51 protein-coding genes and 1 tRNA gene (1 of these 52 running past the window's edge) are annotated in these 56,737 nt (G+C 73.3%); 23 read left to right on the top strand and 29 right to left on the bottom strand.

Annotated features, from left to right (window positions below; translation table 11 throughout):
• The 11 genes from ACZ7EC_RS01505 to ACZ7EC_RS01455 form a co-directional block, all read right to left on the bottom strand.
• Positions 1–1,642 carry the 5' portion of a PP2C family protein-serine/threonine phosphatase gene (locus ACZ7EC_RS01505; RefSeq protein WP_471056183.1) on the bottom strand. It extends 26 nt beyond the left edge of the window, so only the first 1,642 of its 1,668 coding nucleotides appear in the window; it begins with the start codon at positions 1,640–1,642; its stop codon lies off the left edge, out of view.
• The gene (locus ACZ7EC_RS01500; RefSeq protein WP_471056180.1) at positions 1,639–2,676 is read right to left on the bottom strand and encodes a SpoIIE family protein phosphatase; all 1,038 of its coding nucleotides are present in this window, start codon (positions 2,674–2,676) and stop codon (positions 1,639–1,641) included. The genes ACZ7EC_RS01505 and ACZ7EC_RS01500 overlap by 4 nt, the downstream gene beginning before the upstream one ends.
• Entirely contained in the window at positions 2,673–3,119 is a 447-nt protein-coding gene (locus ACZ7EC_RS01495; protein WP_471057789.1) for an ATP-binding protein, read from the bottom strand. Before ACZ7EC_RS01495 ends, ACZ7EC_RS01500 begins: the two co-directional genes overlap by 4 nt.
• Positions 3,119–3,499 carry an STAS domain-containing protein gene (locus ACZ7EC_RS01490; protein ID WP_471056177.1) on the bottom strand — a complete coding sequence of 127 codons (381 nt, stop codon included), beginning with the start codon at positions 3,497–3,499 and terminating at the stop codon, positions 3,119–3,121. The genes ACZ7EC_RS01495 and ACZ7EC_RS01490 overlap by 1 nt, the downstream gene beginning before the upstream one ends.
• Positions 3,496–4,392 (bottom strand): STAS domain-containing protein, encoded by an 897-nt coding sequence (locus tag ACZ7EC_RS01485; protein ID WP_471056175.1) that lies wholly within the window; start codon positions 4,390–4,392, stop codon positions 3,496–3,498. The genes ACZ7EC_RS01490 and ACZ7EC_RS01485 overlap by 4 nt, the downstream gene beginning before the upstream one ends.
• Positions 4,393–4,764: 372 nt before the next feature.
• Positions 4,765–5,952, bottom strand: coding sequence for an acyltransferase family protein (locus ACZ7EC_RS01480; RefSeq protein ID WP_471056172.1), 1,188 nt, complete (start codon positions 5,950–5,952; stop codon positions 4,765–4,767).
• Positions 5,953–6,218: 266 nt separating this feature from the next.
• The gene (locus ACZ7EC_RS01475; RefSeq protein ID WP_471056169.1) at positions 6,219–8,591 is read right to left on the bottom strand and encodes an MFS transporter; all 2,373 of its coding nucleotides are present in this window, start codon (positions 8,589–8,591) and stop codon (positions 6,219–6,221) included.
• On the bottom strand, positions 8,588–9,031 hold the full coding sequence (locus ACZ7EC_RS01470; protein WP_471056166.1) for a MarR family winged helix-turn-helix transcriptional regulator: 444 nt from the start codon (positions 9,029–9,031) through the stop codon (positions 8,588–8,590). Before ACZ7EC_RS01470 ends, ACZ7EC_RS01475 begins: the two co-directional genes overlap by 4 nt.
• 202 nt (positions 9,032–9,233) lie before the next feature.
• Positions 9,234–9,650, bottom strand: a complete 417-nt coding sequence (locus ACZ7EC_RS01465) for a hypothetical protein (protein ID WP_471056162.1) — start codon at positions 9,648–9,650, stop codon at positions 9,234–9,236.
• A 146-nt stretch (positions 9,651–9,796) separates the two neighbouring features.
• Positions 9,797–10,018, bottom strand: coding sequence for a ferredoxin (locus ACZ7EC_RS01460; protein WP_471056160.1), 222 nt, complete (start codon positions 10,016–10,018; stop codon positions 9,797–9,799).
• Positions 10,019–10,025: 7 nt separating this feature from the next.
• Positions 10,026–11,216, bottom strand: a complete 1,191-nt coding sequence (locus ACZ7EC_RS01455; RefSeq protein WP_471056157.1) for a cytochrome P450 — start codon at positions 11,214–11,216, stop codon at positions 10,026–10,028.
• Positions 11,217–11,351: 135 nt separating this feature from the next.
• Between ACZ7EC_RS01455 and ACZ7EC_RS01450 the strand changes: the two genes are divergently transcribed.
• Positions 11,352–12,074, top strand: a complete 723-nt coding sequence (locus tag ACZ7EC_RS01450) for a TetR/AcrR family transcriptional regulator (protein WP_471056154.1) — start codon at positions 11,352–11,354, stop codon at positions 12,072–12,074.
• Positions 12,075–12,170: 96 nt separating this feature from the next.
• On the opposite strand, the gene ACZ7EC_RS01445 is transcribed toward ACZ7EC_RS01450, so the two are convergent.
• On the bottom strand, positions 12,171–12,863 hold the full coding sequence (locus tag ACZ7EC_RS01445; protein ID WP_471056152.1) for a TetR/AcrR family transcriptional regulator: 693 nt from the start codon (positions 12,861–12,863) through the stop codon (positions 12,171–12,173).
• A 68-nt stretch (positions 12,864–12,931) separates the two neighbouring features.
• On the opposite strand from ACZ7EC_RS01445, the gene ACZ7EC_RS01440 reads away from it, so the two are divergent.
• The gene (locus ACZ7EC_RS01440; protein ID WP_471056149.1) at positions 12,932–13,798 is read left to right on the top strand and encodes an SDR family NAD(P)-dependent oxidoreductase; all 867 of its coding nucleotides are present in this window, start codon (positions 12,932–12,934) and stop codon (positions 13,796–13,798) included.
• A gap of 42 nt (positions 13,799–13,840) precedes the next feature.
• Here the strand turns inward: ACZ7EC_RS01440 and ACZ7EC_RS01435 are convergent, their stop codons facing one another.
• On the bottom strand, positions 13,841–15,109 hold the full coding sequence (locus ACZ7EC_RS01435) for an LmeA family phospholipid-binding protein (RefSeq protein ID WP_471056146.1): 1,269 nt from the start codon (positions 15,107–15,109) through the stop codon (positions 13,841–13,843).
• A 168-nt stretch (positions 15,110–15,277) separates the two neighbouring features.
• Between ACZ7EC_RS01435 and ACZ7EC_RS01430 the strand changes: the two genes are divergently transcribed.
• Positions 15,278–16,063, top strand: coding sequence for an SDR family NAD(P)-dependent oxidoreductase (locus ACZ7EC_RS01430; RefSeq protein WP_471056144.1), 786 nt, complete (start codon positions 15,278–15,280; stop codon positions 16,061–16,063).
• Positions 16,064–16,077: 14 nt separating this feature from the next.
• Here the strand turns inward: ACZ7EC_RS01430 and ACZ7EC_RS01425 are convergent, their stop codons facing one another.
• Positions 16,078–17,595 (bottom strand): MFS transporter, encoded by a 1,518-nt coding sequence (locus ACZ7EC_RS01425; protein WP_471056141.1) that lies wholly within the window; start codon positions 17,593–17,595, stop codon positions 16,078–16,080.
• A 172-nt stretch (positions 17,596–17,767) separates the two neighbouring features.
• Here ACZ7EC_RS01425 and ACZ7EC_RS01420 point away from each other — a divergent pair, with 172 nt between their 5' ends.
• The 6 genes from ACZ7EC_RS01420 (at position 17,768) to ACZ7EC_RS01395 (ending at position 27,778) form a co-directional block, all read left to right on the top strand.
• Positions 17,768–18,040 carry a hypothetical protein gene (locus ACZ7EC_RS01420; protein ID WP_471056138.1) on the top strand — a complete coding sequence of 91 codons (273 nt, stop codon included), beginning with the start codon at positions 17,768–17,770 and terminating at the stop codon, positions 18,038–18,040.
• 128 nt (positions 18,041–18,168) lie between these two features.
• Positions 18,169–19,674: an MFS transporter gene (locus tag ACZ7EC_RS01415; RefSeq protein ID WP_471056136.1), complete on the top strand. Its 1,506-nt coding sequence runs from the start codon at positions 18,169–18,171 to the stop codon at positions 19,672–19,674.
• A 283-nt stretch (positions 19,675–19,957) separates the two neighbouring features.
• On the top strand, positions 19,958–20,986 hold the full coding sequence (locus ACZ7EC_RS01410) for a LacI family DNA-binding transcriptional regulator (RefSeq protein ID WP_471057786.1): 1,029 nt from the start codon (positions 19,958–19,960) through the stop codon (positions 20,984–20,986).
• Between the two features lie 1,052 nt (positions 20,987–22,038).
• On the top strand, positions 22,039–24,003 hold the full coding sequence (locus ACZ7EC_RS01405) for a cellulase family glycosylhydrolase (protein ID WP_471056134.1): 1,965 nt from the start codon (positions 22,039–22,041) through the stop codon (positions 24,001–24,003).
• A 78-nt stretch (positions 24,004–24,081) separates the two neighbouring features.
• Positions 24,082–26,220: a glycoside hydrolase family 6 protein gene (locus ACZ7EC_RS01400; protein WP_471056131.1), complete on the top strand. Its 2,139-nt coding sequence runs from the start codon at positions 24,082–24,084 to the stop codon at positions 26,218–26,220.
• A 13-nt stretch (positions 26,221–26,233) separates the two neighbouring features.
• Positions 26,234–27,778 (top strand): glycoside hydrolase family 10 protein, encoded by a 1,545-nt coding sequence (locus ACZ7EC_RS01395; protein ID WP_471056128.1) that lies wholly within the window; start codon positions 26,234–26,236, stop codon positions 27,776–27,778.
• A gap of 95 nt (positions 27,779–27,873) precedes the next feature.
• Here ACZ7EC_RS01395 and ACZ7EC_RS01390 read toward each other — a convergent pair whose 3' ends face one another.
• The 4 genes from ACZ7EC_RS01390 to ACZ7EC_RS01375 form a co-directional block, all read right to left on the bottom strand.
• Positions 27,874–28,452: a rhodanese-like domain-containing protein gene (locus ACZ7EC_RS01390; RefSeq protein ID WP_471056125.1), complete on the bottom strand. Its 579-nt coding sequence runs from the start codon at positions 28,450–28,452 to the stop codon at positions 27,874–27,876.
• 119 nt (positions 28,453–28,571) lie between these two features.
• Positions 28,572–29,321: a sulfite exporter TauE/SafE family protein gene (locus ACZ7EC_RS01385; RefSeq protein WP_471056122.1), complete on the bottom strand. Its 750-nt coding sequence runs from the start codon at positions 29,319–29,321 to the stop codon at positions 28,572–28,574.
• Between the two features lie 206 nt (positions 29,322–29,527).
• Positions 29,528–30,886 carry a rhodanese-like domain-containing protein gene (locus ACZ7EC_RS01380; protein ID WP_471056119.1) on the bottom strand — a complete coding sequence of 453 codons (1,359 nt, stop codon included), beginning with the start codon at positions 30,884–30,886 and terminating at the stop codon, positions 29,528–29,530.
• Between the two features lie 136 nt (positions 30,887–31,022).
• Positions 31,023–32,252, bottom strand: coding sequence for an NAD(P)/FAD-dependent oxidoreductase (locus ACZ7EC_RS01375; RefSeq protein ID WP_471056116.1), 1,230 nt, complete (start codon positions 32,250–32,252; stop codon positions 31,023–31,025).
• 285 nt (positions 32,253–32,537) lie between these two features.
• Between ACZ7EC_RS01375 and ACZ7EC_RS01370 the strand changes: the two genes are divergently transcribed.
• Complete coding sequence (locus ACZ7EC_RS01370) at positions 32,538–33,032, top strand: hypothetical protein (RefSeq protein WP_397982398.1); 495 nt, start codon at positions 32,538–32,540, stop codon at positions 33,030–33,032.
• Between the two features lie 53 nt (positions 33,033–33,085).
• Here the strand turns inward: ACZ7EC_RS01370 and ACZ7EC_RS01365 are convergent, their stop codons facing one another.
• The 4 genes from ACZ7EC_RS01365 to ACZ7EC_RS01350 all read right to left on the bottom strand — a co-directional run bounded on the left by ACZ7EC_RS01365 (position 33,086) and on the right by ACZ7EC_RS01350 (position 35,295).
• Positions 33,086–33,391 carry a hypothetical protein gene (locus ACZ7EC_RS01365; protein ID WP_471056112.1) on the bottom strand — a complete coding sequence of 102 codons (306 nt, stop codon included), beginning with the start codon at positions 33,389–33,391 and terminating at the stop codon, positions 33,086–33,088.
• Positions 33,392–33,482: 91 nt separating this feature from the next.
• A complete protein-coding gene (locus tag ACZ7EC_RS01360) occupies positions 33,483–33,875 on the bottom strand; it encodes a glycoside hydrolase family 15 protein (protein ID WP_471057783.1) in 393 nt (130 codons plus the stop codon).
• A gap of 56 nt (positions 33,876–33,931) precedes the next feature.
• On the bottom strand, positions 33,932–35,032 hold the full coding sequence (locus ACZ7EC_RS01355; RefSeq protein WP_471056109.1) for a DUF5954 family protein: 1,101 nt from the start codon (positions 35,030–35,032) through the stop codon (positions 33,932–33,934).
• On the bottom strand, positions 35,014–35,295 hold the full coding sequence (locus tag ACZ7EC_RS01350) for a hypothetical protein (protein ID WP_471056106.1): 282 nt from the start codon (positions 35,293–35,295) through the stop codon (positions 35,014–35,016). Before ACZ7EC_RS01350 ends, ACZ7EC_RS01355 begins: the two co-directional genes overlap by 19 nt.
• A gap of 310 nt (positions 35,296–35,605) precedes the next feature.
• Here ACZ7EC_RS01350 and ACZ7EC_RS01345 point away from each other — a divergent pair, with 310 nt between their 5' ends.
• A complete protein-coding gene (locus ACZ7EC_RS01345) occupies positions 35,606–36,265 on the top strand; it encodes an MSMEG_1061 family FMN-dependent PPOX-type flavoprotein (protein WP_471056104.1) in 660 nt (219 codons plus the stop codon).
• Between the two features lie 81 nt (positions 36,266–36,346).
• Here ACZ7EC_RS01345 and ACZ7EC_RS01340 read toward each other — a convergent pair.
• Positions 36,347–36,445 (bottom strand) — tRNA-OTHER (locus ACZ7EC_RS01340).
• 256 nt (positions 36,446–36,701) lie between these two features.
• On the opposite strand from ACZ7EC_RS01340, the gene ACZ7EC_RS01335 reads away from it, so the two are divergent.
• The 4 genes from ACZ7EC_RS01335 (at position 36,702) to ACZ7EC_RS01320 (ending at position 39,621) form a co-directional block, all read left to right on the top strand.
• Positions 36,702–37,154, top strand: coding sequence for a hypothetical protein (locus ACZ7EC_RS01335; protein ID WP_471056101.1), 453 nt, complete (start codon positions 36,702–36,704; stop codon positions 37,152–37,154).
• A gap of 302 nt (positions 37,155–37,456) precedes the next feature.
• Complete coding sequence (locus tag ACZ7EC_RS01330) at positions 37,457–37,591, top strand: hypothetical protein (RefSeq protein WP_471056098.1); 135 nt, start codon at positions 37,457–37,459, stop codon at positions 37,589–37,591.
• Positions 37,592–37,649: 58 nt separating this feature from the next.
• The gene (locus tag ACZ7EC_RS01325; RefSeq protein ID WP_471056095.1) at positions 37,650–38,909 is read left to right on the top strand and encodes a nucleotide sugar dehydrogenase; all 1,260 of its coding nucleotides are present in this window, start codon (positions 37,650–37,652) and stop codon (positions 38,907–38,909) included.
• A 178-nt stretch (positions 38,910–39,087) separates the two neighbouring features.
• Positions 39,088–39,621, top strand: a complete 534-nt coding sequence (locus ACZ7EC_RS01320) for an EF-hand domain-containing protein (RefSeq protein ID WP_471056092.1) — start codon at positions 39,088–39,090, stop codon at positions 39,619–39,621.
• A gap of 162 nt (positions 39,622–39,783) precedes the next feature.
• Here the strand turns inward: ACZ7EC_RS01320 and ACZ7EC_RS01315 are convergent, their stop codons facing one another.
• From ACZ7EC_RS01315 to ACZ7EC_RS01290, 6 genes are read right to left on the bottom strand one after another with little or no spacing between them, the layout of a single operon-like run.
• On the bottom strand, positions 39,784–40,191 hold the full coding sequence (locus ACZ7EC_RS01315) for a DUF6917 domain-containing protein (protein ID WP_471056090.1): 408 nt from the start codon (positions 40,189–40,191) through the stop codon (positions 39,784–39,786).
• Positions 40,188–41,132, bottom strand: a complete 945-nt coding sequence (locus ACZ7EC_RS01310) for a Gfo/Idh/MocA family protein (RefSeq protein ID WP_471056087.1) — start codon at positions 41,130–41,132, stop codon at positions 40,188–40,190. Before ACZ7EC_RS01310 ends, ACZ7EC_RS01315 begins: the two co-directional genes overlap by 4 nt.
• The gene (locus tag ACZ7EC_RS01305) at positions 41,129–42,247 is read right to left on the bottom strand and encodes an Ldh family oxidoreductase (protein ID WP_471056084.1); all 1,119 of its coding nucleotides are present in this window, start codon (positions 42,245–42,247) and stop codon (positions 41,129–41,131) included. The genes ACZ7EC_RS01310 and ACZ7EC_RS01305 overlap by 4 nt, the downstream gene beginning before the upstream one ends.
• A gap of 44 nt (positions 42,248–42,291) precedes the next feature.
• Complete coding sequence (locus tag ACZ7EC_RS01300) at positions 42,292–43,596, bottom strand: M20/M25/M40 family metallo-hydrolase (protein ID WP_471056081.1); 1,305 nt, start codon at positions 43,594–43,596, stop codon at positions 42,292–42,294.
• Positions 43,593–44,471, bottom strand: coding sequence for a sugar phosphate isomerase/epimerase family protein (locus ACZ7EC_RS01295; RefSeq protein ID WP_471056079.1), 879 nt, complete (start codon positions 44,469–44,471; stop codon positions 43,593–43,595). The genes ACZ7EC_RS01300 and ACZ7EC_RS01295 overlap by 4 nt, the downstream gene beginning before the upstream one ends.
• Before the next feature lies 1 nt (position 44,472).
• Complete coding sequence (locus ACZ7EC_RS01290) at positions 44,473–45,516, bottom strand: Gfo/Idh/MocA family oxidoreductase (protein WP_471056075.1); 1,044 nt, start codon at positions 45,514–45,516, stop codon at positions 44,473–44,475.
• 384 nt (positions 45,517–45,900) lie between these two features.
• Between ACZ7EC_RS01290 and ACZ7EC_RS01285 the strand changes: the two genes are divergently transcribed.
• The 8 genes from ACZ7EC_RS01285 (at position 45,901) to ACZ7EC_RS01250 (ending at position 56,623) form a co-directional block, all read left to right on the top strand.
• Complete coding sequence (locus tag ACZ7EC_RS01285) at positions 45,901–46,995, top strand: DegT/DnrJ/EryC1/StrS family aminotransferase (RefSeq protein ID WP_471056072.1); 1,095 nt, start codon at positions 45,901–45,903, stop codon at positions 46,993–46,995.
• Entirely contained in the window at positions 46,992–48,134 is a 1,143-nt protein-coding gene (locus ACZ7EC_RS01280; RefSeq protein WP_471056069.1) for a DegT/DnrJ/EryC1/StrS family aminotransferase, read from the top strand. Before ACZ7EC_RS01285 ends, ACZ7EC_RS01280 begins: the two co-directional genes overlap by 4 nt.
• 279 nt (positions 48,135–48,413) lie before the next feature.
• A complete protein-coding gene (locus ACZ7EC_RS01275; protein WP_471056067.1) occupies positions 48,414–49,388 on the top strand; it encodes a UbiA family prenyltransferase in 975 nt (324 codons plus the stop codon).
• Positions 49,385–50,755, top strand: a complete 1,371-nt coding sequence (locus ACZ7EC_RS01270) for an FAD-dependent oxidoreductase (RefSeq protein WP_471056065.1) — start codon at positions 49,385–49,387, stop codon at positions 50,753–50,755. Before ACZ7EC_RS01275 ends, ACZ7EC_RS01270 begins: the two co-directional genes overlap by 4 nt.
• A gap of 1 nt (position 50,756) precedes the next feature.
• On the top strand, positions 50,757–52,313 hold the full coding sequence (locus ACZ7EC_RS01265) for a class I adenylate-forming enzyme family protein (RefSeq protein ID WP_471057780.1): 1,557 nt from the start codon (positions 50,757–50,759) through the stop codon (positions 52,311–52,313).
• 79 nt (positions 52,314–52,392) lie between these two features.
• Positions 52,393–53,202, top strand: coding sequence for a methyltransferase (locus tag ACZ7EC_RS01260; RefSeq protein WP_471056062.1), 810 nt, complete (start codon positions 52,393–52,395; stop codon positions 53,200–53,202).
• Complete coding sequence (locus ACZ7EC_RS01255; protein ID WP_471056059.1) at positions 53,199–54,944, top strand: CoA transferase; 1,746 nt, start codon at positions 53,199–53,201, stop codon at positions 54,942–54,944. The genes ACZ7EC_RS01260 and ACZ7EC_RS01255 overlap by 4 nt, the downstream gene beginning before the upstream one ends.
• Positions 54,941–56,623 (top strand): class I adenylate-forming enzyme family protein, encoded by a 1,683-nt coding sequence (locus ACZ7EC_RS01250; protein WP_471056057.1) that lies wholly within the window; start codon positions 54,941–54,943, stop codon positions 56,621–56,623. The genes ACZ7EC_RS01255 and ACZ7EC_RS01250 overlap by 4 nt, the downstream gene beginning before the upstream one ends.
• Positions 56,624–56,737: the final 114 nt, after the last annotated feature.

The following is a 56,737-nucleotide window of genomic DNA, read 5'->3' as shown; positions in this document are numbered from 1 at the left end:
GGCAGATGTCGTCGTCGTGTTCGGAATCCCGCAGCATCGGCTTGAGCAGCAGGTCGGCCGCCGCGTCCAGTTGATCGAGCTCCGCCGTGCCGAGCGCGCCCAGGGCCCGCCCCAGCCGCTCGATGCCCGCGTCGATCCCGGCGGACCGGCGCTCCACCAGGCCGTCCGTGTAGAGCGCGAGCGTGGCACCGGCCGGCAACTCCTCGCGGTGCTCCTCGTACTCGTAGGACACCGGTACCCCGAGCATGATCCCCGGCTTGGCGTCCAGCACCCGCACCTCGCCGCCGGGGCCGCGCACCAGCGCCGGCGGATGACCGGCCGCCGCCCAGACCACACCGGGCTCGCCGGGCGTGAACCGGGCGATGGCACAGGTCGCGTACAGCTCCGGCTGCTGATGGCGCAGCATCCGGTGCAACAGGGTGAGGATGCGGGCGGGCCCGTTGCCCTCGACCGCGTAGGCGCGCAGCGCGGTACGCAGCTGGCCCATGATCACCGCGGCCCGCAGCCCGTGCCCGGTGACGTCCCCGATCACCGCCAGCACACTGCCGTCGGGTCCGGGGAACGCGTCGTACCAGTCGCCGCCGATGTTCAGCCCGTGCGTGGCCGGGAGGTAGCGCGCCGCGAGCGCGAGCCCCGCGGTGTCCGGCAACTCGGTGAGCTGGGCGCGCTGCAGGGCCTCGGCGACGTCCCGGTGCTGCTCGTACTGGCGGGCGTTGTCCAGCGCGATGCCCGCCCGCCGGGCCAGCTCCAGCAGCATCACCGCGGTGTCCGGCGCGAACCGTTCGCCGGGCGCCCACAGGGTCAGTACGCCCTGCACGGTGCGCGCGCCGAGCGGCAGGCACAGCAGCGGCCGGTCCGGGGAGAGCGCGGAGGCCGGCAGATCGTTCACCCCCGGCAGGCCACCGGGGTGCGGCGCCGCGTGCTGGGGGCGCCCGGTGCGGGCGGCCGTCACCGCGGCCGCGGCGCGTTCGGCGGGCGGGGTCCGCTCGTCGTCCATCAGCCATACGTCCACATGCCGGGCGTACTCCGGCACGAGCAGCTTGGGCAGCCGGCGCAGGATGTCCTCGTGGTCGAGGGAGGCGTTGAGCGAGGCGCTGGCGTCGGCGAGGAAGGTCAGCAGCCGGCGGGCGTTCTCCGCCTCGGCGCGGGCCGTCCGCTCGGCGTCGAGCAGCTCCCGCTGTGCCCGCGCGGCCGCCTCCAGCTCGGCGTGCAGCGCGAGCACGCCCTGGTTGGTCTGGTGCAACTCCTCGCGGTGGAACCGGACCAGCTCCTCCGCCTCGTCCAGCCCCGCGAGGAGGCCGGTGGTGTCCTCGCCCGCGCACAGCAGCGCCTCGGCGAGGTCCGCCTCGGTCAGGTCGCCGGGCCGGGACAGCGGCCGGGGCGGGGGAGAGGGGCAGGCCAGCCTGTGCTGCCAGGGGTCGGGCCCGTCCACGGCGACGCGGAGGTCCTCACCGGCGGTCACGATCAGCCGCAGCCGCCGCCCCTCCCGGCACGGCCGCAGCCGGTCGGTCAGCGCGGCCAGGAAGCGGGCGCGGTCGCGGGCCGGCACCCCCGCGTCCGCAGTGAGCCGGGCCAGCAGCGCACGGGCGCGGGCCGCGTCGACGGGGCCGCTCAGGGTCCAGGTATCGGTGGTCGTGGTCATGGGTGCCGGTCCGGGGCCAGTACGGCGACGCTGGTGTCGTCGCGCGGGGGGCGGGCGGGGCTGCCGGCGTCCCGCAGGACGGTCGCGGCCAGCACCGACGGATCGTGGGCGAGCAGCCGCGGGTCGTCGGGCGGGGTCCAGCGGCTGGGCAGCCCGTCACTGTGCAGCACGAGCAGACTGTCCCGGTCCCACGGCGCCCGGCGCAAGGGGACGTGCGCCGGGAAGTACGCCCCGACGATACCCGGATGCGACACCAGCGACGTCCACCCGTCCGGGGTACGCAGCCGGCCTCCTATGTTGCCGACCCCGACGAAGCCGATCTCCCCCTTCGCCGTGTCCACCTGGGCCACGGCGACCGCGGCCCCGCGGGTGGGGCGCAGCGCCGCGTGCAGCCGCCGCAGGATCTCCTGGGGCGGCAGGGACGCGGACCGGCGCAGCTCCGTGACCGCCGCGACGGAGGCGTGCGCCGCCTTGGGCCCGTGCCCCAGCCCGTCCGCCAGCAGCAGGGTCACCCGCTCCTCGTGGCGCACGCACTCCCAGGCGTCACCGCAGGTCCCGGCTCGGTCGAGCGCGATGACGACGCCGCCGGCCGAGGGCCCCCGTTCGGCCCCGCCGTCCCGTGTGCGCTCCGCGTCGATCCGGGCCGTCGCCACGGTGCCCCGGCCCGGAGCTCCGTACAGCTGGAAGGCGTCGGCGTTGCGCAGACAGCTGCCGAGGCCCGCGCCGAGGGAGGGCCCGGCGGTGGTGCAGCCGTCGCGCAGGGCCGCCGTGACATCGGCGATGCCCGGCCCGTGATCCAGCGTGAACAGCCGTACCGAGGTGCCCGTGCCCGACGGCGGTGTCACCAGGTTGACCAGCAGGGTGCCGCCCCCCGCGTGCCGGAGCAGATTGGTGGCCAGCTCGGTCGCCACCAGCTCCCCGGCCGCCGTACGCTCCGGGTCGAGCCCGGCCTCCGCGCACGCCTCACGGACCGCCGAACGGGCGTCCCGGACGCGCGTGGGGTCGTGCACCGGAACCTCCCACACCCGGCTCATCCCAGCCCCGCTCGCGAGGCGGGCACCTGGGTCACCCAGGCGACGGCCGTGACGGTGGTGCCCCGGCCCGGCTCGGTGTCCACGCTGAACTCCTGCACCAGCCGCTTGGCACCGCTGAGGCCGAGCCCCAGACCGCCGCCGGAAGTGTAGCCGTCGGTCATGGCCAGCTCCAGATCGCGGATGCCGGGGCCGCTGTCGATGAAGCGCATGCTCAGGCCGCGGGCGCGGCCGTTCTCCAGCGGGGTGATCTCCGCGTGCCCGCCGCCGCCGTGCACCAGGGTGTTGCGGGCCAGCTCGCTCGCCGCCGTGACCAGCTTCGTCTGCTGCACCAGACCGAATCCGAGGGCCGCCGCGCACTGCCGCACCTGCTGCCGCACCCAGGCCAGATCCGCGTCCGAACCGATGGGCACGATGGTCGCGGACGCCTGGCCGGACGGCTGCATCATCTCCCCCTCTGGGAGAGCACTTCCATGGCCCGGTCGACGTCCAGCGCGGTGGTCAGACCGGGCAGCGCGAGGCCCAGCTCGACCATGGTGATCGCGACGGCCGGCCGCATTCCGGCGAGGACGGTGCGGGCGGCGAGCAGCCGGGCGGTGGACGCGATCTCCGCGAGCACCCGGCCGAGGAAGGAGTCGACGATGTCCACTCCGGAGATGTCGATGATCACTCCGCAGACCCCGGTGGTGGCGACGCGGTGGCTGAGGTCCTGCTGCAACTGCTCGGCGAGACCGTCGTGCAGTTCGCCCTGGAGCGAGACGAGCAGTATGTCGCCGAGGGTGAGCACCGGCACGGGGGCCGGATGGATCGGGGCGGGCTCGTTCACCGGGAGTTCGTACCTGTCTGCGCACGGGAGACCTCGATGCCCTGCCGGCTCAGCGCGTAGGCCAGCGCGTCGGCGAGCGAGGCGCGGGTGAGCACCGAACCCAGGTCGATGCCGAGCTGCACGATCGTCTGCGCGATCGCCGGGCGGATACCGGAGACGATGCACTCGGCCCCCATCAGTCGCGCGGCGGCCACCGTCTTCATCAGGTGCTGCGCGACCAGCGAGTCCACCGTGGGCACGCCGGTGATGTCCAGGATGGCGTACCGGGCGCGCTGGTCGACGATGGCTTCCAGCAGCGACTCCATCACGATCTGGCTGCGCGCGCTGTCCAGGGTCCCGATCAGCGGGACGGCGACGGTGTGCTCCCACAGTTTGATGACGGGGGTGGCCACTTCGAGCAGCTGCTGGCGCTGCCGCTCGATCAGCTCGGCGCCCGAGTCCAGGGCGGTCTCCAGTACGACCAGACGCAGGGTGCCCAGCAGCAGGGTCAGCGTCAGCACGCATTCCTGGGCCTGCGGGGCGGTCGGGTCGGCGAACTCCTCGCGCAGCAGGTCGACGGCGGGGGCGCGCAGCGCGGCCACCTCGCCGGCGATGCCGGACGGTGTCGCACCGGCGCGGGCCCGGTGCTGGGTCATCCGGCCCAGCTGCTCGCGCACCGGCTCGTATCCGGGCGCCCCGGTGTCCTCCAGGCGTCCGCTCACGGCCACGTCGGACAGGGCGTCCACGACGGCCTTGCTGGCCTCGACCGCCTCGTCACGGGAGACGGTGAACACCGACCTGAACAGGGGCGCGTCCGCCCATCGCTGGGCGATCTGCTCCTGGCGTCGCTCCAGGAAGGAACCGACCAATCGCGGCGCCGATGCGGCCGCGTCCTGTTCCTCCGGCACTGTCACACTCTCCTCTCACCCAACCGGGAGCCGCCGGCCGGCAGCTGATCTTCACCAGTGGGGCACCCTAGCCCCAGCCTCCCGGCCGGACCAACCCGAGAAGGGCGCTGACGTGCCAACTTCCCCTTTCGCAAGGCGAGTTCGCGGCATCAGCCGACCCGGTGACCACCTTCCCGGCACCGGCACCCGCTCCCATCCGGCGCGGCTGCCGGGTGGCCGTCTACCCCGCATCGCGCGAGACGTGCCCGACTGTTGCGGATATCACTCTTCCGGGTGCGCGTGCCCCGCAGGCGGCGGCTCCACGGGGCGAAGCAGGGCCCCCGGACGGCATCTGGCGCCGACCGAGGGCCACTCTTCCGGGGGCTCGGCGGCTCCCGCTCAGTCCGGCGTGCCCGCGGGGGCCTCCCGGCGTGCCGGAACCGGGTCCGGCCGCGGCGCCTGCTGCGCGGCGGACCGCCGGCGGCGCAGCAGTAGCCGTCGGGCCGGGCACTCGACCGCCTCGTACAGCACCCAGGACAGCCCCAGCGAGACGGCGAACGCGGACGCGGTGACGGCGAGCCCCGCGAGGATCCCGAAGTGGGGCTTGGTGCCCAGGAGATTGGTGGTGGACCGCAGCACCAGCAGATGGATCATGTAGAAGGCGAACGACAGTTCCCCGAGCCGCACCAGCCGCCGGTGCCGCCACAGCGACGGCAGCCCGTCCAGGTCGGCGACCGCCGCCGCCGGGATGAGCAGGGCGAACCCGGTGAGGGTGCACGCCGTGGCGGAGTAGCCGGGGGTGACCTGGGGCACCAGGAAGTAGCCGATGATCGCCAGCGCGAGCGACGCCTCCAGCCCCGGACCGCGCCACCGGCCGAGCAGCACCAGCCGCGCGGTGACCGCGCCGAGCACGAACTCGGGCATCCGGGCGGCGGGGAACGAATAGAGCGTGTACGTCCACCAGTGGTGCGCGTCCGACCAGGCCAGCACCAGCACCGAGACCGCCGCCAGGCCGCCCAGCGCGGCCAGCGCGCGCGCCCCGAGGCGGCGCAGCAGCGGGATCAGCAGCGGGAAGGCGGCGTAGAAGAACGCCTCGCAGGCCAGCGACCAGCTGACCGGGTTGAGCGTCTGCCACCAGGGGTGCCACCAGGAGTGCAGGAGCAGGACGTTGGCGAGCGCCGGCTCGGGCGCGGGATCGCCCTGGTGCGCCAGGGTGAGGGCCATCAGCAGGGCCACGGCGAGGGTGACCAGGTGCACCGGGTAGATCCGGGCGATGCGCCGGCGCCAGAAGGCGAGTGGTCTGTCGCCCGGCCGGGCCGACCACGTCAGGACGAATCCCGACAGGATGAAGAAGAACGACACCCCGGTGGCACCGGCGCCGAACCCCCAGCCGACCAACTGGCCGCCGGTGCCGCCGAAGTAGCCGAAGTTGTTGACGTGCAGCCCGAACACCAGCAGCGCCGCCATCCACCGCAGCCCCGTCAGGGACGGCAGGGAGGGATTGGCGGCGGGTGGTACACGGGCATTCGCCGTGCCGGTCGGAGCGAGCGGCGTCGTCCGGAGCGTCCGGGTCGTCGCCGTGGTCATCGAATCACCTGCCGCAGAGGGTTGGCGTGAGGAACGAAGGGGACTGCTGCCCGCTTCTCCCCCTTCCATCACATCGCATGCCGAACATCACACAGATGCCGAACGAGGCAACCCCGCACGCGCCACGGACATCACACCCGCTACACCCGGACGAGGGACACGGTCTCCACCGCTTGGCGGTCCCCCCTTCGGCGCCACGCCATGGTGCGCGCGCACGCGAAAGGGGCGCGGCTCCTTGGAACCGCGCCCCTCGGCCGTCCCCGGCGTCAGTCGGTGTCCGGGTGCCCCACGTGCAGGTCCACCTCGCACGACGTGCCCTCGCCCAGCGTCACGTCCGCGAGGACGGGACCGTAGCCCGAGGTGACGACGGTGTACGCCCCCGGAGCCAGGTTCCGCAGGGTGTACGCGCCGTCGGCGTCCGTCGCGGCGGAGGCGACCACCTCGCCCGAGGCGCTCAGCAGGGTGATGCGCGCGTCCGGGACCGGCTGCCCGGTGTGCTCGTGGCGCACCGTGCCGTGGACCCTGCCCAGGCCCGCCAGGGTGACGTCCGGTACGACGGGCCCGGCGTCGGCGTCGAGTTGCACGGCCCGTGGATGGTGCCCGGCGGCCGAGACCACCAGGGTGTACGACGACGGCTCGCCCGGCGCCAGTTCGTATCGGCCGTCGGTACCGGTGCTGCCGAGCGCCCGCTGCCGGCCGGAACGGTCGACCAGGGTGAGGGTCGCCCGCGCGATGGGCTGCCCGGCGCTGTCGTACACCCGGCCGCGCACCACCCCGGCGGCGGGCGGCGCGGTGGTCGTCGCCGCGCGCTTGTCCTCGACGTCCTCGACGTCCTCGACGTTCTCGACGGCGCTCCGGGTCTGCCCGGCTGCCGCGGGCGAGGCCGGCGCGGGGGAGGGCGCGCCCGCCGGCACCGGCTCCGTCCGGCGGCCGCGGATCAGCGACGCGCCCGCCGCCGCCAGCGACATCGCGATGGCGAGGGAGAAGACCACGACCAGGCCGTCGTGGAACGGCTGGGAGATCAGGTGGGGGAAGAACTCGCGGCCGGTGAGATGCGCCGCGGCGGACGGGGACAGGTGGCTCAGGATGTCCGGGCCGAGCAGGTGCTGGATCGGGTTGTAGCCGAGGAACGCGGCGAACAGGACCCCGACCGGCGGGAGTTGGGCCACCGTGTGCGCGGCCCCCGCGGGCACGCCCTGGGCGGTCAGACCGGTGGTGAGGGTGTCGGGGAGGGTTCCGGCGAGCCCCGCGACCATGAGCGAGAAGAACACGCCCATGGACAGCACCATGCCCGCGTTCTGGAAGGTGGCGCGCATCCCGGAGGCCGCGCCGCGGGCGTCGGCCGGCACGCTGGACATGATGATCGCCGTGTTGGGGGCGGCGAACAGACCGCCGCCGAGCCCGTTGAGGAAGATCAGCGCCGCGAACACCCAGTAGGAGAAGTCGCTCGGCAGGACGAGCAGTCCGGCGAACGACACCGCCATCACCAGGAAGCCGCAGGCCGCGAACAGCCGCGCCCCGAACTTGTCCGACAGCGCTCCCGACAGCGGCCCGGCGAGCAGGAAGCCGATGGTCAGCGGAAGCATGTAGATGCCCGCCCACAGGGGGGTGTCGGCGTAGTCGTACCCGTGCAGCGGCAGCCAGATGCCCTGGAGCCAGATGATCAGCATGAACTGCAGGCCGCCGCGGGCGATCGCACCGAGCAGGGTGGCCGCGTTGCCGCCGGCGAAGGCCGCGTCGCGGAACAGCCGCAGCGGGAACATCGGTTCGGGGACCTTGGCCTCCACCAGGCAGAACACCGCGAGCATCACGGCGCCGCCGATCAGGCCCGCCAGCACCCAGGGGTTGGACCAGCCCATGGTGTGGCCGCCGTACGGCTGGATGCCGTAGGTGATCCCGGCGAGCAGCGCGGTCAGGCCGAGGGCGAAGGTGATGTTGCCCCACCAGTCCATCCGGCCCGGCCTGCGGATGCCGGTCTCGTGCAGCGACTTGTACGCCCACACCGTGCCGATCAGGCCGATGGGCACGTTGACCCAGAAGATGGAGCGCCAGTTCCAGGTGACCAGCACACCGCCGAGCACCAGACCGAGGAACGAACCGGCGATGCCCGCCACCATGTTGACGCCGAGGGCCATGCCGCGCTGGCGCGCCGGGAAGGCGTCGGTGAGGATCGCCGCCGAGTTGGCCATCAGCATCGAGCCGCCGACGGCCTGCACGATGCGCCAGCCGATCAGCCACAGTGCGCCGCTGCCGCCGTGGAACGGGTCGAGCGAGAGGATCACCGAGGTCAGCGTGAAGATCAGGAAACCCGCGTTGTAGATGCGGACCCGGCCCATCATGTCGCCGAGCCGGCCGAGCGCCACGACCAGCACCGCGGTGACGAGCATGTAGCCCATCAGCATCCACAGCAGATAGCTGACGTTGGCGGGTTCCAGCGGGTCCAGGCGGATGCCGGTGAAGATGCCGGGCAGCGAGATCAGCACGATCGAGCTGTTGATCGTGGCGATCAGCATGCCCACCGTGGTGTTGGTCAGCGCCACCCATTTGTAGCCGGGGTGGTCGGCGCCGATCCAGCCGCGCCGGCGGTGTTGCCCGGTCTCGGCGGCGCCGGGTATGCGGTCGGTCTCCCTGGTCGTCATCGGTCGCTCCCGGTCTCGGGCCGTTCGGGCAGGTGGGCGCTCTGGGCGGACGGAGTGCTCCGGGCGGGGTCGGCGAGCATGCGCTGCACGAGCGGGGCGACGACGCGCATGGCGTCGGCGAGCGCGTGCCGGTCGTCGTCCGGCAGCTTGGCCATCAGGTCGGCCAGGCGTGCGTCCCGCGACCGCCGGCGGGCGGCGAGCACCCGGCGCCCGGCGTCCGTGACGGCGATCAGCGTCACCCGGCCGTCCACCGCGTCATCGACGCGCATGACCAGGTCCTGGCGTTCCAGCCGTTGCACCAACTGGCTCATCGACGGCTGGGCCACGCCCTCCGCCGCCGCGAGGAGCGTGAGCCGGACCGGGCCCTCGCGTTCCAGCCGCGCCAGTGTGGAGGCCGCGGTGAAGCTGAGGTCCCGGTGGTCCGTCACGACTCTGATCACGGCAGACGCCGTCTCCGCCAGTGACTGTGCGGTCCGGTGTACATCCGCATCTCTGTGAGAGTGATCCACACTCTTTAAGTATCACCCGCCTATATAGGAACCCTATGAAAATCTTCGTAAGAAGTTCCGGACGCGCCGGTGCCGGGACGGTGGATCCGTCCCGGCACCGGTCTCTCGGGGGTGTGCGCGGAAAAGCGGTCGCTCAGCGGACCGTGACGTTGAAGACCGGGGACGCCGTGCTGCCGCTGACCATCCGCAGCTCGTTCTTGCCCTTCTGGCCCAGCTCGACGCGGAGCGCGTAGGAGCCGCCGCGGTTGACGGGCGTGGACGCGGGCAGGGCGACCCACTTGCCGCGCTGCTTCTGCTGGAGAGTCACCGTGCTGCCCGCCTTGATGCCGGTGGTCTTGCCCGTGATCCGGAAGAGGGTCCAGGCGGGTACCGAGGACACCGACGGCGTGGCCGTGATGGCGGGCTTGGCGGTCGCGGCCGCGGGGGCGGCGGCAGCCGCCGTGTGGGTGGCCGGGGTGGCGGCCATCGCCGAGCCCGCGAGGGCGAGCGAGGCCGCGCCGAGGACGCCGACGACGGCAACGCGCAGGAAACGCCGCTTCGTGACCATCATGAATCTGTCCTTTTCTGTGGTGAGTTCGACTGTTCACGCCAAAGGAGAGGAACATGCCGATTGGCGCGGTCACTTGGAACGACGACACCACGGGCGCGGGCGTTCACTGCTGGTTTGTCCCTGTCTTGTAACAGCCGGTCCCGGCGTCATCCGCGGGGCCCGATCTCCTTCCCGTCGGCGTCCTGCACGGTGATGGCCTGCATCGGGCAGATGTCGGCTGCCTCCAGGGCGCGCTCCTCGCCCTCCGGGATCCGCTCGCGCACCGGACGCGCATGGTCGCCGTCGAGGACGAACAGGTCCGGCGCGGTCCCCGCGCACATCCCGGACCCCATGCACTGCCCCCGGTCCACGCTCAGTCGCCAGCTCATCGCCGCCTCACCAGCCCACCGGCATGACGCGGGGCCCGCGCACCAGCATCTCGGTCTTCCAGGTGATGTCGCCGGCGAGGTGCAGCGCCGGGAAGCGGGCCACCAACGCGCCGATGGCCTCCTGGAGTTCGAGCCGGGCGAGCGGCGCACCGAGGCAGTGGTGCACGCCGTGGCCGAAGCCGAGGTGCCCGTTGCCGGCGCGGGTGAGGTCGAGCCTTCCGGCCTCGGTGAAGCGCAGCGCGTCCCGGTTGGCCGCCCCGATGGCGACCAGCACCGGCTCCCCGGCCCGTACCAGGGTGCCGCCGACCTCGACGTCCTCCTTGGCGTACCGGGCCTGACCGGCTCCGCTGCCCAGCGGCACGAACCGCAGCAGTTCCTCGATCGCGCCGGTGATCAGCTCGGGCTCCGCGCGCAGCTGTGCCAGCGCCTGCGGGTGATCGAGCAGGGTGAGCACGAAGTTGGGGATCTGGGTGGCGGTGGTCTCGTGACCGGCCACCAGGATGCCCACGCACAGGTCGACCAGTTCCAGCTCCGACAGCCGGTCGCCGTGGTCGCGGGCCTCGATCAGCGCCGTCATCAGGTCGTCCTGCGGCTCGGCCCGGTGCGCGGCGATCAACTCGGCCATGTAGGCGCGCAGTTCCTCGCGGTTGCGGTCGAACTCCTCGGCCGTCAGCGAGCTGGTGGACAGCGCCGCGTCGCTCCACGCGCGGAACTGGGGGCGGTCGCGCTCGGGCACTCCGAGCAGCCGGCAGATCACCGCCACCGGGATGGGCAGCGCATAGTGGTCGACCAGGTCGACGGGCGGCCCCGCCGCCTCCATCGCGTCCAGCAGGGACGCCGTCAACTGGCGTACCTGCGGCCGGAGTTTCTCCACCTGGCGCACGGTGAACGCCTTCGCCACCAGCGAGCGCAGCCGGGTGTGGTCGGGTGGGTCCATGCTGAGGATCCCGCTGTCCCGGCGGCCCTCGGAGGCCCGCGGCTCGTCGTGTTCGAGGCTCAGCGCACGGCTGAACCGCTGGTCGCCGAGGACCAGCCGGGCGTCCGCGTACCGGGTGGCGAGCCAGGCCGGCTCCCCGTACGGCATCCGTACGCGCAGCAGTCCGGGGGTGTCACGGGCGCGGTCGTACGCCTCGGACAGATCGAGGTCCTGGCCGGAGTTGAAGGGGTAGGCGAGGGGTGCCTGGTCCGTTGCCGTCACAGCTGTCTCCCTTGTGTAAGCACACGCTTACAACGCTAGGAGCCGCGCACCGGGCGCGCAACGACGCTAATCGGCCGTTACTCTGCGGGTCCCGGTCGGGAAGCGCGCGGGCGCGAGGCGGCGAAGGAGCAGCGGGTGGACGGCGGCGAGTACACGCAGGACCGGCACCGGAGCGCCGGCGGCGCTTCGGACGGGGAGCCGCCGCAGCGCCCGCGTGACGCCAGGGAGACCCGCGCGCGCATCCTGCGCGCGGCCGGCGCGGTCTTCGCCGAGCGGGGTTACGAGGCCGCCACCGTCCGGGACATCGCCGCCCGCGCCGGGGTGAACCAGGCGCTCATATTCCGCTACTTCGGCTCGAAGAAAGCCCTGCTCACCGAGGTGATGGCACAGGACGGCAAGGCGCAGGTGAGCAGCACCCCGCCCGAGCTGCTGTTCGAAACGGCGCTGCGCGGCGTCCTCGCGCCCCAGGGCGGCGCCGACGCGGACCGGCTGCTGGCCGTCTACCTCCGCTCCATCGGCGGCGCCGACGCAGCCCCGGAGACGGTCCGCGCGCTGGGCGAGGAGTACGCCGCCGCACTCGCCGCCCTCTCGGGGGCCGAGGACGGCACCCTGCGCGCCCAGCTCGCCATGGCCTGGCTGCTCGGCATCGGCCTCATGCGCGTCGTCGTCGGCCAGGAACCACTGGCGAGCGCCGACCCGGACACGGTCTGCGCGCACGTCCTCGCGGCACTGGACCGGCTGCTGCCGGTGGTGCCGGGCGAGGAGAGGGGGGCGGGGCCGGGGGCCACTCCGGGGGAGGAGACGAGGGCGGGGACGGGGGCGGGACCGCAGGAGGAGCGGCCCGGCGCGCGCCCGTAACCGCCGAGGTACGGCATCGGGTGCGGGCGCGGTGGCATCCGCCGTCCGGTCTCGGCGGGCGCCCCCGCCGGTCTCGGGTGGCCACGGCCCCCGGACTCAGGTGGCCGGCGCCCGCCGCCCTCCGGTGGCCGCCGCCGATCTCACCCCGAGCCCCGTGAGATACGCGCCGAGCACCCGGTTCAGCCGCGGCTCCACCTCCACCACCGCGTGGGCCAACCGGGGATCGCCGGCGTACAGCTCCCGCAGGCGGGGGCCGGGCGTGGCCATCTGCCACAGCGCCCCGGCGAGACTCGTCGCCGTCGCGATCGTGTCGACGCCCTGCAACTCGTCGAGACCGAGCAGCCGCCCCAGTTCGCCGACGATCAGCTCGACCTCCTTCAGGGTGACGAGCTTGAAGGAGCGCACCGACTCGGTCGACACGTTCCGCTCCAGGTTGAGCGGCGCCTGCGCGAGCAGGTCGCAGAACATGGGGCGCGCCGCCAGCGTGCCCGCGAACACGGCCGCGACCTCGGCGGGCGTGGCCTCGGCCCGCCGCCCCAGGTCGGCGCGGAGCTCCGCGGACCAGTCCCGCCAGCCTTCGGCGGTCAGCGCGAGGAAGATCTGCTCCCGCGTCTCGAAATAGCGCAGCAGCGCGGACTTGTGCATGCCCACGGCCGCGGCGATGTCCGTGAGGGTGACGTCCCGTACCCCCCGCACCCGGCCGAGCGTCCGGGCGGCGTCCAGGATCGCCGCTTCCCGTGCCTGTTTGGCCTCGGCACTGCGCGCACGCTGAAAGGCAGGCTCACTCATGCGGACATCATAGGAAGCGTTAAGGCAACCGTGTTGCGTTAATAAGAGAACGGTGTTGTACTAACGCTATGAGTACACAGGATTCCCGCGTCTGGTTCATCACCGGCTCCTCGCGCGGCTTCGGCCGCGCCCTGGTCACCGCCGTGCTGGAGGCAGGCGACAGCGTCGTGGCCACCGCCCGCCGCCCCGAGGCGCTCGCCGCGGAACTCGCCGGGTACGGCGATCGCGTCCTGCCCCTCGCCCTGGACGTCACCAGTCCGGACGCGGCACGCGCGGCCGTCGAGGCGGCCGTCGCCCGCTTCGGGCGCGTCGACGTCCTCGTGAACAACGCGGGCTACGCGAACGTCTCGCCCATCGAGACGACGGAGGACGACGACTTCCGCGCCCAGTTCGAGACCAACTTCTGGGGCGTCTACCACGTCACCAAGGCCGCCCTCCCGGTCCTGCGCCGCCAAGGGGCGGGCACCGTCGTGCAGTTCTCCTCGATCGGCGGCCGGGTCGGCGGCTCGCCGGGCATCGCGTCGTACCAGGCGGCCAAGTTCGCCGTGGACGGCTTCAGCCGGGTGCTGGCGGCGGAGACCGCGCCGTTCGGGGTGCGGGTCATGGTGGTCGAGCCGAGCGGCTTCGCCACCGACTGGGCCGGCTCCTCCATGACCGTCCACGACGTGCCCGAGGCCTACGACGCGACCGTGGGTGCGATGAACCGGCTGATGCGGCAGCACACGGCCGGCGCGGCCGGTGACCCGCGCCGCGCCGCCGAGATCATCGTCCGCACCGTGCGGCGCGGCGACGTCCCGAGCCATCTCCTGCTCGGGGTGAACGCCGTGACCATGGCCCTGGACTACTCCCGGCGCCAGCTCGCCGAGGCAGGCGAGTGGGAGAAGGTCGGCCGCTCGGCCGACTTCGGCGAGCCCTACCCCGTGCCGCTCCCGTAGCGGGCGCCCGCGTGCGCGCGGGCCGGTCCCGTCCGGGGCCCCTCACTTGCCCAGCAGCAGCCCCGCCCCGCTGACGTAGACGTGCACCCCCGCCTTGTCCACCGCGACCCGCTGGACGCGCAGCGCGCCGGAGGGCGGTTCGGGGATCCGGAAGGCGAAGTCGAACCGGTCGGCGATCTGCGGGCGGGTCAGCTTGGTCAGCGAGGCGAGCAGGGAGAGGTCGACACCGAGCCGCTTGAGCACCTCGGGATGGGCGAGCGCCAGGTCCACCAGGTTCAGCCGGGTCAGCCGGTGCAGGAAGGGCGGTGCGTCGGTGAGCCGGTGGAGCTTGTCCTCGTCGTGCAGCGCCGCCTCCACCGTGCTGTCCGGCACGCCCAGGCGGTGCACGATCTCCGGGACGCCCAGCAGCGCCTTGATCTTGTCCGCCTCCCGTGCGACCCGGCGCGCGGCATTCCTGGTGAGGTGCAGCCCCTCGGTGCGGCCGGTGCCGGGCCGGTAGGTCGCGAGGTCGCCGATGTCCAGCCGCATCCCGTCCACCGAGGTGCTGATGCCGCGGTCCCCGTCGCGCCCGACACGGGCGTCGGCGCGCACCCGCACATCCTGTCCGGCGACGCGCAGCGAGCCGAGCGCCCTGATCCGGCCGGGGCCCAGCGCGCTGAACGACACCTGGGAAGCGCCCAGTTCACGGTTCATGTCGGCGAAGGAGAGCAGGACCTGGCCGTGCAACTGCCGGACGAGGGCGCCGCGTACGGCGGTCGGCCCGTCGCCGTCGATGCGTATGTCGTGCGCGGTGGCGGTGACCTGGGTCAGGGTGACCCGGTTCGCCGGCACGTCCGGGACGGTGATCCGGACCGAGTCCAGCCGCCGGTCGAGCAGTTGGGTCAGGAACGGGAAGCCGCCGATCCGCACTTCGGGCGCGGCGGTCAGATGCAGCCGGTCCTTGAGCCGGTCGGCGGCCTGGCGCTCGGCGTAGAGCAGCGCCCAGCGGTCGGCCAGGGCGACGAGGCAGGCGAAGGTGAGTGCCCAGACGGTCAGCCTGAGCAAGGTGGGCAGCCCGGTCGCGCGGTTGCGGCGGCGGCCCCGGCGCCGGTGGTCGGGCGGCGTCCAGGGCTCGTCGGCGTCCTCCTCCGGCCGGCCGGGGGCGTCCTCCGCGCGCAGGAAGTCGTCCAGCGCGCCGTCCGCCGGATCGCCGGGGGGATCGTCCGCGAGCGCCGCCAGTTCGTCGTACGGACTTCGCCCGGACGGAACCCGGTCGGGGCCGGGTCCGTCGGAGTGAGTGGTGTGATGCGTCGAGGTGTGGGGGGTACGCATCGGCAGATTTGATCACATAACCCTACCGGGCTCGCAACTCTGACGAGGGGCCCGACCGGGAATGGCCCGATTCGCACGCGTCATCGAACGATGCTCAACTCGCCTGCGCAAGGGCGCCGTTGGACACTGTCGGCGACGGGTCCGTGAAGGACGGAAAGGAAGACCTCCATGACGGCACGACAGGGCGGGCGTTTCGCGGGCAGGACGGCGGTGGTGACCGGCGGCAGCAGGGGGATCGGGGCGGCGGTCGCCGGGCGTCTGGCGGCGGAGGGGGCGGCCGTCGTCATCGGCTACCGCAGCAACCGGGAGGCGGCCGACGCGCTGGTCTCGGCGATCGAGGCGGACGGCGGCAGAGCCCTGGCCCACGGCGCGGACGTGGCCGACCCCGGCCAGAGCGAGGCGCTGATCGAGCGCGCGGTCACGGAATTCGGCCGACTGGACGTGCTGGCCTCCTGCGCCGGCATCGAGCACTTCGGCGCCCTGGAGGACCTCACCCCGGCCGACTTCGACCGCGTCTTCGCCGTGAACACCCGCGGCCAGCTGTTCGCCGCCCAGCACGCCGCCGCCCGGATGGGGGAGGGCGGCAGGATCGTGCTCACCTCCTCGGTCAGCGCCTCCCGCGCGGTCTTCGCCCACACCCTGTACGCCGCCTCCAAGGCCGCCGTGGAATCCATGGTCCTCAACCTCTCCGCGGAGCTGGGCCAGCGCGGCATCACCATCAACGCGATCGCCCCCGGCGGCACCGACACCGACATGGCCGCCGAGAACTCGGCCGGATACCAGCACCCCCGGTTGCGCGGCGAGATGCCGCTCGGGCAGTGGCTCTCGGTGCACGGCGCGCTCGGCCGGCTGGCCACGCCCGAGGAGATCGCCGCGGGCTACGCCTACCTGGCCGGCGACGACGCCGCGTACATGACCGGCCGCACCCTCGCCCTGGACGGCGGTTTCTTCTGAGCCCCCGCCACTGATCACGGCTGACCGGAGCGCACCGGGTCGTCGGCCGCCTCCCGCGGCCGCTTCCCGTCCCCCGAGCGCGTCAGCCGGTCCCGCTGCCAGTCGAACGTGGCGAGCGCCAGGGACGCCACCATGCCGATGAGCGCGGCGCCCAGTGCCATGACGACGGCGGTGCGGTAGTCGTGGTGCCGGCCGAGCATCAGGTAGTAGAGGCCGGGCAGCGCGGCCGTGCCCACCGCCGCGCCGAGCCGCTGCCCGGTCTGCAACGCGCCGCCCGCCGCGCCCGCCATCCGGACCGGTACGTCCCGCAGCGTCATCGTGAAGTTGGGCGAGACCACGAAGCCGCCGCCGATGCCGCCGAGGAACAGCACCGGAGCGGCGACCCAGGGCGCGATGCCCGGGTCCACGTAGTGCAGCAGCACCGCGGTGCCGCCGAGGCCGAGGATCACCCCCGCGAGACCGCACACGGTGAGCAGCCTGCCCAGCCGCTCCACCAGCCGCCCCGCGACCACGGCCGCGACCGCCGAGCCCACGGCGAACGGGGTCACGGCGAGTCCGGAGCGTAGCGGGGAGAAGCCCAGGCCGTGCTGGTAGAAGAGGGCGAAGACCAGCCACACCCCACTGAATCCGATGAAGTACAGCGTGCCGACGCCCGCGCCGACCGCGTAGCCGCGCACGGTGCTGAACAGCCGTGGATCCAGCAGCGGCTGGCCCCCCTTGGCCACCAGACGCCGCTGCCACTGCGCGAAGACCAGCAGCACGGCGACACCCGCGGGGAACAGCCACCACAGCCGGTCGAGCCCGCCGGAATCCGCCTGGACCAGCGGAAACATCAGCGCGAGCACCCCGAGACCGAGGAGCAGGACACCGGCGGCGTCCACATGGCCCCGGCCGGACCCCTGGACGCGCGGCAGCAGCCGGCGGCCGAGCAGCACGGCGAGGATGCCGATGGGGACATTGACGTAGAAGATCCACCGCCAGCCGTCGCTGCCGGAGGCCAGTGCGAGGATGGCGCCGCCGGTGATGGGCCCGACGGCCGAGGAGATGCCGACGGTCGCGCCGAAGAAGCCGAAGGCCCGCCCGCGCTCGGCACCCCGGAACAGCTGCTGGATGAGGGCGGAGTTCTGGGGCGCCATGAATCCGGCCGCGAGCCCTTGGGCGAGCCGGGCCACCACCAGCAGGGTGATGTCGGGGGCCGCCCCGCACGCCGCGCTGAACAGCACGAAGGCGCTGAGCGCGAGCAGGAAGATACGGCGCCGGTCCAGGGCGTCACCGAGCCGCCCGGCGGTGACGAGCGCGAGGGCGAAGGTGAGCGCGTACCCCGAGACCACCCACTGCACCTGGGCGGGGGAGGCCCCCAGATCCCGCTGGACGGTGGGCAGGGCGACCGCCACGATCGTCACGTCCAGCAGGCTCATGAAGCCCGCCACGAGCGTCACCCACAGGGCCCGCCACCGGCGCGGATCCGGCTGGTAACCGTCGTCCTGAGCCCCCTGGCCGCGGCCTTCCGCCGCCGGCGTCGACGTACTCACCTGGGCTCCTCTCGGCTGGGGCCCCGTCCGGAGGGTTCAGGTTCCCCGCCGGGGCTCGTGCACACACCTGTGGGTGCAACCGCGTAGGGCGGGAAGATAAACCGCCCCGCACCGGCCGGCGCTCCGGCTGCGGCAAGATCCCGTTGTCAGTGGCGGCTGTGAGACTTGGACCATGAACGGCGACGACGAGCAGCTGCTGCGCGGCCGGGTCTACGGCCATGACCACGAGGATCCGGGCCCGCGCCCGGACCGCAGGTATGCCGAACTGGTCGGCGGCCCCCTGGACGGCCTCCTCCTGGACATCACCGACCGGCCCGGCGACGCTCCCGCCACCGGCGTCCCGCTGCCGACCGAGCTGGGCCGGTTCGGCACCGGCGGGCGGGCGATATACACCCCGCGCCCCGGCGACCCCGGCCGCCTGGACTGGAGCGGCGACATCCCCTGAGGAGCACCGCACCGGAATGCCATCCACCCACAGTAGCCGACCGGGTGCGGTACGAAGCGGTGAGTTTGAGCGCGTGAGTTCTGCGCAGGCGTGCGTGTGCAATGCGTTTCGGCGAAAGGAACACCGTGATGACGGCGACTGACCACGACAATCCCGTGGATACGGCGGATCCCGCCGCGGTCAGACGCCACCGGATGCTCTTTCGTGCCATCGAGAAGCGGCGCAATCCGAAGCTGCGCCGCAGCGACATCACCGTGACCGACGAAGCGGCGGTCAAGCGCGCCACGAAGGCCGCCGCGCTCGGCAACGCGATGGAGTGGTACGACTTCGGCATCTACAGCTATCTCGCGGCGACCCTGGGCAAGGTGTTCTTCCCCTCGGGCAACCACACCGCCCAGTTGCTCAGCACCTTCGCGACCTTCGCGGTCGCCTTCCTGGTGCGGCCCATCGGCGGCATGGTCCTCGGGCCGCTCGGTGACAAGATCGGCCGCAAGACCATCCTCGCTCTCACCATGATCATGATGGCGATCGGCACCTTCGCCATCGGCCTGATCCCCTCGCACGCCGCCATCGGCGTCTGGGCCCCGGCCCTGCTGATCTTCTTCCGCCTGGTGCAGGGCTTCTCGACCGGCGGTGAGTACGGCGGCGCCTCCACCTTCATCGCGGAGTACGCCCCCGACAAGCGGCGCGGCTACTTCGGCAGCTTCCTGGAGTTCGGCACGCTCGCCGGCTACGTGGGGGCGTCCGGCCTGGTCGTCGCCCTGACCAGCTTCCTCAGCGACGACCAGATGCTGCACTGGGGCTGGCGCGTCCCCTTCCTGGTCGCGGCCCCGCTCGGCTTCATCGGCCTGTATCTGCGGCTCAAGCTGGACGAGACGCCCGCCTTCCAGAAGCTGGAGGGCGGCATGGCGAAGGCCACCGAGGCCGCCGACCCGGTGGAGACCTCGGCCGCCGCCGACCTCGGCAAGATCTTCACCCGCTACTGGCGGCCGCTGCTGCTGTGCGTCGCCCTCGTGGCGGCGTACAACATCACCGACTACATGCTGCTGTCGTACATGCCGACCTACTTGTCCGACGAACTCGGCTACGACACCAACCACGGCCTGCTGATCCTGCTGATCGTGATGGTCCTCCAGATGTGCGTCATCAACCAGGTGGGCCGCCTCTCGGACCGTTTCGGCCGCAAACCCCTGCTGATGGCGGGGATGCTCGGCTTCCTGGTGCTGTCGGTCCCGTCGTTCCTGCTCATCCGGCAGGGCGACATGGCTCTGATCGGCCTGGGCCTGCTGCTGATGGGCCTGTCCCTGGTGGCCATGCTCGGCACCATGTCCGCGGCCCTTCCGGCGATCTTCCCGACGCACGTCCGCTACGGCTCGCTGTCGGTCGGCTACAACTTCTCCACCTCGCTGTTCGGCGGCACCACCCCCCTGGTGATCACGGCCCTGCTCGGCGTCTTCCACACCAATCTGATGCCGGCCTTCTACGCCATGGGCGCGGCGGCCGTGGGCGTCATCGCCGTCCTGTGCATGACCGAGACGGCGAACAAGCCGCTGGCCGGCTCCCCGCCGTCGGTGGAGTCGGAGGCGGAGGCCGCCGAACTGGTGCGGTCCCAGTCGCCCGAACCCAAGTTCTGACCGTCCCGTCACCGCCGTCCCGTCACCGCCGTCCCGTGACCGCCGTCCCGTGACCGCCGTCCCACCGGGCGCCCCACTGCGCCCGGTGGGCCGGCGTGCGCGTCACCCGCCGCACCGCGGCTCCGGCTTGATCAAACCGGCCGTTATCTGGGAGCGCTCCCGTGGGAGCGCTCCCAGATTGGCATAATGAAGGTCCACCGTTCCCGAGGCCGTGTCAAGGGAACGAACACTTCGAGTCGGTGCGACTGACGGGTTGTCATCCATGGTGACGGGCAAGGGCGCGATGGCTGCGGGCGAGGGGCGGGGCGGCCGGCCGACGCTGGAGATGGTCGCCGCACGGGCCGGTGTCGGGCGGGGTACGGTCTCGCGGGTGGTCAACGGCTCCCCGCACGTCAGCGCCCAGGCGCGGGCGGCCGTGGAGGCGGCGATCGCCGAACTCGGCTACGTGCCCAACCGCGCCGCCCGCGCGCTGGCCGCCGACCGCACGGACGCGGTCGCCCTGGTCATCCCCGAATCGGAGACCAGGCTGGGCGCCGAGCCGTACTTCCTGGACATCGTGCGCGGCGTGAGCACCGAACTCGCCGACACCGACATGCAGTTGCTGCTCACCCTGATCCGTACCCCGCGCGAACGCCAGCGCCTGGGCCAGCACTTGGCGGCCCGCCGCGTCGACGGCGTGCTCCTGGTGTCCGTGCACGAGAACGACCCGCTGCCCAGCCTGCTGGAGCGACTGCGGGTGCCGACCGTGCTGAACGGCCGGCGCTCGGAGCGGGAATGGATGTCCTACGTCGACGCCGACAACATGGGCGGCGCGCGGTCGGCCGCGGAGCATCTGATCGGCCTGGGCCGGCGGACCGTCGCCACCATCACCGGCCCCCTGGACATGTACGTCGCCCGCTGCCGGCTCGACGGCTACACCCAGGCGGTGAACTCCGCGGGACTCGGCGGCGGCCCCTCGCTGGTCGCCCACGGCGACTTCACCGAGGAGGGCGGCCGTACCGCCATGCGGGCCCTGCTGGAGCGGCACCCCGGCATCGACGCCGTCTTCGCAGCGTCCGACGTCATGGCGAGCGGCGCCCTGCACGTGCTGCGCCAGTCGGGGCGACGGGTGCCGGAGGACGTGGCACTGATCGGGTTCGACGACTCCGCGGTGGCCCGGCACGCCGACCCGCCGCTCACCAGCGTGCGCCAGCCGACCGAGGAGATGGGCCGCACCATGGCACGGGTCCTGCTGGAGGAGATCGAGTCCCGCAACGGCATCCGCCGCCATGTGGTCCTCTCCACGGAGCTGGTGGTCCGCGAGTCCGCCTGAGCGGGGCGCCGGGGACCGGTCGCCGCTCAGGAGCCGGTCCACTTCGGGGTTCGCGGGGCGCGCCGGGAGGTTGACCTGGTATCCGGGCGCCGCCTGGGGGCTGGGCCCGCGTGGGCACTCGCGGGCCAGGGCGGGTGGCCGTTCCGGCATCCGGGTGCCGTTCCCGGACCGTCTCGCCCGGAAGTCGTTCGGGCCACGCCGGGAAAGCGTTCCGGGGGCCATGCGCCAGGTCGGGAGGCGGTTTCCGGCTGCATGTGCCGCGCTGGGAGACGGTTCCGGCGTCCACCTGCCGCGCCGGGAGGCCGTTCTGGCATCCGGCCGCCGCTCCGGGACCGGCCCACCACCGGCACTCGCGGGTCATGTCAGGAGGCTGCTCCGGCATTCACCAGCCGTGCTGGCAGACCGTTTCCGGAGTCCCCCGCCGCGCCTGCAGACCGTTCCGGCTCCACCCGCCGCGCCCAAGAAGCGCTTCGGTATCCGTGCGCCGCGTCGGCCGGGCGGTCCGGTGGTCGTCCGCCGCAGCCGGGGGAGTGCGCCGCGCGGCGCGGGGGCACCGCTCCCCGCGCATGTGCCGAATGGCTGTTTCTCCGCCTTGCTTCCGGCCCCGCGCGGCGGCCGGTCCCCGGCGGCCGGCTGGTGGCTACCCGGCGGTAGGCGTCGCCCCCGTCGGGCATCGGCGCCGGATGCGGCGAGTCCACGTAGCCCGGTGCGGTGACGCCCGGCCCCGGCCGAGCGCGCGGGCCCCCGCATCGAGTGGGCGCGTGAACCCGCCATTGCGCCCAGGTTTCACCGAGCCCCCTTCACAGCGCTGTTTCGAGTTGTTACTTTCCTCACTTGCTGGGAGCGCTCCCACGCTCAAGCCCCTGGAAACAAGCCGGAGTTGGACGTCACCGACGCCAAGTGGTCACGAACGCCGGCCCGTTCGCATCCAGGGTGGCACTCCCCGGCGCAGCACCACCGCGTTCGAACCGCACCGCGGCCCGGCAGGGGAGACGGTGCGGCAGCGAAGTCAGTCAGCACGGGGGCACGTCCTACCAGAGGAGTTGACTGCTATGAGACCTGCGGATCTGGGCCCACCTCGGCGGTATACGGCCCTGGGCGTCGTGGCCGCGATCCTGCTCGCCCTGCTGGCCGCCGTGTCCGGTACGGCGCCCGCGCGGGCGGCGGGCGCCGCGGGAGCGGGCTACTGGCACACCAGCGGCCGCCAGATCGTGGACGCGAACGGCAACTCGGTGCGCATCGCCGGGATCAACTGGTTCGGGTTCGAGACCGACAACCACGTGGTCCACGGCCTGTGGTCGCGGGATTACAAGAGCATGCTCGACCAGATCGCCGCGACCGGATACAACACGCTGCGCATCCCGTACTCCGACGACATCTTCAAGTCCGGCACCATGCCGTCCAGCATCGACTTCTCCGGCGGCAAGAACGCCGACCTCCAGGGGCTCGACTCCCTTCAGGTCCTGGACAAGATCGTGGCTTACTCGGGGCAGATCGGACTGAAGGTCATCCTCGACCGGCACCGGCCGGACTCCAGCGGCCAGAGTGCCCTGTGGTACACGAGCAGCGTCCCGGAGTCGACCTGGATCGCCGACCTCACAGCGCTGGCGCGCCGTTACGCGAACAACCCCACGGTCATCGGCATCGACCTGCACAACGAGCCCCACGATCCGGCCTGTTGGGGCTGCGGCGACACGACCGTCGACTGGCGGCTCGCCGCCGAGCGGGGCGGCAACGCGGTGCTGTCGGTCAACCCCAACCTGCTGATCTTCGTGGAGGGCGTCCAGACCTACCACGGCGACTCCACCTGGTGGGGCGGCAACCTGGAGGGCGCCGGCACCTACCCGGTCCAGCTCGACGTCGCCAACCGCGTGGTCTACTCGGCCCACGACTACGCCACCAGCGTCGCCGATCAGCCCTGGTTCAGCGACCCGTCCTTCCCGAACAACATGCCCGGCGTCTGGGACAAGTACTGGGGCTACCTCTTCAAGAACGACATCGCCCCCGTCTGGGTCGGCGAATTCGGTACGACGCTCCAGTCGACCACCGACCAGACCTGGCTGAAGGCCCTGGTCGACTACCTCCGCCCGACCTCGGGGCACGGCGGCGACAGCTTCCAGTGGACCTTCTGGTGCTGGAACCCCGACTCCGGGGACACCGGCGGCATCCTCAAGGACGACTGGCAGACGGTGGACACCACCAAGGACGGCTACCTGGCCTCCGTCAAGGCCCCCGGATTCGGCACCGGTGGTGGTGGTGCGGATACGACCGCGCCCACCGCGCCGACGGGTCTGGTGGTGTCGGGGACGACGGCTTCGAGTGTGTCGCTGAAGTGGTCGGCGTCGACGGACGATGTGGGGGTGGTCGGGTACGACGTGTACCGGGGGTCGGTGAAGGTGGGCAGTACGGCGTCCACGTCGTTCACGGACGGTGGGCTGTCGGCGTCCACGTCGTATGCGTACTCGGTGCGGGCGAGGGATGCGGCGGGGAATGTGTCGGCGGCTTCGGGTGCGGTGACGGCGACCACGGCGGCGTCGGGCGGTGGTGGTTCGCCGGGCACGGGTGCGGTGAAGGTGCAGTACAAGAACAACGACGGTTCGGCGACGGACAATCAGATCAAGCCGGGTCTGCGGGTCGTCGATACGGGGGGTTCGGCGGTGGATCTGTCGAAGGTGACGATCCGCTACTACTTCACGGGTGACGGTGGTGCGTCCACTTTCGCGACGTCCTGCGACTATGCGGCCGTGGGGTGTGCGAACGTCACGCAGAAGGTCGTCGCGCTGTCCTCGCCGAAGGCGGGCGCGGACCACTACCTGGAGGTCGGGTTCACCTCCGGTGCCGGTTCGCTGGCCGCGGGCGCGTCGACCGGGGACATCCAGAGCCGGATCAACAAGAGCGACTGGTCGAACTTCAGCGAGAGCGACGACTACAGCTACGCGACCAACACCGCCTACGCCGACGCGACCAAGGTGACCGTCTACGTCGACGGCACCCTCGCCGGCGGCATCGAACCCTGAGTTCTGCCTCCCCAAGCGGCGCGTGGTGTGCCGTACGGCCGCATCGCGCGCCACCACACTCCATGGAAGGAACCCTTGGTGAAGAAGCTTCCAACTCCCCCGAGAACCACACTCACCCGCGGCTTCGCGGTGCTGTCGGCGCTCGCGCTCGGCTCCGCGCTGGCCCTGTCGCTCGACGCGCCGGCCGCCTCGGCCGCCACCGCCCGAGTGGACAACCCCTACGTGGGCGCGAAGGGTTACGTGAACCCCGAATGGTCCGCGGACGCCGCCGCCGAGCCCGGCGGCAGCGCGGTCGCCAACACACCGACCGCGGTATGGCTGGACAGCATCTCGACCATCCAGGGCACCAGCGGCCGGATGGGCCTGCGCGACCACCTCGACAAGGCCGTGTCCGAGGGCGCCAACCTGATCACGCTGGTCATCTACGACCTGCCGGGCCGGGACTGCTCCGCGCTCGCCTCCAACGGCGAGCTGGGCCCGACCGAGATCGGCCGGTACGAGACCGACTACATCGACCCGATCGCCAAGATCCTCGCCGACCCGGCCTACGCCAACCTGCGGATCGTCAACGTCATCGAACCCGACTCGCTGCCGAACCTGGTGACCAACGCGGGCGGCACCGACGGCTCCACGCCGCAGTGCGCGACGATGAAGGCGAACGGCAACTACGAGACCGGCGTCGGCTACGCCCTGAACCACCTGGGCGCGATACCCAACGTGTACAACTACCTCGACGCCGGCCACCACGGCTGGCTGGGCTGGGACACCAACCTCGGCCCGGCCGCGGACGAGTTCTACAAGGCCGCCAACACCGCCGGCGCCACAGTCGACGACGTACAGGGCTTCATCGTCAACACGGCCAACTACTCGGCGACCGTGGAGCCCAACTTCAAGGTGACCGACACCGTCAACGGCACGACCGTACGCCAGTCGAAGTGGGTGGACTGGAACCAGTACGTCGACGAGCAGTCCTACGCCCAGGCGCTGCGCACCACACTGGTGGGGAAGGGCTTCAGCTCCGGCATCGGCATGCTGATCGACACCTCCCGCAACGGCTGGGGCGGCTCCGCCCGGCCGACCGGCCCCGGCCCGACGACCTCCGTGGACGCCTACGTCAACGGCGCCCGCATCGACCGCCGGATCCACTCCGGCAACTGGTGCAACCAGAGCGGCGCCGGCCTCGGCGAGCGGCCGACCGCGGCCCCGGCCGCCGGTATCGACGCCTATGTGTGGGTGAAGCCTCCGGGTGAGTCGGACGGTTCCAGCCAGCCCGTCGACAACAGCGAGGGCAAGGGCTTCGACCGGATGTGCGACCCGAGCTACACGGGCAACGCGCGCAACGGAAACAACCCGACCGGCGCCCTGCCGAACGCCCCGCTGGCCGGTCACTGGTTCTCCGCCCAGTTCCGGCAGCTGCTCCAGAACGCCTACCCGCCCGTCTCCGGTGGTGGTGGTGCGGATACGACCGCGCCCACCGCGCCGACGGGTCTGGTGGTGTCGGGGACGACGGCTTCGAGTGTGTCGCTGAAGTGGTCGGCGTCGACGGACGATGTGGGGGTGGTCGGGTACGACGTGTACCGGGGGTCGGTGAAGGTGGGCAGTACGGCGTCCACGTCGTTCACGGACGGTGGGCTGTCGGCGTCCACGTCGTATGCGTACTCGGTGCGGGCGAGGGATGCGGCGGGGAATGTGTCGGCGGCTTCGGGTGCGGTGACGGCGACCACGGCGGCGTCGGGCGGTGGTGGTTCGCCGGGCACGGGTGTGGTGAAGGTGCAGTACAAGAACAACGACGGTTCGGCGACGGACAATCAGATCAAGCCGGGTCTGCGGGTCGTCAATACGGGGGGTTCGGCGGTGGATCTGTCGAAGGTGACGATCCGCTACTACTTCACGGGTGACGGTGGTGCGTCCACGTTCGCGACGTCCTGCGACTATGCGGCCGTGGGGTGTGCGAACGTCACGCAGAAGGTCGTCGCGCTGTCCTCGCCGAAGGCGGGCGCGGACCACTACCTGGAGGTCGGGTTCACCTCCGGTGCCGGTTCGCTGGCCGCGGGCGCGTCGACCGGGGACATCCAGAGCCGGATCAACAAGAGCGACTGGTCGAACTTCAGCGAGAGCGACGACTACAGCTACGCGACCAACACCGGCTACGCCGACGCGACCAAGGTGACCGTCTACGTCGATGGCACCCTCGCCGGCGGCACCGAGCCCAACTGACAAGGAGACAGTGGTGAGATTTCGTCCGCACCCCTTGCGCGGCGGTGGGCTCGTGGTCGCGCTGGCCACGCTGGTGAGCACCGGCTTCGGACTGCTCGCCGCGGCAACCGCCCCGGCCATTGCCGCCCAGGGCGCCACCCTGAACCAGCTCGCCCAGGCCAGTGGCCGGTACTTCGGCTCCGCCACCGACAACTCCGAGCTCGGCGACTCGGCCTACACCGGCGTCCTGGGCAGCGAATTCGGCTCGATCACGCCCGGCAACTCGATGAAGTGGGACACCACGGAGCCCTCGCAGGGCAAGTTCGACTTCAGCGGAGGCGACGCGATCGTCCAGTTCGCGCGGGCTCATGGCCAGCAGGTGCGCGGCCACAACCTGGTCTGGCACAGCCAGCTGCCCAGCTGGGTGAGCAACCTGCCGTCCAGCCAGGTCAAGGCCGCCATGGAGAACCACATCACCAAGGAGGCCACCCACTACAAGGGCGAGGTCTACGCCTGGGACGTGGTCAACGAGCCGTTCAACGACGACGGCACCTACCGGACCGACCCGTTCTACAACGCCATGGGGAAGGACTACATCGCGGACGCGCTGCGCACCGCGCACGCCGCCGACCCAAACGCCAAGCTGTACATCAACGACTACAACATCGACGGCAGCGGCGCCAAGGCCGACGCCATGTACCAGCTGGCCGGCGACCTGAAGAAGGCGGGCGTGCCGCTGGACGGCATCGGCTTCCAGGGACACCTCGCGATCCAGTACGCATTCCCGTCGAACATGCGGCAGAACCTCCAGCGCTTCGCCGACCTCGGGCTGGACGTCGCGTTCACCGAGCTGGACGTGCGCATGGAGATGCCGCCGGACAGCACCAAGCTGGCCACCCAGGCCGACTACTACCGCCAGGTCACCAACGCCTGCCTCGCCGTCACCCGTTGCGTCGGCATCACCGTGTGGGACTTCGACGACAAGTACTCCTGGGTGCCGAGCACCTTCTCGGGTCAGGGCGCCGCCGACCTCTATGACGAGAACCTCCAGGCCAAACCCGCGTACACGGCGGTTCAGACCGCCCTCGGCGGCGGTGGTGGTGGCGGGGGCACTCCGGGCGCGGGGACGGTGAAGGCGCAGTACAAGAACAACGACAGCGCGCCGGCGGACAACGCGATCAAGCCGGGGCTGCGGGTCGTCAATACGGGGAGTTCGGCGGTGGACCTGTCGAAGGTGACGATCCGCTACTACTTCACCGGTGACGGCGGCGCCACCACCTTCGGCGCGTGGTGCGACTATGCGGCCGTCGGATGCGCAAACGTCACACAGAAGGTCGTCGCGCTGTCCTCGCCGAAGGCGGGCGCGGACCACTACCTGGAGATCGGGTTCACCTCCGGCGCGGGCACGCTCGCGGCGGGCGCGTCGACCGGGGACATCCAGAGCCGGGTGAGCAAGACGGACTGGTCGAACTTCAGCGAGAGCGACGACTACAGCTACGCGACCAACACCGCCTACGCCGACGCGACCAAGGTGACCGTCTACGTCGGCGGCACCCTCGCCGGTGGCATCGAGCCGTAAGCCGTACGACACCTGAGGGGTTGGTTCGCCCGGTACGCCGGCGCCCGCACCGGGGCGGCGGCGTACCGGGCGAACGCCATGCGCGGAGCCCGTGGTCAGCGGCCGCGCAGACGGGCGAGCGTCGTGTCCAGACCGTCGTCGCCGGGCCGGTTGTACGGCAGCTTGGCGAGCAGGGCGGCCATGCCGCAGGTGTTGCTCACGGCGGAGAAGACCAGACCGCCCGCGACGCCCGCGGACAGCAGCCGGAACGCCGGGTGGACGAATTCGCCCAGCGCGAGGCCGAGCAGCACGAGGGACCCGGCGGTGAGCCGGACCTGCCGGTCCATGCTCCAGACCGGCCTGACGTCGCGGGCCGCGGGGCGGTCCAGCGACTGGCCGCCCGCGGCCCAGGCCCCGGTGCCGCCCGCGAGGGTCGCCGCTCGCACGCCCTGCCCGGCGAGCCGGCGGCCGGCGTTCTCCGAGCGGGCACCCGAGGCGCACACCAGGAGGATCTCGCCGCGCCCGGCCGCGTCGCGGATCGCGGGCAGCGCACGGTCGAGCTGGTCCAGCGGGATGTTCAGGGCGCCGGGCAGGTGACCGCCGGCGTACTCGCCAGGAGTGCGGACGTCGATCACGGTCAGCTCGTGCAGACGGTCCCTGACCTGGTCGGGAGCGAGAGTGGTGAGGGTGGTCATGGCAGTTGTCGTCCTTGAGTCGTCGAGGGCGCCCCGGAGCGAGGAGTGACCCGTGGGGGCGGGGAGGGGTGCGGGGACGCCCGGCGTTTCCACTGTGGCAGGGCTCTGTGACGGCAAGGTCACACGAGTACGTCGGCGAGCATGAAGACCGCGACGGCGAGCAGCACCCAGGCGAAGACGCGTTGCAGCGTCCCGCCCCGGAGCCGTCCGGCCAGCCGTTTGCCGTCCCGCGCGCCGAGCATGGCGGCCGCGGTGAACGGCGCGACGACCGGCCAGTCCAGGTGCATCCCGGTGCCGGCGCGGGCGCCGAGCGCGGCCAGCGAGTTGATCGTGATGACCAGCAGGCTGGTGCCGACGGCCCGGCGCATGGGCAGCCGGAGCACTCCCACCAGCGCCGGTACGGCGAGGAAGCCGCCGCCCACGCCCAGGAACCCGGTCACCGCGCCGAGACCGGCCCCCACCGCGCCGGCCTTGCCCGGATCGATGCGGGCGCCGGAGTCGGGGGCGGTGCGGGCGGGGCGCAGCATGCGCAGCGCTGCGAGGGCCGCGACGACCGAGAAGGCGGTGGTCAGCAGGGGCTGCGGCAGACGGCCGGCGAGGGTCCCGGCGAGCATCGCGGGGACGATGCCCGCCGCGGCGAACAGCAGTCCGGTGCGCCAGGCGACATTGCCGTCCCGCGCGTGCCCGGTCAGCCCGGTGACCGAGGTGAGGGTGACGATGACCAGGCCGGCCGTCGTCGCCTCGGCGGTGGTGAAGCCGAGGAGGTAGATGAGGGCCGGTACGGCGAGGACGCTGCCGCCCCCGCCGAGGCCGCCCAGGGCCAGGCCGATGACGGCACCGGCGACGAGCGCGAGGACCAGGGCGGTCATGCTATGGAACCGCTGGTCCCGTGCTCGTCGCCGGCCGGGTGCCCGGCGTCCCGGCTGTGCCGTACGGCCTCGCTGACGCTGACGCGGTACGCGCCACGGGGGAGGAGGGACATCACTCGACCTCTCGGGAAGACAAGGAGACGAACGGATGGAACGGAGCCCGCGCTCACGGCAGAGCGGGGGATCGGGGCCGGTGGGGGAGCAGGTCAGCCGGTGACCACGGTCAGTCCCGCGGCGCCCGCGGAGTCGAAACCGTCGTCCACGGCCACCACGTCCCGGCCCGACGCGTGCAGCAGGGAGGCGGCGATACCGGCCCGCATGCCCCCGGCGCAGTGCACCCAGACGGTGCCCGCCGGTACCTCCCCGAGCCGCTTGTGCAGCTCGTGCACCGGGATGTGCACGGAGTTCTCGATGTGCCCGCCGGCGCGTTCGGAGTCGCGGCGCACGTCCAGGACGACGACGCCGTCCGTGCCCCGCTCGGCCAGGGTGGCGAAGGTGGCGCGGGGGAAAGAGACCAGCTTCTCGCCCTCGGGCACCCATTCCCCGGCTGCGCCGGTGGCCGCGGCGGCGGGCCGGTCGATGCCGACCCGCACCAACTCGCGCTGGGCGGAGGCCAGTTGACCGGGGGAATCGGCGAGCAGGGTGACCGGCTTGCCCCACGGGATCATCCAGGCCAGATACGTGGCTATCTTGCCGTCTGCCTCGAAGTTGAAGGACCCGGCGACATGGCCCTCGGCGAACGCGACCCGGTTGCGCAGGTCCACGACCCACTCGCCGGCCGCGAGCCGGGCCGCGATCTCCCGCGCGCCGGCGACGGGCGGCGCGGTGAGGTCGACCGGCGCGGGGCCCGCCGCGTTGGCGGGGCCCATGTGCGTGTAGTAGGCGGGGATGTCGTCCAAGTCGGCGAGCAGCCGGGCGACGAAGGAGTCGACGTCCGTGGTGAGCGCGGCGTTGGCCGACTTCTCCTTGCCGATGGTGGTGGTGTCGCCCTCGGCCTGCGCCGAGGAGCAGAAGCTGCCGAAGCCGTGCGTGGGCAGGACGGATGTCTCGTCCGGCAGCTCGGCGGCCAGGCGGTGCGCGGAGGCGTGCTGGGCGCGGGCCAGCCGCTCGGTCAGCCGGGGCTCGACCAGATCGGGCCGCCCCACCGTGCCGATCAGCAGGGAACCGCCGGTGAACGCGGCCACCGGCCGGCCCTGCTCCCGCAGGACGTACGAGGTGTGGTGAGGGGTGTGTCCGGGCGTGGCGACCGCCCGCAGCTCCAGCGCGTCGTCCACGGTCACGGAGTCGCCGTCGGCCACCGGCACCCGCGCGAACGACACCCGCGCGTCGGCCGGCACCAGATAGGCGGCACCCGTCAGCCGGGCCAGCTCCAGACCGCCGCTGACGTAGTCGTTGTGGATGTGCGTCTCCACCACGTGGGTGATCCGTACGCCGCGCCGTGCCGCCGCCGTGAGCACCCGGTCGATGTCGCGCGGCGGGTCCACCGCCACGGCCGCCCGTCGCCCGCCGGTCAGATAACTGCGGTTTCCGAGGCCCTCGAGCTCGATGGTGTCGATGAAGAACACGCGGACGCTCCCTTCGCTGATTACCCCCTGGGGTATATTTCGAACCGTAGCACGGGTACCCCAGGGGGTATTCGTACGCGTGCCGGTACGGCCTTGATCGAGGCGGTCTCCGCTGGTGGGAGGGGTCGGCCGGGGGTCAGAGGCGGCCGGTGAGCATGCCGTGCCAGTAGATCCGCGGCAGCAGGTACCGCTTGAAGACCCACATGTCGCGCCGTTCCTTGAAGGTGTCGATCAGCGGGAAACTCGGCCGGGGCGTCAGGTCGTAGTCGAACTCGGCGAGCAGCATCCGGTCGCGGGCGGTCACCAGCGGGCATGAGGTGTAGCCGTCGTAGTGGTGTGCGGGCGTCCGGCCGTTCATCACGTCGAGCAGGTTGGCGGCCACCACCGGGGCCTGCTTGCGCACCGCCGCGCCGGTCTTGGAGGTGGGCAGGTGCGCCACGTCGCCGAGCGCGAACACCTCCGGATACCGCGGGTGTCGCAGCGTGTGCTTGTCGGCGGCGACGAAGCCCAACGGGGCGGCGGGATCGGCGAGCGGGCTCCGCTTGACCCAGTCGGGCGCGCTCTGCGGGGGCACGGCGTGCAGCAGGTCGTACGCGATGGTCTCCGCGCGCCCGCTCGCGTGGTCGGTGACGGTGATCTCCCGGCGGTCGCCGTCCACGGCGGTCATCTCCGAGCGCAGCCGCACCTCGATGCCGTACCGGTCGGCCACCCGCTCCAGGACGCGGCGCCACTCGGGCACCTTGAACAGCGCGTCGTCGGGGATCACGAGGATGATCCGGATGCGGTCCAGGACCCCTTGCCTGCGCCAGTGGTCGGCGGCCAGGTAGGCGATCTTCTGCGGCGCCCCGCCGCACTTGACCGGCGTGGCCGGCTGGGTGAAGACGGCCGTGCCGGAGCGCATGCCCCGGATCAGGTCCCAGGTGCGCGGGGCGTACTCGGGCGCGTAGTTGCTGGCCACCCGGTCGTGTCCCACCGCCTCGGCGAGGCCGGGCACGGCGTCCCAGTCCAGTTGCAGTCCGGGGGCCATCACCAGGTGCTCGTAAGCGAGTTCGGCACCGCCGGACAGGGCGACCGTCCGCGCGCCGGGGTCGACGGCGAGGGCGTGCCGGCGTATCCAGCGCACCCCGTCCGGAATGACGGACGCCTCGGCGCGGCGGGTGGTGCGCAGGGCCGCTTGACCGCCGCCGACCAGGGTCCACAGGGGCTGGTACCAGTGGCTGTCCGACGGTTCGACGAGCGTGATGTCGCCGACGCCCGCGCGGCGCAGCCGGGCGGCGACGCTGATTCCCGCGCTGCCGCCGCCGATGATGGCGACGCGATGCCGGCCGGTGATCGTCTCGGTGCCGGGTGCGGGGCTTGCGGCCATGGGGATGTCCTTCCTGTGTCGGCCCTGCGGGCGCACGATGTGGTTGTCTCCTCAAATACCCCAGGGGGTTTCCGCGACCGAAGTTATGACGGCCCGCGCGCAGGGGTCAAATACCCCGGCGGGTATTTGCCCGGGAGGTAAATCCGGGGCTGCGTGCGCTGAGTGGTCACGTGGTTCCGGTGTCCCGCGTCTCTGGCGGGGGCACGGCGCTCTCTGGCATCATCCCCACGCACCGCCTGCACCGCTGCCCCACACGTCGCCCGGTCTCACGCAGGAGGCTCCCCCATGAAGGTCCGCTCGGCCCTGACCGCCCTCGCGCTGGTCGTCGCTCCCGGTGTCGCCGTCCTCGGCACCGCGACGGACGCCTTCGCGGTCACCAAGATCAGCAATGCCACCGCGACCCAGATGTTCCGCGACGCGGGTATCACCTGGTCCTCCTCCGGTGGCTGCTCGGATCGCAACAACGCGACCTGTACGTCCTTCGACCAGCTCAACCTGGCCACCGCCCAGGGCGCCGTGACCCTCAAGCACGCCAGCGGCTGCGCCCTGAACATCACCGGCGGCACCGAGACCGGGCACGCCTCCGGCACGTACTCCCACTGGAACGGCTACAAGCTCGACTACGGCAAGAACACCTGCATCACCAACTACATCAAGAACAACTTCACCTACTCCGGCCTGCGCGGCGACGGTTACCCGATGTGGACCGCGGCCTCCGGCAACGTCTACGCCGACGAGGGCACCCACTGGGACGCCCTGTACTACAGCTGCGGCTGCTGAGGGGGCCGGCCGGCATCCGGGCGACCGCCGTCGTCCGGGTCCGCCGGCACCCCTCAACCCGGCTTCCACGACCGCCTGTTGGTGTCCACCGCCGTCTCGGCCAGGAGCCCGAGAGCCGCCTCGACGACGACACCGGGAGCCGGGCCCGCGTCCACGGCACCGCCGCGTTCGCCGGCCTCCAGCGGTTCCAGTGTCGCCTCCCGCGACTCCGGCAGCGCGCGCGGAATGAAGTGCCCCGAGCGCTCGCTCATCCGCCGCCCCAGCTTCTCGTGCCGGGCCGTCAGATGCGCGAAGAAGGCATTGGGACAGGCCGCCCGCAGGACGTCACGGTAGCGGCGGCGCAGCGCCGAGCAGGGCACCACACCCCCGGTCGGCGTCCGTGAGCGGCACGCCCGGCCGCCGCGTCGGCAGCCGGGCCACGGTGGTCTTGCCCGCCCCCGGCCACCCCGATCACGGCGACGCACAGCGGACACTCCGACGGGTCACGGCGCATCGGCTGCTCCTCCTCAGGATTGGCCGTCGTCGGCCGCCGTACCCAGGACCGTCTCCTCGTGCAGCAGCGCGTCCCTGGTCAGCGGGGCGGGCCGTGCTGGCCCGCGCGCACAGGGAGGCGTACAGCTCCCCGGCCTCCTCCAGGCGGCCCTGCCCGGTCAGATTGTCGACCAGCCAGAAGCTGCACAGTACGAACGCGCCCTCGTCACCCGCCAGTCCGTCCGGGGCCTCGTCGTGCAGATAGCGGTACAGCAGCCCGCCCCCGGCCGACAGCCGCTCGGCGACGGCCGCCGCCGTGGCCACCATCCGCGGATGACCGGTCGGTACGACCTCGCGCAGCGGCAGCGCCAGCAGGCTCGCGGATCTCCTCGTCCGGGGGCCGAGGTCCGCCCCCGGCCCCGCGGCCGTCAGTCGTCGTCCGACTCCTCCCCGGCCTCTTCCTCGTAGTAGACGACGCCGTCCTCGTCCATCCGGGGGTGGATGCGTTCGGGGCCGTAGTCGCTGGTGTCGGACGGGCGTGGGCCCTCCGGGCCGTCGGGGCCCCAGCGCAGCATGCGGCGGGTGCGGATGATCCGGTACGTGGTGCCGAGGACCTCGAGTTGGTTGACGCGGCCGGAGCGCAGCCGATCGGAGGCCTCGGCGTACGCGACCAGCACGGGATCGGCGCCGGGGTCGTCGGCCACCACGGTGCGGGCGGTCACCAGGTGGCCGTCCTCCACCTCGATCAGGCCACGGGTGCGGGGTTCGAGCCACGTCAGGCGGAAGTCCAGCGCCTTGCGGGCACCGAGCGTGGTGCTGTGCGGGCCGCTCACCGGTTCCCAGCCCTTGCCGTTGCGCGCCGCGACCGTGAACGTGGCCGGCAGCAGGACCACGTCCGGATGGGTCTCGCGGGCCCGGCGGGACTCGCGGATCACGAAGTCGGGGAAGCGCGAGCCGGCGTAGACGAAGTCGCGCAGCGCCAGCCGCTCGGTGGCCTGCGCCGGGGTGAGCGGCGCGTCCGGGTCCAGGACCAGACCGGCGTCGACCTCCGGCTCCCGGTTGCCGGGGCTCCAGTCGGGGGAGACGGGCTCCGGATCGGTCGGCCGCGGCAGTTCGATACCGTCCACGCCGGTGCCGGCCCACTCCTCCGCGCGGACGATCCGGTACCGCGTGCCCAGCACGGTGAGTTCGTCGACCGGCTCGGTCTCCAGCCGGGCGACCGCCGCGAGCAGGGCGCGCCGCTCCGCCCTGTCCTTGGCCTCGTCCTTCGCGCGGAACCACAGGAACGAGTTCAGGCTGTCGCGCGACAACTGCGGGAAGGGGGATGCGATCGAGGTCACCGAACGCCAGCGCGGACCGTCCTCGGGCCGCTGCTCGACCACCCCGAACAGCGGCCCGCGCACGGCCACTTCGCCGGCGCTGAACACCGCTTCGAGGGCGTCGGCCTCCATGGCGGCTTCGACCGGCTCCACTGGAACGCGCACGACCAGCGGCCGGACCCCGTCCGGCCTCACATTCCCAAGGTCCATGGCCCCATCCTGCCGAGCGTGGGATGCGTCCAGTGCGGTTTTTGGTGAAATACCGCTTCCCGTGCGGAAAACCAGCCATCCGTGGCAGCGGGGGCGCCGACGATGACCGCGCGCTGTCCGGCGGAGCAGAGATCACCGGCACGGGCCACCACCTCGCCCCCGGACTCCTCGACCGGCGTGCCGAGTTCGGTGGGCTGGGTGGCGCCGATGAGTTTGCCGTATCCGTTGCCGGTGAACACCTCGCCGGGCAGGGGCGACGGCACCCCCGTAGCCGCCGCCCCGCGGCAAGATCGTGCTATGGGCGGACACGCACTGTCAACGATCGTTTTCGGCTAGTCATTCGATCGTTGACAGTGCGTGTCAGCGCTCGTCAGCCCCGCGGAGCGCGCCCAGACCTCCCCCGCCGTCGCGATGGTGAGAGCGCCCGTCACCGCGCGCACGCCCGCCCCTGGCGCGGAGCGGTGGTGCCGAGGCGGATCGGGGCCGCCGGGGTCTTCCGGCTGGGACCCGGCCCGAGCGGTGCCAGGGCCGCGAGCCCGGCAAGAGCCGAACGAGAGCCCTAGAGTCGAGGACATGACGCCACGACTTACCGGGACCGCCTTCGACTCGCTCCGTCTCGACGCCGTACGCGACCAAGAGGAACTGCGCCGGGTCTACTCGCGTCCCGGCGACGCGGCGGTGCGCAAGCAGATGACCGAACTCACTGAGCAGGCAAGGCGGTTGATCGGCTGCTCCGCGCTGGTCTTCGTCGCCAGCGCGGACATCGAAGGCAACTGCGACGTCTCCCCGCGCGGCGGTCCCGCCGGGTTCGTCAGCGTGCTGGACGCGCGGACGGTGGCGATCCCGGACGCGACCGGCAACAAGCGTCTGGACACCCTGAAGAACGTCATCGCCACCGGACGGGCCGGGCTGCTGTTCGTCATACCGGGACGCACCACGACGCTCAGGGTGAACGGCCGGGCCTGCGTCTCCACCCGCCCGGAGCTGCTGTCGCAGCTGACCGCCGTGGGCAAGCCGCCGGCCAGCGCGCTGGTGGTGGGGATCGAGGAGGTCTACCCGCACTGCCCCAAGTCGCTGCTGCGCAGCGGGGCCTGGCAACCCGAGCAGTGGCTCCCGGCGGACGCCCAGCCGACCTCGGCCGAGGTGACGCTCGCCCAGCTGCGCATGCCGGAGCTGACGATCGCCGACATCGAGCGGGTGGAGGCGGACTCGCTGAAGTACCGGTACGAGTAGGCACCGGGCCGCGCGCCGGCGAGGGGCGGCGCCATCGAGGACCTGGTCCCCCGGCGGTCCGGTCTCGGTGTCACCCGGACGTGGCGGAGAGGGCAGGATTCGAACCTGCGTGGACCCCTGAGGATCCGACCCTGAGACGAGCTCAGTTGGTCCCCGATCAGCCGCTCCGGGCACCTCTCCTCGTTCCCGGCTCCGGGGCGGTGCCCCTCGCCGTTCACAAGGAAGAGACTGGCAGGCGGCGCTGACGGAGGGCTGACGGGACCCTGACGGGATCTCTTCTCCGGCCGCCTTCCGGCCAGTTGATATGTGTATCGGCCACGAGTGTCACAGGAATGTCTCAGGAAGAGGTGCCGGGCAACCGGGGACGGCGGGGCTCCTGTCTGGACAGTCGCAAGGCCCGCTCACCGGGAGCGGGTCCGTCCCGAGGGGGAATTCGATGCGCGTCCAGAAGATCTCGATGCTCGCTGTCGCCGGTGTGGCTCTCGGCCTGTCGCTCACGGCCTGCGGCGGGAGCGGCTCCGACGGCGCGGCCCCCTCCTCCTCCGCCTCGTCCACCGCCACGCAGTCCGGCTCCGCGACCCCCGCCGCCAAGGGCACCCAGGGCTCGGCCCACACCACGTCGGCGGGCACCGCCAAGAAGTCCGGTGTCAGCTGCACCAACCAGATCGACTACGCGGGCGACCCGCGGTCGAACGCGGAGATCAACTCCATCGGTGAGCAGACGGGTCACTGCCCGGCGCCGGAGAAGGGCACCAAGCCGTCCGGTACCCCGAAGAAGCCGGGTGTCAGCTGCACCAACCAGATCGACTACGCCGGCGACCCGCGGTCCAACGCCGAGATCAACTCCATTGGCGAGAACACCGGTTACTGCCCGCCGGTCCAGCACTGAATCCACCCGGCCGAGAGCCGGAGCTGGACCGAAACGAAGATGACCGCCGCCCGGCCGGGCGGCGGTCATCTTCATTTCGGGGCGCCGGCGTCAATTCCCTTTGACCGGGTCCCTGGTTCAGGTGCTTGTACGAGCTCCCGCGCTTATCCGGTGTTCCGGCAGAAAATAATCAACTCAACGACGCCACCGAACTGGAGCAATACATGCGCCGTACCCGGATCACCCCGCTCGCCGCACCGAGTGCCCCGCCCGCGGCAAGCGCCTCCGCCGGCACCTCCGTCGCGGCGGACGAGGGTGATCCCGTGGCACACAGGACGCAACCGGCGCCGGGCCTGACCGCGCGCCGCCCCGTCCTGACCGCGCGCCGCCCCGTACACCGCACCCGCCCCGCGTTCGGCGGCGGCTCGCGCCCCGCGCCCGGTCGCGTCACCGCCTGAGTCACGGCCGCCTCCTCTCGCGCCACACCCGCCCCCACACCTTGGAGAACCTGCACACATGCCCGCCGAACTCGTCGTCATGGGGCTGGGGCACGTCGGGCTGCCGCTCTCCCGAGCCGCGGTCTTCGCCGGCCTGGCGACCGCGGGATACGACGTGTCCCGCCCGGTGGTGACCGGCCTGACCGACGGCCGCTCGCACGTCGGCGGGGTCGACGACGCCGACGTCGCGGCCATGCTCGGCTCGGGCTTCCACGCCACCGACGATCCCGCGGTCCTGGAAGGCGCGCAGACCGTGGTGATCTGCGTGCCCACCGGACTCACGGACAAGGGCCTGCCCGACCTGTCCGCCGTCGAGGACGCGGCCGAAGCCGTCGCCGCCCGGCTGAGCCCCGGCATGCTCGTGGTCCTGGAGTCCACCAGCTATCCGGGCACCACCGAGGACGTCGTACGCCCCTTACTGGAGCGGGGCAGCGGACTGCGGGCCGGCGAGGACTTCCACCTGGCGTACTCCCCGCAGCGCATCGACCCCGGCAACCCGACCTGGGACGTCCGCAACACCCCCAAGGTGGTGAGCGGATACACCGCGCTGTGCGCCAAGTACGCCGTGGCGTTCTACTCCCGCTTCGTGGAGCAGCTCGTCGTCGCCCGCGGCACCCGCGAGGCGGAGATGGCCAAGCTCCTGGAGAACACCTACCGCTATGTCAACATCGCCCTCGTCGACGAGGTGGCCCTGTTCTGCCATGAAACGGGCATCGACATCTGGGACGTACTGCACTGCGCCGCGTCGAAGCCCTTCGGCTTCGCGCCGTTCAGCCCCGGACCCGGCGTCGGCGGCCACTGCATCCCCGTCGACCCCCGCTACCTGGCCGCCCGCGCGGAGTCCCAGGGCTTCGCCTTCCGCACCCTGGCCGCCGCCCAGGACGTCCTGAGCCGTATGCCGGACCACGTCGTGGACCGCGCCCTGACCCTTCTCACCGAGACCGTCGGGCACCCCGAGGGCGCGCGGGCCCTGCTGCTCGGCGTCACCTACAAACCCGACGTGGCGGACATCCGCGAGACACCGGCCCGCCAGGTCGCCGCGGGACTGCTCGCCGCCGGCGTCGAGGTGTCGTACCACGACCCGTACGTCCCCGAGTTCACCGTCGGCGGTGGCCCGCTGCCCCGCACCGAGAACCTGCGGGACGCCCTGGACCGGGCCGACGTGGCCATCCTGCTCCAGGACCACGCCTGCTACGCGCAGCAGACGCTGGGCCAGGCCCGCTGCGCCCTGCTGGACACCCGCGGCAAGGCCGTGGGCAGCAGAGTCACCCTTCTCTGAAGCCTTCTGCGAGTCCCCGGACTCTCCCCTCCCGCCGGCCTCGACCGGCGCATCACCGGCCGGTCCGGAACCGGCCCCCAGAGCCCGCGCACCGGCACCGCCGTGCGTGGATGCGGCCCTGCCCAAGTGCCGCAGTTCAGCACCGCCGTAACACCCATCGGAAACAAGGAGAGACACCATGAGCACCGCTGCCGCCAACTCGCGTCTGGTGAAGCGTTTCGACAAGTGGGACACCGACGGCAACGGGGTCCTCGACGCCGCCGACTTCCAGAGCGAGGCCGCGCGCATCGCCCAGAACCTGGGCAAGGACGACGACTCCCCGGAGGTACAGGAACTCCACGCCGCCTTCACCGGGCTGTACGAGTACCTCGCCGACAAGGCCGGCGTCGGGGCCGGTGGCGCCATCAGCCGCGAGCAGTTCCTCGACGCCACCGGGGAGATGCTGTTCAAGGAGGGCGAGGCCAGCTTCAACCGCGCCCTGTCACCCATCGTGAAGGCGCTCATCCGCCTGTGCGACGAGGACCACGACGGCCAGATCGACGCCCGCGAGTTCCAGGCGTGGCTGTCCGGCGTCGGCGTGCCGCTGTCCGAGGCCGGCCTGGCGTTCCAGAAGGTCGACAAGAACGGCGACGGACGGCTGTCCGAGGACGAACTCCTGGAGGTCGTCCGCGACTTCCACTTCGGCCGCCTCGAGGTCGAGCTCCTCGGCTGACCCGGCCGGACCGCCTCCGCTCCGGTGACACGGGGTGGCGCCGCCGGGCTCAGCGGTCGGCGCCGTCCCGTGGGCGGCAACTCCGATGAGGAGGCGGAGGCCGGACCGGTCACACGTGGGCCCCTGGACCCGATCTCGGGTCCAGGGGCCCACCCTCTGCGGTCAGACCGCCTGTGTGAAGGTGACGGCCAGCTCCGGCCGCAGCGCCAGATCCCGGCCGCTGACCGGGCGCTCGGCATGGATCAGGATGTTGTAGTGGTTCGGCAGATGGCAGGCGTCGAACCCGAGCACCCTGCCGACCACCGTGTCCCCGACACGCACCAGGTCGCCGCGGTCGATCACCCCGCCGCACTCCAGCTCGGCGAAGCCCAGGAAGCCCACCCGGTCGATGCGGGCGCCGGGGCGCGGCTCCCACTGGTCGGTCGTCACCAGTTCGTGCACCTCGCCGCGGCGCACACAGCGCGCCGCGTGCTCCTCGACCCGCATGCCCCGGTCCGTGCGCCGGTGCACCAGCACCTTGACCAGGGTGCCGCGCACCACCCGCTTCGGGCCGTCCTCCGCGGGGTTCACCGGCCCGCCTCCGCCACCGGGACCCAGGGCCGGGCGCAGTCGTAGGCGGCCTCCACCAACTCCAGTGCGAGCAGCCCCCCGTGCGCCCCCGGACCGGCCGCGCCGCGTCCCTCCACGAGCGCCGCGAACTCGCCGAGGATCGCCTCGTACTCATGCCACAGCGACCCCTTGAAGGCGGTGTGCCCGGCGAGCATGTCGGCGCAGAGGATCTCTCCGTCGGTCAACTCCACGGTGACGTCCTTGAGTTCACCGGGATACGCCCAGTCGAGTTCGACCTCGGCCGTCGCGCCGGCAGTGCCGCGCAGGCGGATCGCCGCCCGGCGGTCGACGCCCCGGCCGTCGCGTTCGATCACGCACCCGGTGACGGCGAGGTCGCCGAGCAGCAGCCGGACCACGTCGAGGGCGTTGGGGCCGTTGTCGGCCAGACAGCCCCCGCCGCAGCGTCCGGGGTCCAAGTACCAGTCCTCGCCGCCCAGATGCTCCTCGATGCGCTCCAGATAGCGCACCCGGACCGAACGCACCTCTCGGCCCGCGATCCGGCGGGCCAGGTCGCGGACGGCCGTGTTGTAGCGCCGGTGGAACGCCGTCATCAGCGGGACCCCGGCGCGGCGCGCCAGGTCCACCAGGACCCGCCCCTCGGCCGCGTTCAGGGCCAGCGGCTTCTCCACGCACACCGGGACACCGGCGTCGAGCGCGTCCCGGCACACGGGCAGATGGACGTCGTTGGGGACGGCCACGACCAGCGCGTCCGGCCGGGCCCGGGCCAGCAGCGTGTGATGGTCGCGGAACCGGGCCGCCGGGCCGGAATACCGCTCCAGCGTCCCTGCGCGGGCATCGCACACCGCGGTCGGCTCCCACGCGGGGAGCCGTTCGGCGGCGGCCAGGTAGTAGGGGGAGATGGCGCCGAGACCGATCACACCGAGACGCAGGGGACGGTTCACGAGCGGCCTCCGAGCAGACCGAGACCGGCCAGTTCGTCGTACAGGTGCGGCGGCAGCGGGATGCCGTCGCGGCGCCGTTCGGCCGCGCGTTCCGCCTCCCACCAGCCCGGATAGCGCACCGGTTCGTCCGCGCGCAGCGGCGGGCAGTCGGTGAGCGCACCGAACAGGGACCGGGTCGCGCCCGCCACGTCCGCGCCGGGGCGCAGCACCTGCGGGGCGATGGCGAGCAGGAAGAAACCGATGTCGTCGTCGCTGCCGTGCGGCCGGCCGTCCCCCTCCAGCGCCGCGGGCGCGGGCCCCACGGCCGCGCCGGAGACCACGGCGGCCAGCAGTTCCACGGCGATGCCGAGCCCGAAGCCCTTGTGGACACCGGTGCCCGCGCTCCCGCCGAGCCAGCGCAGGAACGCCTCGCCGCGGTCGAAGGCGGCCGGGTCGGTCACCGGCTCGCCCGCCGCGTCCTCCAGCCAGCCCGCGGGCACCGGTTCGCCGCGCCGGGCGGCGACGCGGACCTTCCCGGTGGGCGCGACCGTGGTGCTCATGTCCAGCAGGAACGGATGCCCGTCGAGGGCGGGCGCGGCCACGCTGAGCGGGTTGGTGCCGAGCATCGCGACGGCGCCGCCCGGCGGCCGGGCGATGCGCTGGCCGCCGCAGTTGCTCGCGACCACGCCGATCATCCCGGCGTGCGCGGCGCGGGCGGCGTGGAACCCGGCGCACCCGAAGTGGGTGGCGCCGCGGACCGACACCAGGCCGATCCCGTGCCGGGAGGCGCGGGCCACGGCGTCGTCCATGGCCTCGGCGGCGGCCCACAATCCGAGCGCGCGGCGAGCGTCGACGACCGCGCAGGCGCCCAGGTCGGTGAGCGTCTCCGGTTCGGCCTCCGGATCGCAGCGGCCGGAGGCGAGCAGCGGCAGGTAGAGGCGGCCGAGGTTGAACACACCATGGGAGTCGAGCCCGGTCAGGTCGCCGTGGACAAGCGCGTCCGCGGCGAGCCGGGCCCGCGCGGCGGGGATGCCGTGCCCGGCGAACAGTGCGGTGAGCGCGGCGTGCAGCTCGGCGTGGTCGACCAGGACAGGGGTGCGCTCGGCCGCCGCGCGGTGGGCGGGGGGTGCCGTCATCCGGATTCCTTAAGGGCGGGGGTTGTTGTGCAGGGGGCGGTTCGCTACCGGGTGGTTCTCTCTGCGGCCCGGCTCGTCGGCGGCCGTACCCCGTCCGCGAAGGACGTGACGAGCCGGTGGATCACGCGGGCGAAGTCCTCCAGGTCGGCGAGGTCTACGAACTCGCCTGCGGCGTGGGCGCGGTTGGCGGCCAGCGAGCCGGGGCCCAGTACGGCGGTGAACGCGTCCGCCAGGCCCGCGGCCCACACGGCGTCGCAGGTGAAGCCGGGGTCGTCGGCCGCCGGCCGGGCTCCGGCACCGGCCAGCAGCGCCTCGGCCCACGGGTCCCGGTTGTCCAGCGCGGGCAGCCCCCGCTTGTCCCAGCCGAGCCGGGTGACGCGGGCCGCGTCCCGCGCGGTGCGGGCGAACTCCCGCACCGCGCCGAACAGTTCCGCGAAACGGTCGAGGCCGTCGGCGAGCTGCCGGGTGACCGCCGCCGTCAGCCGGTCACCGTCGGCGGTGCTGCGGTACGACAGGTTCAGCAGCAGCGTGCCGGAGCCGTGGACCCGGTTGTGGGTGTGGCCGGTGTGCAGCCCGGCGACGCACACCCGGCCACCGGGCACGGCCCCGTCCAGGCGGGCGGCGAGATGCTGGGCGAGGAAGCCGAGCAGCACCGTCGCGTTGTGCCCGGTGTCCGGGTGGTCGTCCACCGCGTCCTCGCCCGCCACCGTGATCCGCGCGGTCATGGCGGCCGTCGACCGGGGGAGCGCGCGCAGCCCGGTCGGCTCGCAGAACACGTTGAGCCGCCCGTGGTACCCGGCCTCCATCAGCGGGCGGGTCCCGTAGGTGCCCAGAGCGCCGCCCTCCTCCCCGGCGACGGCCTGCACCAGCACGGTGACGTCCCGGCCGACGGCCGGATGCGCGGCGGCGGCCGCGAGCCCGGCGAGCAGGGCGACCGCGGGCCCCTTGGCGTCGACGGCGCCCCGCCCGGTGAACCGGGCGCCGTCGAAGACCGGCGGGGTGTGACCGGCGACGGTGTCCAGGTGCACGTTGAACATCACCGTGTCCGCGCGGGCGCGTTCGGGTCCCAGGCGCAGCAGCAGACTGGGCTGACCGGCGAGGAAGCGCGGATCGCGGGCGGCGGCGCGCACCGTGGCCGGTACGCCGGGCCACTCCAGGCAGCCGGCGGGCGGCGGGGCCAGCCGTACCGTCCGGAACCCGGCCCCGGCGGCGGCCGTCGCGTACCGCTCCAGGAGCTGCGGCAGCCGGGACGGCGGGTCGGCCGGGTCGGCCTCCAGCGGGTTGACGCTCGGCAGGCGCAGCAGGTCGAGCAGGAGTGCGCGGTACGGCTCGGTGAACACGGCGCTCACGCCGGGCCGTCCGGGAGGTGCTCCAGCAGCGCGACCAGCGCCTGCCCGGCCCGCACGAAGAGGTCGGCGGCGTCCGCGCCCGCCCGCAGCACCCCCTCGTGGGGCCGCACGGCGAGGTGCGGTTCGAGGGAGAGCGCCCCGCGGTAGCCGTGGGCGGCCAGGATCCGCAGGCACTCGGCCACTCGGGCGGCGCCCTCGCCGGGCAGGGTGTAGGCGGTGGAGCCGTCCGGCAGGCGCACGGCGTCCTTGATGTGCACGTGGGCGACGTACGGCGCCAGTTCCCGCAGCATGGCCGGGGCGTCGTACCCGTAGGGGACGCCGTTGCCGGTGTCGAACAGCAGGCGCAGGGCGGGGCTGTCGACGGCGCGCAGCAGGCGCAGCGCCCGATCGGCCCGGTCCCCGGCCCAGCCCGCGCAGTTCTCGTGCACCAGCACCAGGCCCGCGCGCATGGCCCGGTCCGCGAGGACGGCGGTGTTGGCCAGCGCGCGGTCCGCCCATTCCCGCTCCGGCAGGCCGTCGTTCGGGTACGACATGATCCGCACGAGCCGGCAGCCGAGGGCGGCGCACCGCTCGGCGAGCACGTCCAGTTCGGCGAGATCCGGGGCGATGCCGCCGGTGACCGGACGCGACCAGTTGCCGATCCGGGACGCCACGGCGACCACGCCGACCCCGTCGTCCGCGAGGCGCCGGGCGAGCGCCCCGAAGGCGGCGGGGGAGAGGTCGGCGAGCGCGGTGCCGTCGACGTTGCGCAGTTCGACGGCGTTCCAGCCGAGGCGTCGCAGCGCGGCCAGTTGACCGTCCGCGCCGGGCGCTGCCTCGTCCCCGATGCCGGCCAGCGGTCCGAAGCGGGAGGCGGTGACGGGGTGCGGGTGCATGTCAGCGGCTCCCGACGGGCGTCTGAGGAACCCTGGGGGGCGGTACGACGGCGCAGTGCTCGCGCGCCGCGCACAGCAGCCGGGCCGTCGCGCACGCGAGCGGGAAGTTCAGGGCACCGGCCGTCCCGGTGGCGAAGCCCCGGTAGGCGTCCTCCAGGAAGCCGGTCAGGGCGTCGTCGCGGAAGACATGGTGCGCGGGCCCGGTGTCCGGGCCCTGGACGACGAGCTGGGCGTGGTCGTCGTCCTCGCTCAGCGGGAAGTGCGCCGTGGCCGTGCCCCCCTCGAACGCGCAGACGACGCTGCGCTGCCGGATCGCCGCGCCGAGGTCCGAGCGCAGCAGGGTGGTCACCCCCGACCGGTGCTCCAGCTCGACGTGGGCGCCGCCGAGGCGGGGCAGTACGCGGTCCTCGCAGCGCAACTCCCAGCAGCGCGCCGCGCGCAGCTCGGCCGGACCGGCCAGGTCCAGGGCGAGCGCCAGGGAGTGCGGGATCTCCACGTCCAGCGCGGTCGGGTGCCCGTCGGTGGTCAGCGACCGCAGGAAGCGGGGCTTGTGCTGGTCCACGGTGATACGGCGCAGTGGGCCGAACGTCTCCTCACGGACCAGCCGGCGCAGCCGGGCGGTGAGCCGGGAGCCGGTCCAGTGCGATACGACGACCACGTCAAGGCCCGCGCGCTCGCGGAGCCCTGCCAGGGCGTCGAGTTCGGCCGTGGACGAGGCGAGGGGTTTCTCCACGATCAGCCGGCGCACCCCGTGTCCGGCGAGTCGCGCGATCACGTCGTACCGCTGCCCGGGCGGGGTGCACACATGGGCCACCGTCGCGGCGGGGTCCACCCCGGCCAGGGCCTCCTCCAGGCTGCCGACGGCCGTGAGTCCACCGGCCGCGCCCGCGTCCGCCCGTGCTTCGGCGCGTGGGTCGCAGCCGACCACGGGCAGGGCGACCAGCGGTGCACCCGCGGCCGCGGTGCGCCGGGCCAGCCGGGCCAGGGTCTTCAAGTGCAGTCCGGATCCGGAGCGGCCGAGCCCGACCACGAGGGGCTGGAGCACCGAGCCTCCTGGGAGAAGGGAAAAGAGGGAAGGGAAGGGAAACCGGGGGGCGCGCGAACGCCGGTCGCGGTTCGCCGCACGGCGCGCACAACCCCGGTGCGCCGCCCGACTATTGCCGCCCGGCGCGGATAGGGTCAAGCGATCCGGAACGCCGTTACCCACAAAGTGTGAAGATGATCCTTTCCTTTCTCCGCCTGCGGAACCATCCGACTAGCGTGGCCGTTCCACAGAAACGACGGGACGGGTGAGAGTTTGCCTTCCAGTGGACAGCTTCGGACGTTGGCCGCGGGCGCGGTACCGACTCCCGAGGGGACGGCCGAATCGATTCCCTTCTTCTCTCAGGCCGCGACTTTCGAACAATTGTGGCCGTCCATCGAAAAGGCGTTGGGCGACGTTTTCGACAGCGGAAAATTCAGCCATGGAAAACAGGTCGGACAACTGGAGACGGCCCTCGCGCGGTACACCGGCGCCCGGCACGTGATCGGCGTCAACAGCGGTACGGATGCCCTGGTGTTGCTGCTGCGCGCCTGCGGACTGCGGCCGGGCGACGGGGTGCTGGTGCCGGCGTACTCCTTCTTCGCCACCGCCTCGGCCGTCGTACTCGCGGGCGGCCGCCCGCAGTTCGTGGACATCGACCCGGTGACGTACGCGATGGACCCCGAGGCGCTCGACGCCGCCGTCACCCCCCGCAGCCGGTTCGTGATGCCGGTCCATCTGTTCCACACCATGGCCGACATGGCGGCCGTCGGTGCCGTCGCCCGGCGGCACGGCCTCACCGTCGTCGAGGACAGCGCCGAGGCGATCGGCATGCGCCGCCGGGGCATCCACGCCGGGCTGCACGGCAGCGGCGGCGTCCTGTCCTTCTTCCCCTCGAAGACGCTCGGCGCGATCGGCGACGCCGGAGCGGTCCTCACCGACGACCCGCAGATCGCGGACACCGTCGCGGCCCTGCGCCACCACGGCAGGGGCGGCCGTACGCTGAACGACTTCCCGGCCATCTCCACCGAGAGCGCGCTGCCGGGCGCCAACAGCAAGATGGACGACATCCAGGCGGCCGTGCTGCTCGCCAAACTCCCGCTCCTGGAGGAGCACATCGCGCGCCGCGCCGACCTGGCCGCCGCCTACACCGCCCGGCTGCGGGGCCTGCCCGGCATCCTCCGCCTGCCGCGGACCACCGCCGGGACGCCCGAGGACCGCGATGTGCACTACGTCTACCTGATCGAGACCGAGCACCGGGACGCCCTGGTCGACCACCTCGCCGGGCAGGGCGTCGGCACCGAGGTCTACTACCCGCTGCCGCTGCCCCACCAGCCCGTCTTCGGCCACCTCGGCCACCGGACCGGCGAATTCCCGCACGCGGAGGCCGCCGCCCGCCGGGCCGTGGCCCTGCCCTTCCACCCCGATCTGCGCCCCGGCGACCTGGACCGCGTCTGCGACACCGTCGGCGCCTTCCTCGCCACGACGAGGACCACCGCATGACCACCACGCCCGCCACCGCCGTCCCCTTCTTCCCGCCCGCCCTCTTCGAGGCCGACCGCGCCGAACTCATCGGCCTGGTCCGCGAGGTGGGCCTTGATCCGGAGCAACGTTTCATCCTGGGCGCGCGTACCGCCGCCTTCGAGGAACTGCTGCGCGCCGACCTCGGCGCCGCCGACGTGATCGCCTGCTCCAGCGGCACCTCCGCGCTCTTTCTGGTGCTGCGCGCCATGGAGATCGGACCCGGCGACGAGGTGATCGTCCCCGCTTTCGGCTGCGCCCCGCTCGCCTCCTCGGTCGTCGCAGCAGGGGCCGTCCCGGTCTTCGCCGACATCCGCCCCGACACCATGACCATGGACCCGGACGACGCCGAACGCCGCGTCACCGGGCGGACCAGGGCCGTGATGCCCGCCCACATGTTCTCCGTGATGGCCGACATGCCCCGCTTCGCCGAACTGGCCCGGCGGCACGGGCTGCGCCTGCTGGAGGATTCGGCGGTCGCTCAGGGCGGCGTCCTGCGCGGGGTGCCGGCCGGGCTGTGGGGCGAGGCGGGCGTCTACTCCTTCGTCCAGGTCAAGACGGGCGGGATGCCCGGCGAGGGGGGTGTGGTGATCACCCGTGACCCGGCGCTCGGCGAGCGGGTGCGGCTGCTGCGCAACCACGGGCAGCGGCCCGGACAGCGGTTCGTCCACCACGCCATCGGCGTCAACAGCCGCTTCGACGAGATCCAGGCGGCCTTCCAGACGCACCGCTACGCCGGATTCCCCGCACGCCTCGGGCGCCGGGCCGAGATCGCCGCGTACTACACCGAGCGCTTCACCCCGCTGACCGACCGCGGGGTGACCCCGCCGCCGCCCGACCCCGACGGCCGCTGCTTCTACGTGTACACGGTCCTCGCCGCCGACCGGGAAGCCCTCGCCGCCCACCTGGCCGCGCACGGGGTGGCCAGCCACGTCTACTATCCGAGCCCCCTGCCCGCGCACGCCGCCTTCGCCCCCTACGCACCACCCGGCGCCCGCTGGCCCGCCGCCGAAGAGGCCGCCCGCCGCCATCTGTCGCTGCCGGTGCACCACTTGCTCACCGACGCCCAGGTCCGGCAGGTCGCCGACCTGGTGTGCGACTTCGCGGCGGGGCACGGCTGACCCGCGGCGGCCGCCGGTGCGGAGCGCCACGGCCGCCCGCCGGCACCCCGCCCCACAAACGCGCGGCCGGCTGCTGCGCGTACCGGTGACAACCGGCGGCCGGCCGCCCCCGAGCACCGCCCCGACCGTCCGCCCGCGGCGCGCCACCAGCCCGTCCGGCATCCGGCGCAGCTTCGGCACGGGGCTCACCGCACACCCCGGCACCCTGCAGCCCCCCACGCGCCCCACCTCCCGGCGCTTACCGCCCCCCACCGACCCGATCCGATCCGAAAAGGCCCCATGACCGACAGCATCGTGGCCGGCCGTCCCACGGCCACCGCCCACGCACCCGGCAGGCTGCGCGCCTACGCGCGGCTCGGCAAGCTGGACGTGTACGACTACTACCTGGGCATCTTCCTCGCCCTGGCCGCCGCCCTGTTCCCGCTCGACGCCTTCACCGCCCGCGAGGCGCTGGTCCTCGCGCTGTTCCTGGTCGGCGAGATCGCCGTGCTCATGGCGATGGTCGCCCTGGACGACGTCACCGGGTTCCGCGACGGCAGCGACCTCGCCAACTACGGCCCCGACAACCCCCTGCGCAGCAAGGCACGCAAACCCCTGGTCGCCGGGGTGCTGACGGTACGTCAGGCGCTGCGCTTCGCCTGGACCTGCGCGGTGGCCGGCGCGCTGCTGTGGGCGGGCGCCGCCGCGCTCGCCCCGCACCGCCCGCTGTGGGCGCTCCTCGCCGCGGGCGCGCTGTTCGCGGTGTCGCTCCAGTACTCGTACGGTCTGAAGATCAGCTACCACGGCTTCCAGGAGGCGTTCCTCGTCGCCCTGGGCGCCGCGCTGGTGATCGTCCCCTACGGCCTGCTGACGGGGGAGTTCGCCGGGTTCCTGATGGTGCAGGCGGTGCTGTTCGGGTTCGGCCCGCTGATGTTCGGCGTCTATTCCAACACCAACGACGTCGAGGGCGACCGGGCCGTGGGCCGCCCCACCGTGGCCGCGCTGGTCTCCGAGCGGGGCAACGCCGCCTTCATCGGGGCGCTGTCGGCCGCCGAGTTCCTCATCGGCGCGCTCGCCTCGCTCACCGGTGCGGCCCCCTGGTGGTTCGTGCTGCTGATGCTCCCGGCGACCGCGCTGCGCACCCGGCAGTACCTGACCGGGTTCGTCCGGGGCGACATCATGACCGCCCGCCGCACCGGCTTCACGGTGCACCGGCTGAGCGTGGTGCTGATGACGGTCGCCAACCTCCTCGTCGGCTGGGAGGCCACCCGATGACACCCGAACTGGACGTCGCCGTCGTCGGCGCCGGCATCGCCGGACTGACCGCCGCGCACGAACTGCGCCGCGCCGGACTCTCCGTCCGCGTCTACGAGCAACTCCCGGACGTGGGCGGCCGGATGCGCAGCCTGCGCCACGACGGCTGGACCGTGGACACCGGCGCCGAACAGGTCGCCTCCCACGGCTACCGCGCCACCTGGGAGCTGCTGCGCCGCCTCGGCGCCACCGCGGCCGACGTGCCCCGCGTCGGCGGCGCGGTGGCCGTCTGGCGCGGCGGGCGCGCCCGTCCGGGCGTGGGGGAGCGCACGGCCGTCCTCACCGGCGCCGGACTGTCCGCCCGCGCCCGCCGTGACCTGGCCGCCTTCTCCGCCTGGTCGGGCCGCCGCCGCGCCGGGTTCGACGGCGACCGTCCCGAGCGCACCCCGCTGGGCGCCACCACCGTCCGCGAGGCGACCGCCCGCTACCACCGCGATCTGCACGACTACCTCTTCCAGCCGGTCGCCGGCTGCTTCTTCGGCTGGGACACCGCCCGCTCGGCCGCCGCCCCCCTGGTCAGCCTGCTGCTGGAGGCCGGCTCCCCGACGAGCTGGCGCACCTACCGGGAGGGCATGGACTTCCTCGCCCGACGGCTCGCCGCCGGGACCGACGTCGTCACCGGACGCACCGTGCGCGAGGTCGTCGACGCGGGCGGCCACGCCGTGCTGCGCTGCGACGACGGCGAGGTCAGGGCGCGGGCCGCGGTGCTCGCCGTCCCCGCCCCCGCCGCGGCCGCCCTGCGCCCCGAACTCCCCGCCGACGAACGGCCGTTCCTCACCGCCTGCACCTTCACCCCGATGCTGAAGGTCAGCTGCCTGCTGGACCGCCCGCTCGCCCCGGCCGCCCGGCGACCGGTGCACATCCTGCTCACCCCGGCCGCCGAGGAAGAGACTCTCTCCGGCGTCGTCGTGGACCACGCCAAGGACCCCGGCCGGGCCCCCGACGGGCGCGGCCTCGTCACCCTCGTCGCGGCCCCGCGCCAGGCCCGCGACCTCCTGGACGCCGCCCCGGACGCCGCCGCCGACCTGCTCGTGCACGCGGCCGAACGCTACGTCCCCGGCATCGGCGCCGCCCGCCGCCACCACTTCACGCACGCCTTCCGCCACGGCCTGCCGGAAGCCACCCCGGCGGCCCTCGCGCAGCGCGCCGCCTTCCTCGACCGGCCGGTGCGCGCCGTGGAGTACGCCGGTGACTGGGTGATGCTCCGGCCCGCGTCCGAAGGCGCCGTCCGCGCGGGCGCGCTCGCCGCGTCCCGCGTCCTGAGCAGGCTGGGCCGCCCCCGCCCGGCAGGCCCCGACCGACTGGAGAAGACCGTTGCGACCGCATGACATGGGCACCCTGTTCGACGAGGCCGTGGCGGACGGCGCCCGCACCGTGTTCCACCTCGACCGGCCCCTCGACATCGCCCCCGACGCCGGAACGCGCTGGACCGTCACGGAACTCGCCGACCTCGTCCGCGTCACCGCCAACCGGCTGGCCGCCGCCGGGGTGCAGCCAGGCGACCGGGTGGCGATCGTCAAGGACAACCACTGGGACTACGACCTGCTCGCCTGCGCCGCCGTCCGCGCCGGCGCCGTCCCCGCGCTGCTGTCCGCCCGGCTGGAGCCGGAGACCCTGCGCACCCTGCTGGAGCGGCTGCGCCCGGCCGCGCTCGTCACCACCTCCGAACTGCTCGCCCACTGCGGGGCCGCGAGCCCGCCCCTGTGTGTCACCCTCGACGCCGCCGCGCCCGGCGCCACCCACCTCGCCGCGCTGGACGCCGCCCGGCCCCGCCCCCCGGTCCGCCGCCGCGACGACGACCCCCTCGTCATCCACCACACCTCGGGCACCACCGGAGTGCCCAAGCTGGTCGTCCACTCCACCCGCACCCTCGTGCACAAACTCGCCCGCTTCGAGGCGGTGCGCTATCCCGGCATCGGCATCCGCCGGGACGACATCCTCCTCAACGCCAGCGCCTACGCCCACGGCCGGACCTTCTGCTGGACCGCGGTGGTCCTGTCGACCCCGCCCGCCGAGGTCGTCGTGCTCACCGGCGACGACCCGGACACCGCCGACCCGCTGCTGCGCGCCCACCCGCCCACCGTCGCCGAGGCGCTGCCCGCCACCTACGTCCGGCTGCGGCCGCTCACCACCCGCCTCGACAACCCCTTCCGGCGGGTCCGCCTCTACATCAGCACCTACGACGCCGTCCACCCGCCGGTGCTGCGCGCCTACCTGACGGCGACCCGGCACGCCCGACCGCTGTGGATGCAGGGCTGGGGCCAGACCGAGACCGGCCCGCTGACCTTCCGCTTCCACACCCGGCGCACCGCGCTCGCACCGGAAGCGAAGTCCACGGCACGCCGGCTGGGCCGTCCGGTGCCGGGCCGGACCCGGCTGCGCGCGGTGGACCCGGACACCCTGCGCCCGGTGCCGCGCGGCCGCCCCGGACTGCTCCTGGTGCGCACCGCCGCCCTCGCCCTGGGCTACCTCGACGAAGACGAACGCTGGCAGGCCAAACGCGTCGGCGACTGGTGGTCCACGGGCGACATGGGCGTCCTCCACCGCGACGGCAGCGTCAGCGTCCTGGACCGCGAGGTCGACAGCCTGCCCGGCCTGAGCTGCCTGCGCACCGAGGACCTGCTGGAGGCGCGGCTGCCCCAGGCCCTGGAGTGCGTGATCCTCGCGACCGCCGACGGCGATCCGCTGCCCGTCGTGGTCACCGCCGACGGCCGACTGGACCCGGCCGCCTGGAAGGAGGCCGCGGACGGACTGCCGGCGCTGCCTGAACCGGCAGTCCTCACCTGGGACGACGTGCCCCGCACCGGCACCGGCAAGGTCCGCCGCGCCGCCCTGGCACGCCGCCTCACCGGCACCGGACCCGCGGGCACCGGCCGCTGGACCTGACGGACGGCACCCCCGGCCGGCCGCCTCCGCCTCCCTCCGGCCGGCTCGCCCCGCCCCCTCGATGAAAGGAACCCCCCTCATGGCACCGCCGGCCTCCACCCGCGCGGTCTTCGGCAACGGCACCGCGCACAGCCGCGACCAGCACCGCTGCCTGGAGGCCGCCTACGATCCGGTGACCCTGCCCCGCCTGGCCGCCGCCGGGGTCGGACCGGGCTGGCACTGCCTGGAGATCGGCGCGGGCGGCGGCAGCATCGCCCGCTGGCTCGCGGAGCGGGTCGCGCCGGGCGGCTCGGTGCTCGCCACCGACCGCGACCCCCGCGACCTGGTACCCGGCCCGCGGCTCGCGGTCGCCGCGCTCGACGTGGCCCGCGACCCGCTGCCCGAGGCGGCCTACGACCTGATCGTGGCGCGCCTGGTGCTCCAGCACGTGCCCTCCCGCGACACCGTCCTGCGCCGGCTCGTCCGCGCCCTGCGGCCTGGCGGGCTGCTCCAGGTCGACGAGATCGACGCCTCGTACGAGCCTCCGCTGCTGACCCCGGACGCGGCCGCCGAGGAGCTGTACTCCCGGTTCCTGCGGGCCAAGTCGGCCGCGATGCGCGCCGCGGGCGGCGACCCGCACTGGGGACGCAGGGTGCCCGCCGCCCTGCGCGCCGCGGGGCTCGCGGACATCGACGTCCAGCTGCACATCGGCGTCCGCCATGCCCGCGATCCGGGCCTCGGGCTCCAGTTGAACCACACCCGCAACCTCCGGGAGCGGCTGGTGGAGCAGGGCATGACCGCCGGGGAACTGGACCGGGTGGGCGAGCTGATGCGGGACCCGGCGTTCCGCGCCGCCTCCAGCGTCTTCTACTCGGTACAGGGCCGCCGGCCCGGCGGGGAGGACGAGTGAGGTCCCGTACCGCCCCGCACCCGGCGGTCGCCGCCGCCGTGGCCGACCGGTTGCTCCGGCACACCGCACCGGTCGCCCCGCAGGCGCGCCCCGCGCTCGACTGGGCGGGCCCGGTCGACATGGACCTGCCGGACGAGCGTGCCGTACAGGCCGCCTGCGGGATCATGCACGTCCACGGCCGGGCCACCGGCGGGCCGGCCCCGCTCGCCGTCGACTACGCCTCGGTGGTGGCCGGGGTGCTCGCCGCGCAGGGCGTCACCGCCGCCGGGATCGGCCGGGCCCGAGGGTTGGACCTGCGCGAGGTGCGGACCTCGGTCGCACAGGGGGCGCTGCTGGCGGTCGGCCAGTATCTCGCCGCCGCGACGGCCCGCGCGGGCGACGGGCCGTCCGAGCCGACGGCCGGACCGGAGCCGTCCGCGGGCGGCCTGGCGACCCTGGAGACGTCCGACGGCGCCCGCGTCGAGCTGGAGACCCTCGACCCGCTGGCCTGGCGGGAGTTCTGGGCCCGGCTCGGCGTGCCGCCCGCGTCGGCCGGCCGCGGCTGGCTGCCCTTCCAGCAGCGGTTCGCCACCGCCGTGTGCCCGCTGCCGGAGGAGCTGCGCGCGACCGCCCGCCGCCGGAGCCTGCCGGACCTGCGGGCCGCCGCGCACGACACCGGCGTCAGCCTCCTCACCGTCGGCACCGATCCCGCCCCGGCCGTCCACCCCGACCCCTGGCGGCTCACCCCCGCCCCGGCCGTCCCGGTGCCCCGGCGGCGGCCCCCCGCCCCGGAGCGTCCGGCGACCGCCGTGCCCGCGCAGCCCGCGAGCGGCGTCCCGCGGCCGCCGCTCGCGGGCCTGCGGGTGGTGGAGTCCACGCGCCGGGTGCAGGGCCCCCTCGCGGGCCATGTCCTCGGGATGCTGGGCGCCGAGGTGATCCGGATCGAACCACCGGGCGGCGACCCGATGCGCTGGCTGCCACCGCTGGCCGGGGACACCTCGGCCCGGTTCACCGCACTCAACGCGGGCAAGCGGGTCGTCGAGGCCGACCTGACGACCGCGTCGGGCCGCGAGACGGTGCGCGCGCTGGCCGCCGACGCCGACGTCTTCGTGCACAACTGGGCCCCCGGCAAGGCCTCCCGGCTCGCCCTGGACGCCCCCGACCTGCTGTCCGACCACCCCGCCCTGGTGTACGCCTGGGCCTCCGGCTTCGGCGACACCCTCGGCGACCGGCCGCCCCTGGGCACCGACTACCTCGCCCAGGTGCACAGCGGACTCGCCGCCGCCGTACGCCCCGCCGACGAACCCCCGGCACCCTCCCTGATGACCCTCACCGACGTACTCGGCGGACTGGTCTGCGCGCAGGGCGTGCTGGCCGCGCTCGCGGACCGGGAACGGACCGGGCGGGGCGCCCGCGTCGACTCCAGCCTGGTCTCCGCGGCCGCCCTGATCCCGCGGCCCGCGCATCGCGTCCGCCCGACGCCACTGGACCGGCCGCTGCGCACCGCGAACGGCCACCTCTGCCTCGGCCCGCGGGCCCGCGCGCACCCCGAGGCGGTGCACCGCCTGCTGGACCGCGCCGACTGGTCCTCCCGCACCACCGAGGAGTGGACACTGCGCCTGGCCGAAGCGGGTCTGAGCGCCACCCCCGTCCGCACCGACCTGTCCGCCCTGGTGGACGACCCCGCCTTCAAGACGGCCGTCGCCCCACCGGACACGGCCCTCGGCCACGCCCGCCCGTACGCGCCCTGGGAGTTCGCATGACCGTCGCCCCCGCCACCCTGCCCGCGGCCCGTGGCGGACGTCCGGTGTGGATGTCGCGTGCCGGTGTGGCCTTCCCCGATCTCGTGCCGCGGGCCCGGCGCCTGGCCTGGGTGCGCCAGGGGCTGTGCCCGGACGCCGACCTGTACACGCTGTTCACCGGCCGGGTCCGCGAACACCCGGACCGCACCGCCGTGGTGGACGACGCGGGGGCGCTGACCTATGCGGCCCTGGGCGCCGAAGTCCGCCGGCTCGCCGCCCTGTTCGCCCGCTCCGGCCTCGCCGCGGGGGACGTCGTGGCGCTGCGACTGCCCGACGGACGGGACGCCGTGGCCGCGGAACTCGCCGTGTACGCGCTCGGCGCCGTCGCCCTTCCGCTGCCCCGTAGCGGCGACGACCGCGATACGCGGGCCCTGCTCGCCCGCTCCCGCGCCCGCGCCGCCGTCCTCTCCTGCGCACGGCAGGCCGAAGCGCTGACGGACCTTCCCCACCTGGTCACCGTGTACGTCCCCGGCCCGGACCGGGAACGCGCGCTCGGCCTGCACCCGCCACGGCCCCGCACCCCCGAGCCCTGGCGGCCGGGACCGGTCGATCCCTACGGGCCCGCCCGCATCCTCGTGTCGTCCGGCTCCGAGACCGAGCCGAAGATGGTCGCCTACAGCCATCACGCCCTCGCCGGCGGCCGGGCCCGCTACGTCCGTGCCCTGCACCCGGACCCCGCGGTGCCGCCCCGCCACCTCGTCCTCGTCCCGCTGGCCTCCTCCTTCGGCTCGCTCGGCACCCCGGTCACCGTCGCCGTCCTCGGCGGCACCCTGATCGTGGCCCCGCGGTTCGACCCGGCGGGCGCGCTGCGACTGATCGCCGAGCACCGGCCCACCCATCTGTTCGCGGTGCCCACCATGCTGCGCCGCATCGCCGAGCTGCCGGCCCGGCCGGACGAGGACACGTCGTCGTTGCGTGCCGTCGTCTCCAGCGGCGCCGCCCTGCCACCGGCCGTCGCCGAGGCCTGCCGCCGGCGCTTCGGCCGCCCCGTGGTGACGGTCTACGGCTCCTCGGACGGCGTCAACTGCCATACGGCCGGGGAGTCCCGGCCCACGCAGGACAGCGTCGGCACCCCCGACCCGCAGGTGGCCCGCATCCGGATCACCGGCCCCGACGGCGCCCCGCTGCCTTCGGGGGAGAGCGGCCAGATCGAGGCACTGGGTCCGATGACACCCCTGTGCTACGTCAACTCACCCGAGCTGAACGACCGCTACCGGGCCCCCGGCGGCTGGGTGCGTACGGGTGACCTGGGCCGCCTGGACGAGCACGGCAGGCTGCACGTCCTGGGCCGGCTCAAACGCATCGTCGTCCGCGGCGGCCTCAACATCAGTCTCGCGGAGGTGGAACACGAGCTGGCCGGCCATCCGTCCGTCGCCGAGGCGGTCTGCGTGCCGGTACCCGACCCGGAGCTCGGGGAACGCCTGTGCGCCTGCGTCCGCGCGGTCCCCGGCACCCCCGCGCCCACGCTCGCCGACCTCACCGCCCACCTGCTGGCCCGCGGCCTGGGCCGCCGCAAACACCCCGAACTCCTGCTGCCGGTGGACGAGATGCCCCTCGGCCCCACCGGCAAGATCTGCTACCGGACGCTGACCGCCCGCGCGGCCCGGCAGCGGGGCGACGACGAGAGGCCGGGGGAGTAGCCGATGCGGCCTCGCACCGGCCGTCCCGGGGGGGGGGGGGGGGGGGGGGGGGGGGGGGGGGCTTGGCGACTTTTTGGTGGGCGGTGGGGGCGAACGGTGGGGCGTGGGGTGGTC

The sequence above is a fragment of the Streptomyces sp. NPDC037203 genome, from assembly GCF_055605065.1.
Note: the sequence above shows the minus strand (reverse complement) of the source record. Positions and strands in the feature narration are given on the sequence as shown.

Bases quoted from the DNA above. Each gene is read 5' to 3' on its own strand.
- ACZ7EC_RS01410 (WP_471057786.1), top strand. From the start codon at position 19,958: ATGGCTGCGGGCGAGGGGCGGGGCGGCCGGCCGACGCTGGAGATGGTC.
- ACZ7EC_RS01375 (WP_471056116.1), bottom strand. From the start codon at position 32,252: ATGGCCGCAAGCCCCGCACCCGGCACCGAGACGATCACCGGCCGGCAT.
- ACZ7EC_RS01440 (WP_471056149.1), top strand. From the start codon at position 12,932: ATGAGTACACAGGATTCCCGCGTCTGGTTCATCACCGGCTCCTCGCGC.
- ACZ7EC_RS01280 (WP_471056069.1), top strand. From the start codon at position 46,992: ATGACCACCACGCCCGCCACCGCCGTCCCCTTCTTCCCGCCCGCCCTC.
- ACZ7EC_RS01275 (WP_471056067.1), top strand. From the start codon at position 48,414: ATGACCGACAGCATCGTGGCCGGCCGTCCCACGGCCACCGCCCACGCA.
- ACZ7EC_RS01435 (WP_471056146.1), bottom strand. From the start codon at position 15,109: ATGCGTACCCCCCACACCTCGACGCATCACACCACTCACTCCGACGGA.
- ACZ7EC_RS01295 (WP_471056079.1), bottom strand. From the start codon at position 44,471: ATGCACCCGCACCCCGTCACCGCCTCCCGCTTCGGACCGCTGGCCGGC.
- ACZ7EC_RS01260 (WP_471056062.1), top strand. From the start codon at position 52,393: ATGGCACCGCCGGCCTCCACCCGCGCGGTCTTCGGCAACGGCACCGCG.
- ACZ7EC_RS01415 (WP_471056136.1), top strand. From the start codon at position 18,169: ATGACGGCGACTGACCACGACAATCCCGTGGATACGGCGGATCCCGCC.
- ACZ7EC_RS01325 (WP_471056095.1), top strand. From the start codon at position 37,650: ATGCCCGCCGAACTCGTCGTCATGGGGCTGGGGCACGTCGGGCTGCCG.
- ACZ7EC_RS01270 (WP_471056065.1), top strand. From the start codon at position 49,385: ATGACACCCGAACTGGACGTCGCCGTCGTCGGCGCCGGCATCGCCGGA.
- ACZ7EC_RS01465 (WP_471056162.1), bottom strand. From the start codon at position 9,650: ATGATGGTCACGAAGCGGCGTTTCCTGCGCGTTGCCGTCGTCGGCGTC.
- ACZ7EC_RS01445 (WP_471056152.1), bottom strand. From the start codon at position 12,863: ATGAGTGAGCCTGCCTTTCAGCGTGCGCGCAGTGCCGAGGCCAAACAG.
- ACZ7EC_RS01460 (WP_471056160.1), bottom strand. From the start codon at position 10,018: ATGAGCTGGCGACTGAGCGTGGACCGGGGGCAGTGCATGGGGTCCGGG.
- ACZ7EC_RS01345 (WP_471056104.1), top strand. From the start codon at position 35,606: ATGACGCCACGACTTACCGGGACCGCCTTCGACTCGCTCCGTCTCGAC.
- ACZ7EC_RS01265 (WP_471057780.1), top strand. From the start codon at position 50,757: ATGGGCACCCTGTTCGACGAGGCCGTGGCGGACGGCGCCCGCACCGTG.
- ACZ7EC_RS01385 (WP_471056122.1), bottom strand. From the start codon at position 29,321: ATGACCGCCCTGGTCCTCGCGCTCGTCGCCGGTGCCGTCATCGGCCTG.
- ACZ7EC_RS01335 (WP_471056101.1), top strand. From the start codon at position 36,702: ATGCGCGTCCAGAAGATCTCGATGCTCGCTGTCGCCGGTGTGGCTCTC.
- ACZ7EC_RS01405 (WP_471056134.1), top strand. From the start codon at position 22,039: ATGAGACCTGCGGATCTGGGCCCACCTCGGCGGTATACGGCCCTGGGC.
- ACZ7EC_RS01355 (WP_471056109.1), bottom strand. From the start codon at position 35,032: ATGGACCTTGGGAATGTGAGGCCGGACGGGGTCCGGCCGCTGGTCGTG.
- ACZ7EC_RS01500 (WP_471056180.1), bottom strand. From the start codon at position 2,676: ATGAGCCGGGTGTGGGAGGTTCCGGTGCACGACCCCACGCGCGTCCGG.
- ACZ7EC_RS01305 (WP_471056084.1), bottom strand. From the start codon at position 42,247: ATGACGGCACCCCCCGCCCACCGCGCGGCGGCCGAGCGCACCCCTGTC.
- ACZ7EC_RS01420 (WP_471056138.1), top strand. From the start codon at position 17,768: ATGAACGGCGACGACGAGCAGCTGCTGCGCGGCCGGGTCTACGGCCAT.
- ACZ7EC_RS01480 (WP_471056172.1), bottom strand. From the start codon at position 5,952: ATGACCACGGCGACGACCCGGACGCTCCGGACGACGCCGCTCGCTCCG.
- ACZ7EC_RS01390 (WP_471056125.1), bottom strand. From the start codon at position 28,452: ATGACCACCCTCACCACTCTCGCTCCCGACCAGGTCAGGGACCGTCTG.
- ACZ7EC_RS01475 (WP_471056169.1), bottom strand. From the start codon at position 8,591: ATGACGACCAGGGAGACCGACCGCATACCCGGCGCCGCCGAGACCGGG.
- ACZ7EC_RS01495 (WP_471057789.1), bottom strand. From the start codon at position 3,119: ATGCAGCCGTCCGGCCAGGCGTCCGCGACCATCGTGCCCATCGGTTCG.
- ACZ7EC_RS01370 (WP_397982398.1), top strand. From the start codon at position 32,538: ATGAAGGTCCGCTCGGCCCTGACCGCCCTCGCGCTGGTCGTCGCTCCC.
- ACZ7EC_RS01430 (WP_471056144.1), top strand. From the start codon at position 15,278: ATGACGGCACGACAGGGCGGGCGTTTCGCGGGCAGGACGGCGGTGGTG.
- ACZ7EC_RS01320 (WP_471056092.1), top strand. From the start codon at position 39,088: ATGAGCACCGCTGCCGCCAACTCGCGTCTGGTGAAGCGTTTCGACAAG.
- ACZ7EC_RS01250 (WP_471056057.1), top strand. From the start codon at position 54,941: ATGACCGTCGCCCCCGCCACCCTGCCCGCGGCCCGTGGCGGACGTCCG.